Raw genomic sequence first — 56,220 nt, 5'->3', positions numbered from 1 at the left:
ACCTCGGCATCGAGGTTGACGATGCGCTTCTCCTTTCGGAGCAAACAGACCTATGAGCTGTGGCACGGCGGGCTCCCGCCGTGCCAGTCCCGCCGTTCGGCCCACAGAAAACTTGGGTCGGAAGCGTTCGTTCCCCATACTATCGGGAAATGTCCGGTTCCGGCGCGGTCCAATCTTCCGTCACAGCGCAGAACCGAGATGCACGGGTCAATGGCCGCCCTAATGCGCGCCAGCGCTGCGCGGCTACAGATTTGACGTGTCTAATCGGGTCGATGGCGCATGTCTGCGATTGCGCGCATAGTGCTCACTGGCATGAGGGGGAACTCATCATCACCGACGCGGCTCGCCGCGCAGAAGGCATCGCGTGAAACTCCGGATCGGCTACGAGCTCGACTACGACTTTCCACAACCTACCCCGTTGATCTTGATGCTGAACGTGCATTTCAGCCGGTTCTCGGATCTAGAGACGCCCGACTACATGCGAATTGAGCCATCGGTACCGATCAGCGCTTACCGCGACGGTTTCGGCAACTGGTGTAGCCGGTTGCTCGCACCGGCAGGCGCAATGCGCATCACCGCCGACGCCCTGATTTCCGACAGCGGTCTGCCCGAGACCACGAACTTGAGCGCCGGGCAGGTTTCAGTCGACCTCCTGCCGGAGGAGACCATCGTCTTCCTCTTGGCAAGCCGCTTCTGCGATAGCGACCGCCTGCTCGATCTGGCCTGGCAGCTTTTTGGGCATACGCCACCCGGCGCACCACGCGTGCAGGCGATCTGCGATTTCGTGCACCAGCGCATCGCCTTCGACTATAATGATGCCAGCGTGACGCGCACAGCCACAGAGGCGTATCGCGAAGGTCGCGGCGTGTGCCGCGACTATGCCCACCTGGCGATCGCCTTCTGCCGGGCACTGAACATCCCGGCGCGCTATTGCACCTGCTATCTGGGCGATGTCGGCACGCCACCACCTTGGCCACCGGGCGATTTCGCCGCATCCTTCGAGGCTTACCTCGAGGGCGGCTGGCAGATGTTCGACCCTCGCAACAACGTGCCGCGCATCGGCCGCGTGTTGATCGCGCGTGGCCGCGACGCAGCCGACGTCGCCATCGCCACGACCTTCGGCCCCAACACGTTGAAGGGCTTCAGGGTCTGGACAGACGAGGTCGCCGCGGCTGGGTGATAACGGCTCGCGCTCGATAATCCTTGAGGGGAATTATTTCTTCTTCGGCGCTGTTGCCTTGATAGCCGCCGCCGCTAGGGTCGACGGCGCGGCGGCGATCACCTTCGGCTTTTCCTTTTTGGGCTTCTTCGCTTCGCGATTGCCGCGCTGTTCGCCTTTGGCCATTTTAGTCTCCTGTCATGACGAAGAGCGGGCTGCTTGGCCTGCTGCCGGTTTCGTGGACACCGAGATTGGGTGTTTCATGAAACCGGAGGTGGCGTATGCGGCGACGACAGTTTGGGCGTGAGTTCAAGATCGAGGCGGTCCGCCTGATCAAGGATCGCGGAGTGAGTGTGGCGCAGGCGTCTCGGGACCTGGATGTCCATGAGAACCAGTTGCGCAAATGGGTGAAGCTCTTTTCTGCCGATCCAGCGCAAGCCTTTCCCGGCCACGGCCAGATGAAGCCGGAGCAGCTTGAGATCGAGAAGCTGCGGCGCGAGGTGGCCAAGCTCAAGGCGGAGCGCGATATCCTAAAAAAGGCCGCAGCCTACTTCGCGAAGGACGTGACATGAGGTTCACGTTCATTGCGAAGCACCGGGGGATCTGGCCGGTGGCATGGCTTTGCGAAGCGCTGGATGTGTCGCGCTCAGGCTTCCAGGCCTGGCTCAACCGATCACCGAGCCGTCGAGCACGCGACGACGAGGAGATCGGCAACAGGGTCCGGGCAAGCTTCCTTGGTTCGGATCGAACCTATGGTGCCAGGCGTGTCTGGCGGGACGTGCTGGCGGTAGGTATCGATTGCGGCCTGCATCGCATCGAGAGGCTGATGCGTGCCCAAGCTTTGCGTGCCAGGCCGCGTCGGCGCAGCCTGCCCAAGGACGGTGGCCAGCGATCGGCCATCGCGCCGAATTGGCTCGGCCGGGAGTTCCATGCCGAGCGTCCGAACCAGCGCTGGATCGCCGACTTCACCTATATCTGGACCGCGGAGGGTTGGCTTTACGTTGCCGCCGTCATCGACCTCTTCTCCCGCCGTGTGGTGGGCTGGTCGATGAAGCCCGATATGACCGCCGAGCTCGTGACCGATGCGCTGATGATGGCGATCTGGCGCAGAGGAAAGCCAGATGCCCTACTGCACCATTCGGACCAGGGCAGCCAGTATGCCAGCGAGCAGTTCCAGAAGCTCATGGCTGACAACGGCGTCACCTGCTCGATGAGCCGCTCTGGCAATGTCTGGGACAACGCCGCGATGGAGAGCTTCTTCTCGTCGCTGAAGACCGAGCGGATCAGAGGCAGGGTGTACCGGACACTTAACGAGGCTCGTGCCGATGTGTTCGATTACATCGAGCGCTTCTACAATGCCGTTCGCAGGCACTCGACCATCGGCTACATCAGCCCGGTCGAGTTCGAAAAGAAGGTCGGGTTAGCTTAACTGAGCGTCCACGAAACCGGCAGCAGGCCAATAGTTGCCCTGGCATCTTGGTTAGGATGTCCGCTTCCTGGCAGAGTCGCAATGGCAGCAATTGGCGCTAGGGAGATGCTGGGGGGGTTCTCCGTTCGCTCTTAGCTGCGCCCAACTGGAACTTATGGATAAATCGGCTCATTGCAGAGCATGCAGCGTGGACGGCAACCGGCGCCGTTAAGCGGCCTCGCATCGATAAAGCCAATTTACGGCAGCCGACTGGACAGAAAAATTCTTGTGCGCCGTATTTGATCAGTGCCGCGCCGCGTCAGGCGTGATCGCCATCCGGTGGGAGCGGTACGAGCTGCATTCTAGCGACACTTTCCTTCAACGCAGCCAATTCATCTTCGACGAGGCGTAGCCTGGCGTCGTCGATCCCAGCGGGGCCGTCATCCAGTGCTGCCAGCGCCTCACACCAAGCCTTCAATTCCGCGGCGAAGCGCGACCAGAACGAACGTGTCATCTGTGATCTCCGCCGAATGAGCTGATCATGCCTCAGAACCCGCTCTGCTTGCGCAGGCTCTTATCGAAAGCCTCCGCCGGAACGAAACGGCGTAGGAGAGCGACGCGTCCCGCCAGGCGCCCGGCAGTGTAACGCCGGCGCGGCCGTTGCGCTCCGGCGGCCTCTACGATGCGATCGGCCACGACCGATACGTCGTCCCCCGCCTCGTTCGACTTGCGCATTGCGGCGCCGACCCGGGCGCGCATGTGGCCATAGGCGGCGATCGTCCCGGCCGCCGGAACGATACTGGCCTCGAAGGATGTCCGCGTATAAGCGGGCTCGATTAGGACGACGCGGATGCCAAGCGACCGCACTTCATGATCGAGGGATTCCGAATACCCTTCGATGGCATGTTTTGACGCGGCGTAGAGCGCAGAAAAGGGCGCTGGGATCAGTCCGAGCAACGAGCTGACGTTGACGATCCGGCCCGAGCGCTGCACGCGCATTGTGGGCAGGACCGCGTTCGTGACGCGGAGCAGACCGAAGAAATTGGTTTCGAATAGCTGCTGGGCCTGCGCCATCGACGCCTCCTCCGCCGCCCCGACCAACCCGACGCCGGCATTGTTGACGAGGAGGTCGATCCTCCCGCCATCCTTCAGGACCTCAGCGACACATGTCTCGACGGACGCCTGATCGGTCACGTCGCAGGTCAACATCCTGACGGCGCCCGCGTCGGCGGGAGCGGCGCTGCGGGTCGTGCCGTAGACGCGGTAGCCGGCACGCGACAGAACCTCAGCAGTGGCGCGGCCGATGCCTGAGGATGCGCCGGTGACGAGGGCGACCATTGGGGTGTCGTTCATGAGGGAATACCTTCGACTGAGTTGACAATGAGGAGCATCATCGCGTCGCGTCGCGCCATAGGCGAAACAGCAGGCTCGCGTTGACGCCGCCGAAACCGAAGCCGTTCGCCAGGGCGAGCTCCATCGGCTGGGGGCGGGCCCGCCCGGCGACGATGTCGATGCCAGCCGCTTCCGGATCGGTCGCCAAAAGGTTCAGAGTCGGCGGTGCGATCTGATCGCGCAGGGACAGCAGGGCGAAGATCGCGCCGAGCCCTCCGGCCGCGCCGAGCAGATGGCCGGTGGCGGACTTGGTCGCGCTGACCGAGAGCCGCGGCGTCGGGCCAAATAGGGTCCTAATCGCGGCGATCTCGCCGAGATCGCCGACCGGCGTCGACGTGGCGTGCGCATTGAGATGGTCGACGTGCGCAGGCGAAACGCCGGCCTGGGCGAGCGCGATCTCCATGGCGCGGCGGGCGCCGCTCCCGTCCTCGGGTCCCGAGGTGATGTGGTGAGCGTCGGCGGTGGTGCCGTAGCCGACGAGTTCGGCGAGCGGCGTGGCGCCGCGCGCGAGCGCGTGATCGAGCGCTTCGACGACGAGCATGCCGGCCCCTTCGCCCATGACGAAGCCGTCGCGCTGCCTATCGAACGGGCGCGAGGCCTCGGCCGGTCGATCGTTGAAGCCGGTCGAGAGCGAGCGTGCCGCCGCGAAGCTGCCGAGGCTCACGCTGTTGATGCAGGCTTCCGTTCCGCCGCAGAGCGCGATGTCCGCCTCGCCCGCGCGGATCAGCCGGGCGGCGTCGCCGATCGCCTGGATGCCGGCGGCGCAGGCGGTCACAGGCGCGCCGAGCGCGCCGCGGAAGCCGTGACGGATCGAGACCTGGCCCGCGGCGAGATTGACGAGGAAGGACGGCACGGTGAAGGGCGACAGGCGGCGCGGCCCGCGCGTGTCGACCGTGCGGACAGCCTCAGTGATGGCGGGGAAGCCGCCGATGCCGGAGGCGATCACCGTCGCGGTGCGTTCGCGCTGGCGGTCTTCGCTGGGCGACCAGCCGGACTGCGCGATCGCCTCGTCCGCGGCGGCGAGCGCGAAGAGGATGAAGCGGTCGGCCTTGCGCTGGTCCTTCGGCGCAAGGACACGGTCGGGGTCGAAACCGCCTTCGGTATCATCCGCGATCGACGGGACGACGCCGCCGATCTTCGCCGGCAGATCGCCGACCACCTCATCGGCAAGACGGCGCACGCCCGAGCGAGCGGCGAGCAGCCTCTCCCAGGAGCGCTCGACGCCCGAACCGAGCGGCGAGACGGCCCCCATCCCTGTGACGACGACCCTACGCATCGCGGGGCGCTCCCTGGGGTACGAGCTTCGGCTCCTTGCGTCCGTGCCGGGCGCGATAGACGGGCAGGAAGGCTGCGAGTGCGATGGCGGACGCGACCGTCATGACGATGGCCAGCGATACCGACGGAGCGAATGGCATCGCGCTCGCCAGCGTCGAGCCGATGGCAGCCGTACCCATCTGCAGGAAGCCGAGCATGGCCGAGGCCGACCCGGCCTGCCGACCGAAGGGCTGGAGCGCGATCGCAGTGCCGAGCGGATTGATCAGGCCCATGCCGAAGAGCACGACCGACAGCGCAGCCGTGAAGCTGACATAGGTCGGTTCCGCCGCTACGACGACCATGGCGAGCGAACCGGCGGCGAAGGCGAGCAGTCCCGCGAAACCGACCGTCCGGTCGCCATGGCGCCGCGCCAGGCGCGGAGCCATAAGCCCCGCGGCGAAGACGATGAGCACGGTCGCGGCGAAGGAGAGGCCGAGCTGGAGCGGGGTCAGCCCGAGCTGGCCCATCAGCACGCCTGGAGCCGCTGCAAAGAAGCTGAAGAGACCGCCGAGGACCATGCTGACCGCCGAAGCCGGCAGCACGAAGCGCGCATCCGACAGAAGCGACCGATAGGTTCGCGCGACGCTGGAGAATGCGAGCTCGCCGCGAGCATCCGGCGGATGAGTTTCACCGACGCGCCTGAGATAGAGCAGCGCCAGTGCCGTCGCGCAAAACGCGACGAAGAGAAAGCTCATGCGCCAGCCGGAGAGCTCGACGAGCACGCTGCCGAGAAGCGGCGAGAAGCCGGGAGCCACGGCCCCGGCGATCATAGTGAGCGAAAGGACCTTCCCGAGCGTCTCGCCTTCGAAGAGGTCACGCGCGATCGCCCTGGCCAGCACCGAGGCCGCGCAGGCGCCCGCGGCCTGAACGACGCGCCCGACGATGAGCCAGCCCAAACCGTCGGCGAGAGCCGCAACGAGACTTCCCGCCACGAAGGTTGCGAGGCCGCCGAGCACGAGCGCGCGCCGGCCGAACCGGTCGGAGAGCGGGCCGACGACGAGCTGGCCCAGAGCGAAGGTCAGGAAGAAGCTGCTGAGAAGAAGGCCGAACTCGGTCCCGCTCAGGCCGAGTTCGGCGCCCATGCGCGGAAAGGCCGGCAGGATGATGTTCGTCGCCAGCGTGCCAGAGGCCGCGAGCCCGGCAAGGAGGAGAACGATGTCGCCCCGAATGTGCTGGGTGGATGCCGGCGCGTCGGATGCCAGGGAAGTGACGGCGCTCATCGAACGCTTTCCCCGGCCGCTTCACCCGCACGCAGCGCGTCCGCTGCCGCAGAAAGAATTTGCTGCGAGAGGGTCCGGTCTTCAACGATACGCGACAGGAGGACGGCCCCGACCATAGTCGACAGCGCCACCGCCGCCTCGTCGGCGCGATCCTGGCCCAAGGCGGCGGCAATCATCGCAAGGTGGCTGCGGATGCCGTCTTCGAAGGCGGACCTAACCTCCGGGCCCTGCCTGGCCGCATCCGACCCCAGCGCCACGATGGGGCAGCCTTGGGCGCGCTCCTCCTTATGGCCCTCGCTCAAGTAGAAATCCGTCACGGCGGCAAGCCCGTCGGCCGGCCGGTCGTCCAGCGCGTCTTTCCACCTCTGGGTCGCATCTTCGAGCGCACGACGCGCGGCGAGCGCGGCCAATTCGTCCTTGGATGCAAACTGCTTGTAGAAGCCGCCCTGGGTGAGCCCGGCCCCGGCCATCAGATCTTTGAGGCCGATCCCGTCGAAACCCTTCTCCCGGAACAGGCGCCCGGCGGTCTCGATCACCCGCTCCCTGTTTTCCGCGGCTTGCTGCCGGCTGACCCTCATCGCGGCCTCCAAATTTAGATTGCGTTCGAGCTCTATATCAGTCATAGATGTCGAACGCAATCTATATGGTCCACTCACATGACGCGTAAAACCAAGCTCGCCCTGCTGGCCGCGGGAACGGTGCTGGCCACGGCCGCCATCAGCGGCGCCGTGCTGATGTCGGGCCAGAAGACATCGGCCTCAGTGCCGAGCGATCCGCGGCAGAATCCTCCGCTCGTGCGGGTCGCGGTCGCCAGCCCGGTCGTCGGCGCGGAGCGGCGCTTCACCGGCGTGATCGCGGCGCGGATCCAGAGCAATCTGGGGTTTCGGGTGCCCGGCAAGATCGTCGAACGGCTCGTCAATGTCGGCCAATCCGTGAAGGCGGGGCAACCGCTGCTGCGCGTCGACGAGACCGATCTGCGGCTGGCGCTGACCGCCAAGCGCAACGCCGCCGCCGCGGCACGGGCCGTGCTGACCCAGGCGACGTCGGACGAGGCGCGTTATGCGGTGCTCGTCAAGAACGGCTTCGCCGCGAGCCCTCAGCGCTATGAACAGGCCAAGGCCGCGCTCGACACCGCGACCGCGCAGGCGGCCGCCGCGGAGGCCGAGGCCAAGGTCGCGGAGAACGAGCTGGGCTATGCCGTGCTGGTGGCCGATGCGGACGGGATCATCGTCGAGACGCTGGCCGAGCCGGGGCAGGTCGTCCCCGCCGGGCAGCCTGTCATCCGCCTGGCCCAGATGGGGCCGCGCGAGGCCCTCGTCTCCCTGCCCGAAACGGTGAGGCCGCCGATCGGATCGGCGGCGCTGGCGACACTCTACGGCACCGCCGGTCGGAGCTTCCGGGCCAGCCTGCGGCAGCTCTCCAATTCCGCCGATCTGCAGACCCGGACCTACGAGGCCCGCTACGTCCTCGAAAGCGAAGCGGCCGCAGCTCCGCTCGGCGCGACGGTGACGATCCGCCTGGCCGACAGCGCGGTCGAGCCGGAGACGGAAGTGCCGCTCGGAGCCGTCCTCGACGATGGCGAGAAGACCGGCGTCTGGCGTCTCGACGAGGCGGGAACGGCCGTTAGTTTCCAGCCTGTACGCCTCGTCCGCGTGACGGCCGAGACGGCCATCGTGGCCGGCCTCGAGCCCGGCCGGACGATCGTCTCGCTCGGGGCGCATCTGCTGCGCGACGGGCAGGCGGTCAAAGTTGCGGCCCCCATGACCAAGGCGGCTTCGCGATGAGCCTCAATCTGTCCGCCATCGCCGTCCGCGAACGGGCGGTGACGCTGTTCATGATCATCCTGATCATCGCGGCCGGTGCCTTCGCGTTCTTCAAGCTCGGACGCGCGGAAGATCCGAGCTTCACGATCAAAACGCTGACGGTCACGGCCGTCTGGCCGGGCGCGACGGCGCGCGAGATGCAGGATCTCGTCGCCGAGCCGTTGGAGAAGCGGCTGCAGGAGCTCGCCTGGTACGACCGGGTCGAGACGACGACGCGGCCCGGCTACGCCTACATGACTGTCAACCTGCGCGACTCGACGCCGCCTTCCCAGGTGCAGCCCGAATTCTACCAGGCCCGGAAGAAGCTCGCCGACGAGGCCCGCAACCTGCCCCAGGGCGTACTCGGCCCGTTCATCAACGACGAGTACTCGGACGTCAGCTTCGCGCTCTATGCCTTAAAGGCGAAGGGCATGCCGATGCGCGAGCTGGCGCGCCAGGCTGAAGTCATCCGCCAGGACCTTCTGCATGTTCCCGGCGTCAAGAAGGTCAACATCCTCGGCGAGCGGCCTGAGCAGATCTTCGTCGAGTTCTCCTATGTCCGACTCGCGACCCTTGGCGTCTCGGCGCAGGACATCATCTCCGCCCTCCAGCGCCAGAACACCGTCACGCCCGCCGGATCGGTCGACACCAAGGGGCCCCGCGTCTTCATCCGGGTCGACGGAGCTTTCGACGGCGTGCAGGCCATCGCAGACACGCCCATCGTCGCGGGCGGTCGGACGCTGAAACTGTCCGACATCGCCGATGTCCGCCGCGGCTACGAAGACCCGCCAGCCTTCGTCATCCGTCACCAAGGCGAACCCAGCCTGATGCTCGCCACGGTGATGCAGGAGGGCTGGGACGGGCTCGCGCTCGGCCGCGCGCTCGAGGACAAGACCGGTGCCATCGGCCGCTCGCTGCCGCTCGGCATGTCGCTCGAAAAGGTCACCGACCAGGCGGTCAACATCGCGGCCTCCGTTGACGAATTCATGCTGAAGTTCGCGATGGCGCTCGGCGTCGTGCTGCTCGTCAGCCTGCTCAGCCTCGGCTGGCGCGTCGGCATCGTCGTTGCGGCAGCGATCCCGCTGACGCTGGCCGCGGTCTTCTTCATCATGCTGGAGACCGGCCGCTTCTTTGACCGCATCACGCTCGGCGCGCTGATCCTCGCGCTCGGCCTTCTCGTCGACGACGCGATCATCGCGATCGAGGTGATGGTCGTGAAGATGGAAGAGGGCATGGACCGCATCAAGGCGGCGGCCTATGCCTGGAGCCATACGGCGGCGCCCATGCTCTCGGGCACGCTGGTCACCATCGCCGGCTTCTTGCCGGTCGGCTTCGCGGCATCGACCGCCGGCGAATACGCCGGCAACATCTTCTGGGTCGTCGGCTTCGCGCTGATCGTCTCGTGGATCGTGGCGGTGATCTTCACGCCCTATCTCGGGGTCAAGATGCTGCCCGAGATCAAGCCGGTGGCGGGCGGCCATGCTGCGATCTACGACACGCCGAACTATCGGCGCCTGCGCGGGCTCATCACCTTCGCGGTCGACCACAAATTCCTGACCTGCGCGGTCGTCGGCGTCGCGTTCGCGCTGTCGGGCGTCGGCATGGGCGGGCTGAAGCAGCAGTTCTTCCCGACCTCGGACCGCCCGGAAGTGCTCGTCGAGATCCGCCTGCCGGAGGGCAGCGGCATCGCGGCGACCACGGGCGCCGTCGAAAAGGTCGAGCGCTGGCTGCAGCAGCAGCCCGAAGCCAAGATCGTTACGAGCTATGTCGGTCAGGGCGCACCGCGCTTCTTCCTCGCGCTGTCGCCCGAACTGCCCGATCCGGCCTTCGCCAAGATCGTGGTCCTGACGCCCGACGCCAAGACGCGCGAGACGCTGAGACAGCGGCTGCGCCAGGCCGTTAGCGAGGGATTGGCGCCCGAGGCCTATGTCCGCGCGACGCAGTTCGTCTTCGGCCCTCCGTCCGTCTTCCCGGTCGAGTTCCGGATCGTCGGTCCGGACCCGGCGGAGCTCTACAGGATCTCGGAGCAGGCCCTGCGGATCATGCGGACGGTCCCCGACGTGCGGGAGGCCAATCGCGACTGGGGCAACCGCACGCCCGTGCTGCGCTTCGTGCCCGATCAGGACAGGCTCAACCTGATCGGCCTCTCGCCGGCGCAGGTCGGCCAGCAGCTGCAGTTCCTGCTGACGGGCATCGCCGTCACGCAGGTTCGGGAGGACATCCGCAACGTACCCGTCATCGCGCGCAGCGCCGGGGCCGAGCGCCTCGATCCGACCCGGCTCGCAGACTTCTCGCTAACGAGCCGCGACGGCCGGCAGATCCCGCTCGACCAGATCGGCCGCTCCGTCATCCGCCATGAAGAGCCGATCCTGAAGCGGCGCGACCGGATGCCGACGATCACTGTCCGTTCGGAGATCAACGATGCGACGCAGCCGCCCGAAGTCTCGAAGCAGGTGAGAGCGGCGCTCGAGCCGCTGATCGCCTCGCTTCCGGCAGGCTACCGCATCGACATGGGCGGATCGATCGAAGAGGCGTCCAAGGCGAACGATGCGCTCGGGAAGATCTTCCCGCTCATGATCGCCGTGACGCTGATCGTGGTCATGGTGCAGGTGCGGTCGTTCTCGATGATGACGATGGTGCTGTTCACTGCCCCGCTCGGCCTGATTGGCGTCGTCCCGACGCTTCTCGCCTTCAACCAGCCCTTCGGCTTCAACGCGATCCTGGGGCTGATCGGTCTGGCCGGCATCCTGATGCGGAACACGCTGATCCTCACCGACCAGATCCATGAGAACCAGCTTGCGGGGCTCGACGATTATCACGCCGTCATCGAGGCGACGGTGCAGCGGACGAGGCCCGTCATCCTGACCGCGCTCGCGGCCGTGCTGGCCTTCATCCCGCTGACCCATTCGGTGTTCTGGGGCTCGATGGCCTACACGCTCATCGGCGGAACAGCCGTGGGGACCGTGCTGATCCTGCTCTTCCTGCCTTCACTCTACGCCGCCTGGTTCAGGATCAGGCGGCCTGTGCAGGCGAGGAGCGGGGAGGCCGAGGGGACCGGACCGTCGTCGCCACTGGCGTTCTCTCAGCCGGCGGAGTGACCCGGCGACGCGCTTCGCCTGATGATGAGGCGTGCCGGGTCGAACGCGTTCTAAGCCTGGATCAGCCGTGTCTCTACGCGAACCGCCGCTGCTTTCGTGGCGGACGTCCGCTTCTCGCGATGTGTCGGACGTCCGCTATTGGCGCAATCTCTCGCTGGGGCTGCGGGCGTCTTCGACAGCAAGGCGAAGACCGCAGCACCGGCAGCGTCTCGACTTCTATAACAGCAGAAGACCTCATCAGGTGTTGGCCCGACTGGCCTGCCGCCGATTGTGCGTGGCTAGGTGATGTGCCCTACCGGTCTGGTGAGTTCAATTGCCCGCTAGCCAGCTAGCCAATGCGTCAGCCGTGTTTTCGCGATGATTCCAAACCATCCACTCCGACTTTTCTTTCCCTTTGAAATTTCCCCAGACGATGCGGCTGTACAATCCGAGATACTCCCACTCAGCCCACGTCATGTCATAAGGTCGATCAGCCGAAGGAAAAAGCGCGATCCTTGCGTCTCCTTTGTAGCCGTCAGCTATGCCTAACTCCCACGGCACCCATTTGCTTTCTTTGCTATTGGGGCTGTTAAGCAAGACGAACCTTTTAGTCTGACGAATGCGGCCCTTCAGAATGGCGGCCGTCTTGGCGCTGGTATAGGGCGGCATCTCTGGATCGACTTTGTCGGTATAGACTTTAGCTCCGTGGTTCTCCAAAATTATCGTGGCGCCTACCACAAGCTCATCGTCTTTACTCGAATGAGAAAGAAACGTGGATCCTTCCAAAGGTCGTTCTGACGCGCTCTTTCGGATCGATGCCTGCTCAGTGTATGAGCGCTCATTGGCAAGATTCCGCAAGAACTCGCGCGTGATAAACTCGGCCATCTCCGCTCCGGAATTATCGCTCTTTCGAACGGCGTCTGAGGATCTTTGTCATCAGGGGTAGCAGTCGGTCGATAGCGATGCCTGCAGACGCTAGACCGTCCAATTCCTCATCAGTCGGGCGCTGCATTTTAGGTCCTGCCGAGGGAAGCGCCGAACCCCGGAGCTCCGCGGAGATTTGCTCTGCCGCGCCGCCAAATCCTGCGATCGGTAAAAGGAAGCTGCCGGCATCCGTGGCTAGCCGAAACTCCTCGAGGACGCCGTCGGCAATGAGGATCTTGCCGCCATCGGTGCGTGCTCCGCCCAGGAAAATGACAACCCCTGCCTGCCGGGCAAGCTCTGAACGCAATCGCGTCCATTGCGCCTTGTCTGGCTTTGCGCCGCCGAGTGGCTGCGGGAACGCACGCACGATCAGGCGTCTATCGATATCCCAGCCGCCTCCGTCACGCAGGGCATCGACGAAGCCCGCTATGGCGGCCGAGCCGACGACAAGGCCCGACCCGCTGACCAAATCGCGGTGGCTTGTCCCGATAAGCCGTCCGATGGCCTCCGCCAGCTGATAGATGACGGAGCCGCGTGCATCCATACCGTCGAGAGGCCAGCTTCCACTCACCCACACGCGACGATCGGCAACACGGGATTCGATCTCGCGAAGAAGCTCCGGCACTTCCGCATAATCGTCGATCTCGACGCCAACGAGTCCATAGCGGCTGAGATCTTTCGCCCAGTGACGATGCTGGGCTAACCGTGCTTCGAACTCCGCATCGGCTTTAAAATCTTTGCGCTCAGGCGGTTTTATGATCGCAAAATGTTCAGGGGGCTGATCCGTGAAGCTCTCTCGGATCATCGCAAGGACGTGGCGGATATTTGGATCCGTCAGGCTCAGGCCAACGAACAGCATCGACATGCTGCTCAGATGCGCCTGTAAGAGCGGAAGGAATGCGCCGTGCTTTTGACGGTAGAGCTCATAGTCGTCGGTCGAGATCACGATCTCGTCGGGGCGGTCGACGGAGCCATGCATCTTGTATAGGCGTGCCGCGCCAGGGGTCGACTTGAGACTGAGATTCTTTGCTCCCGATACAGTGTCAATCGGGCGTCCGATCGCCGCGAATGCGCGTTCGATCAATCGGTCATAGTTAGTCGTCCAGATATGGCGCACTGGAAGGCGCGCCAAAATCTCGATCGCTTGCGGGACTGGATGGTCCTTGCCGATCTCTTGCCTGATAATATTGCGGACGCGCGTCGCATTGCCTGTCGCGCCAATATGCCATTGCGCCAGCGCAGCGAGATCATGCGTGTCGCGCGATTTGACACCCAGCTCATCGCCGATGTCGGCCAATAGTTCAGCCCACGAGGGATAGCCGGCCGCGATCGAAGCGCCGGCGCCCACGAATACAGCCCCGACGCCTTCATGCAGCGCGTCGGGAAACTCCTTGAGGAAACGCTTTCGCCCCGGTTTCGACATTCGTCACCGACCGGCGGCCCGAGCTGCCGCTTCGATCCAAGTCGGCATGTTCTGGTAGCCGTAGTCGTTTACCCAATCATACTGTCGATAGAGGGTGCTCATCGGAACGTTCTGCCCATTTACGTTCACCTGCCAGTACGAGAGCGGGTTCTTCCCGGCGACATCCGTCCCCTTTTGCGGATGCCGGACGTTATGAATGGCGATGGCCACGATGCCCTTTTTTAGCTCGTGGCTGCGCTTGATCTCATGCCGCACCCATTCTCTGTCGTAGGTCTCGGCGCCATAAAGGACGACGGTGACCGAGGTGCCTTTGAGTTGGTCCTCGATCCACTTCTCTATGCCGCCAGCGCGTTGCTTAACCTGCTCAAACTCGGCTTTGTCATAGAAGGGCGTCGCCTCGCCCTCGGGGCGTACCACCCAGGAATTGCGCACCTGTACGACACGATGAACATCCCGGTCGTAGTGAAAGCTGAAAAATACTTTTCGAGCCAAACGTCCCTCCCCAGGCCGTCAGAGGATTTTTGACCTCTGAGCATCGTGTGTATCGTGGCATTACCGCACCCTGCATCCAAGTCCGGGCCGGTACAATTTTAGTTCAGCACGACTGCTCTCCACTGCATCCACAGTTGTGAAGCCGATCACGCTGTTGCTGCCGACGCCACATTGCTTGTGGCTGTCCGGGGATTCGTAAACGGCCACAGACCTGCCCGAGAGACCAGGTTCTGGGGCAGCATGAATGCCTCGATCGTCCGTCATCGTGTCAGGGCTCAAGTTCTCCATTGGCGTATGCAGGCGGCGTGTTTCGCATGTTGCACTATAGGGCGGTTGTCTTGTCAGCGGTCCGGCATTTGCACCCCGCCTTGCGATATGCCTCGCAGCCCAACCAAAGTGCTCCCTCGCGACCGACGAGTCCGCTTCCGGGCAGGCGCTCAATGGCTGCTTGTGGCGCGTCGTAGCTTCTGGCCTCTGCCACTTCGAGAACGACCTGGGCTGGTAGTAGGGACTTTGTCAGATCGACGAGACCCGATAGGCAAGTCCAGGACGATGGGCCGGGGGCATGATGAGTCTGATTGAGGAAGTATCGACGGTTCTGCGACAGGCAGCTGCCGAGGCAATCTTACCTCGCTTTCGCAAACTTACCGCGAGCGACGTTGAGGAAAAGTCGCCGGGAGAACTCGTCACCGCTGCCGATCATCACGCCGAACGGTTAATTGGCGAACAATTGCTGCAGCTCGATCCATCCGCGAGGATCGTAGGTGAGGAAGCCTGTGCACGTAACCCCGCCTTGGCTAGCGCTCTAGACCAGGGCACCGTCTGGTTGATCGATCCGCTGGACGGCACTGGAAATTTCGTCTCCGGCCGAGGACCATTTTCGGTCATGGTCGCGCTTCTGCACGGAGGGGAGACCGTCGCCACTTGGATGCTCGACCCGCTGTCAGGTCAGCTTCATGTCGCCGAATTGGGAAGTGGAGCCCAGATTAATGGAGTCCGCGTGGTTGCTGATGGAAAAGCAGAGCCGCTGCGGAAGGGTTCAATTTCTATGCGTTTCTTTCCTCCCGAGGTGCTTGAGGCCGTCAAACCACGGTTGGATCAGGTGCCCTTGATCGTGCCGCCACTGCTTTGCGCAGGAGCCGAGTATCCTGCCATTGTCGCTGGCGATCGCGATTTCGCCGTTTTCTGGCGGACCTTACCGTGGGATCATCTGCCCGGTGCGTTGTTCTTAAGCGAGGCCGGCGGCCACGTCGCACGCTGGAATGGTTCTCCCTACGGGGCTGGACAAGACGGTTATGGATTATTGGCAGCGCGCACGCCTGATCATTGGCGAGCTGCGCACAAGGCGCTCTTCGAGGTAATGACTATTTAGGGGCGCGACCGGCCTTCAACCGGATAGCTCTGAGATGTACGCTTCCGAGCGAAGCGCTAGGTTCCGCCTCTGGCGCGAGGCACAGCCCTCCGGGCTCATCGTCTGCCACTGCCAGCGACGATGTGTCGGACTACCGAGCCCGGATGGCTGGCATAGGCGCTATTGAACAGGCTGGTGCTTCGCCTGCTCCTGGCTCGCTTTCGCCAGCATCGCTTCCAAAGCGACCAGGGCCGTCATCGGCAACACGAGGAGGACGTCTGCGTCCCCGATCGTCTCGAATGTTATGGCTGCATCGCCTCGCGGGTCGCTGCTCATTTGGATCATCGTCGGTTTAATGACCGGGATCTCAACTGTCTTCTTCTCGGACATGGGGCGGCTCGTCGAGTTAGTTCTCGCAACGCACTTGTGGCGCTTCAACAGTTCGCATCCCCGGCTGGTTCCAGACGGGTGACCCAAGACCTGACCAATCGAGAAAAGCACTGACAATGAAGCTGCGCTGGTGAGACCGGCGCCAGGGGGTGGCCACTCTCGGCAAGACGACGGAGCTAGAATGGACCGGGGCCTCGCGCGGCTCCGGCCCGCGCCAGCATTCGTCTCGTGACGCTCCAGCAGCTGGCGGCGCCCGAGGCGCGCCGCCAGGGTCTCGGCGATCTGCTAATGCTTGATCGCGATGCGCTTGACCTGAGACTGCGCCCTCTCGCTCTTGGGCAGGACGACCGTCAGCACGCCGTTCCTGAAGCGGGCATCGATCTTGTCCTGCTCGACCTCATAGCCGAGGGGGATGTGACGCTCGAAGCGGCCGTAATACCGCTCCGAAAACTGCCTCTCCTTGTTCTCGCTCTCGGCACGCTTCTCGCCCCTGAGGGTGAGAGTGTCACCATCGAGCAGGATCTCCAGGTCCTTCTCCTCCATTCCCGGAATTTCGGCGGTCACCTTGATATCCCTGGCTGTCTCGGAGACCTCGACCTTCGGCCAACCGCCGTTGAAGGGCGGCAGCGAACCAAGGCTGTCGAACGAGCGGTACATGTCGTCGAACAGACGATTGACCTCGCGATGGAGCGAGAAGACGGGGTTGTGCTGATCATCGCGATACAGCGCGGGAGGCCGATTGCCGTTATCGCGGCCCCAGGGGATCAAATCTCGAACGCTCATGACATCCTCCTTGCGTTCAAACATCGAAGCGGATTCGCGGCGCCGGGCTCGCCGCCCGGCGCTCAACGCTGATTCAATCAGCCTCTGCTCAGGCTGCGCGCTTCTCCGAGTCGATCTGCCGCCGATCGGCTTTCGGCAGTGCGGTGCCGGTGGCGATCTCGATCCGGCGCGGCTTCATCGCCTCTGGCAGCTCGCGTTTCAGATCGACCGTCAGCAAACCGTTCTCGAGGTTGGCGGCCACGATCTTGACGTGGTCAGCAAGCTCGAAGCGGCGCTGGAAGGTGCGCTCGGCAATGCCGTGGTGCAGATATCGGCCATTGTCCTGGCCGGCTTTCTGCCCGGACACCACCAGTAGGTTCGGCTCATGCGTGATGGTGAGCTCGTCCCGCGAGAAGCCGGCCACGGCCATCGTAATGCGATAGTCGTCGTCATCGGTCTTGACGATGTCGTAGGGCGGCCAGTTGCCGGGCGGGTCCAGCCGGCTTGCGGCTTCGATCGCACCGAATATGCGGTCGAAGCCGATGCTCGACCGATACAAAGGAGAAAAATCGAAGACGGTTCTCATAACCACATCCTCCATTGAGCAACATGGGCACAAGTCGGTCATTCCGAGGTCTCACCGATGTCGGCTTGACCGGCCGATCCCTCAAAAGGCGCTCGGCAATTAGCGATTTGGATCCGGTCGGCGGACGTTCAAGGGGATCAGTGAGATTTTTTGGGGGAATCGTTCGATGGCTCGGAAACGGTACCGCGCTGGGTGGGAGCTCCCCGTCGGGCTGGGCTCTCAAAGCCGTAACCGCCCGCCCCAAATCCGGGGCAGGATTTCGGCAATAAAACAGCGTCCCGCGGCTTCGGAAATGCCCGGCCCCCACCGGTGCGGAGCCGGGCCACTGGTCAAGCGTGGCCGCGCGAGCCTTCCTTGCGGCTGCTGGCGAACGCGGCCACGTCGGGCGCAAGAAGATCATGCTTTTCCGCCCAGGACGCGAACAAGCCGCGCGCCGTGTCTGGTTCGATCTCTCCGCGGATCGCCGCCAGGCAGGCTTTCAGCGCAAAGCCGTGGACCGGATCGCGCCTGGTCTCCGGCCAGTCGGCCAAGAACATGTAGGCCTCCATTGCGGACGCGATCGCCGCCGGATGCCCGAGCCCGGTCAGGATCACGAGCGGCCTCTCGAAGTCGTCTGATGTCATCATGCAGTCCTCCCTTGGCGGGGAGCGATTGCCAACGTTGCCATAGCCATATCCTCCAGGAAGCAACATGGATCCGGTTTGGTTGATCACCGCGTCGAGCGCGCTGTCGCTGTCGGCGGCTGCTATGATTTTGGGATGTGTTCTCTTCGGATCAAGCCCTGCGAAGCATCAACGTCACTGGAGCCGGAACTCGCCGCTGACCGCGCTGAGGTCGGCCGGCCCGATCAGGTCCTTGTGAGCGACGGTGATGCGGAACAGCTCGCCGTCAAGCTTGGCCTGCCAGAAGGCGAGGAACTTGTTGAGTTCGGGAAAGCGCGGAGCGAGGTCGTAATCCTGCCAGATATATTCCTGCAGGATCGAAGGGTGGTCGGGCAATCGGTAGAGGATGCCGGCGGTGGTCAATCCGTAGCCGGCGATCTGGCGGGCAAAGTCTGTCGAAGCCATTCCTTTCAGCTCCCTGGTTTTCACTGCGCCGATGGCAGCGGATTCTCAACGCTCTGGCAAGATGAAAGGTTGCGTTTGTGCTGCCTTTTCAGCCTGTTAGCACTCGATCAAAAAAAGTGCTGCCGACCTCTTGAAGGCAAAAATGGGGCAACCCAAATCTTCGCGCGGGCACGGCGCCTCAGGGCGCGCGGAACCTCGCCGCGAGACCTGAACAGGGCCGGCCCGCTTTGACATGTGACCGACATGGAAACTGGAGGAACTCATGAAGTTTCGGCCACTGCATGACCGCGTCGTCGTGAAGCGCATCGACGCCGAGGAGAAGACCAAGGGCGGGATCATCATTCCCGACACCGCCAAGGAAAAGCCGCAGGAGGGCGAGGTCGTCGCCGTTGGCGCTGGCGCGCGCGACGAGACCGGCAAGCTTGCGCCGCCCGACGTCAAGGTCGGCGACCGCGTGCTCTTCGGCAAATGGAGCGGCACCGAGGTCAAGATCGATGACCAGGATCTCCTGATCATGAAGGAGTCCGACATCATGGGCGTCGTCGAGACGACGGCCGCCCTCAAGAAGGCCGCCTGACGGGGCCTTCATCCCACATCATCAACCTGAAACCTCAAGTCTGAAGGAGTGAGGAATCATGGCTGCGAAGGACGTGAAGTTTTCGCAGGACGCGCGCGAGCGGATGCTGCGCGGCGTCGACACGCTTGCCAATGCCGTGAAGGTCACGCTGGGTCCGAAGGGCCGCAACGTCGTGATCGAGAAGTCGTTCGGTGCGCCCCGCATCACCAAGGACGGCGTCACCGTCGCCAAGGAGATCGAACTTTCCGACAAGTTCGAGAATATGGGCGCCCAGATGGTCCGCGTGGTGGCCTCGAAGCAGAACGATGCGGCCGGTGACGGCACCACGACCGCGACGGTGCTCGCCCAGGCCATCGTCCGCGAGGGCGCCAAGGCCGTCGCCGCCGGCATCAATCCGATGGACCTCAAGCGCGGCATCGATCTCGCCGTCGAGGCCGTGACGAAGTCGCTCGGCGAGCATTCGAAGACCATCACCGGTTCAGAGGAGGTTGCGCAGGTCGGCACCATCTCCGCCAATGGCGACCGCACGATCGGCGAGATGATCGCCGAGGCCATGAAGAAGGTCGGCAACGAGGGCGTCATCACCGTCGAGGAGGCCAAGACCGCCGAGACCGAGCTCGACGTCGTCGAGGGCATGCAGTTCGATCGCGGCTATCTCTCGCCCTATTTCGTGACCAACACCGAGAAGATGGTTGCGGAGCTCGACGACCCCTACATCCTGATCCACGAGAAGAAGCTCTCGGGCCTCCAGGCGATGCTGCCGCTGCTGGAAGCGGTCGTCCAGACTGGAAAACCGCTGCTGATCGTGGCGGAGGATGTCGAGGGCGAGGCTCTCGCCACGCTCGTCGTCAACAAGCTCCGGGGCGGCCTGAAGATCGCGGCCGTCAAGGCTCCGGGCTTCGGCGATCGTCGCAAGGCCATGCTCGAGGATATTGCCATCCTGACCGGCGGCACCGCGATCAGCGAGGATCTCGGCATCAAGCTGGAGACCGTCACTCTCGACATGCTCGGCAGGGCCAAGAAGGTCCGGATCGAGAAGGAAAACACGACCATTGTCGACGGTGCCGGCAAGAAGGCCGAGATTGACGCCCGTGTCGCCCAGATCAAGGCGCAGATCGAGGAAACCTCCTCGGACTACGACCGTGAGAAGCTCCAGGAACGCCTGGCCAAGCTCGCCGGCGGCGTCGCGGTCATCCGCGTCGGCGGCGCGACCGAAGTCGAGGTCAAGGAGAAGAAGGATCGCGTCGACGATGCCCTGAACGCCACCCGCGCAGCGGTCGAGGAGGGCATCCTGCCGGGCGGCGGCGTCGCCCTGCTGCGCGCGGTCAAGGCGCTCGAAGGGCTGGTGCCCGGCAATGACGACCAGAAGACCGGCGTCGAGATCGTCCGCAAGGCGATCACCGCGCCTGCCCGCCAGATCGTCGAGAATGCCGGCGGCGATGGCGCGGTCGTGGTCGGCAAGCTGCTGGAGTCTGCCGATTACGCCTGGGGCTATGATGCCCAGACCGGCGAGTACGGCGATCTGGTCAAGGCCGGCATCATCGACCCGACCAAGGTCGTGCGCACGGCAATCCAGGACGCGGCTTCGATCGCTGGCCTGCTGATCACCACCGAGGCGATGATCGCCGAGGCGCCGAAGAAGGACCCGGCACCGGCCATGCCCGCCGGCGGCATGGACTATTGAGCATCGGGGGCGCCGCGGTTTCCGCGGCGCCCCCTCTCAGGATCCCAACCGCACATGCAATGCCTAGGGGAACGCTATGCCCTTTTCATCACTGACCGATCCCATCGATCTGGCCCGTGCCGAAGCTGCTCTTGAAAAGGCATGGGCGGAACTCAAGCCGTCGCTTTCGGCGGGCTCTGACGAGCTGGAGCGAAACAACCTCGCCTATATCGTGGCTTCGCTGGTTCCGCTGGCGCTCGACGAGGACGATCTCGCACTGCGTGCGATCGACCGGTTTCGCGAGAAGGCCTAGGCGAAAGGCTCCGTGAAAGCCCCTGCATTCTCTCAATCGCATCAGACCGACATGACCGACGGCACACAGGAACCTAAGGACATCTCACCGTCCGACCGCTTCAAGGCCCTCATCACCAACGCCGAGAGCGCAACGTATGGCCTCAAGGATAATCTCCTGGCCGTCATGACGCGGGATGGATCGGCAACGTGGCAGACTGTCGCCGCTCACATCGAGGCTCAGTTGCCCGGCGCCGGCGAGTTCGCGACCGCGCGGTTGAATGCCATACTTGCTCTGGTCAGGACGCTGTCCAATCGAGAGGCTCGGGCAGCACATGAGTATCGCTCCCTATTGTCGCCCCCGACAGTCCGTGCGACCGGCTAGCTCGCCGCGTTTGCGCAGGATATCGCTCTCCGCCGAGAACTTCTTGCTGTGCCATCTATTCGAGAAACCCGAATGACCACGACCGCCACGCCAGAGCATCGCAGCTTCGAAGCCGACGTCTCCCGCCTGCTCCACATGATGGTGCATTCGGTCTATTCCGACCGGGACGTTTTCCTGCGCGAACTGATCTCGAACGCAGCTGATGCCTGCGAGAAGCTGCGCTACGAAGCGATCGGCAACCCCGAACTTCTGGGGGATGACCCGAAGCTCGCGATCACCATCTCGGCCGATCCGGAGGCTGGCAGGCTGACCATTGCCGACAACGGCATCGGTATGAGCCATGACGAGATGATCGAAGCTCTCGGCACGATCGCGCGCTCGGGAACACGCAGCTTCATGGAGCGGGTAGCAACCGCTGATGGCAAGGACGGCGCGCAGCTCATCGGCCAGTTCGGCGTCGGCTTTTATTCCGCCTTCATGGTGGCCGAGAAGGTCGAGGTTGTCAGCCGCCGTGCCGGCAGCGCCGAAGCGTGGACCTGGTCTTCCGACGGCAAGGGCGAATTCACGGTGGCGCCTGCGGCGCTGGATGAGGCTCCGTCCCGCGGGACGCGCGTGACGCTTCACCTGATGGAGGAGGCCAAGTCCTATGCCGAGCGCTGGACGCTGGAACGCATCGTCAAGGAACAGTCCGGCCATGTACCGGTCCCGATCTCGCTGATCACGGAGCCGGGCGCCGATGCGGTCGCCCTCTCCGACGGGGCCGCGCTTTGGACCAGGCCGAAGAGCGAGATCACCAAGGACGAATACGCTGATTTCTACCGCAGCGTTGCGGGACAATATGACGAGCCCGCCGCCACGATCCATTTTCGCGCCGAAGGCCTGCACGAATATACCGCGCTGGCCTTCGTCCCGGGCGCGCGTCCGTTCGATCTCTTCGACGCCGACCGCAAAGGGCGGATCAAGCTTTATGTGAAGCGCGTCTTCATCACGGACGAAGCCGAACTCCTGCCGCGCTACCTGCGCTTTGTGCGCGGTATCGTCGACACAGCCGACCTGCCGCTCAACGTCTCCCGCGAGATGATTCAGGACAGCCCACTGCTCGGTGCGATCAAGAAGGGCGTCACCAATCGTGTCCTCGCCGATCTCGCGAAACTGGCCGAACAGGAACCGGACACATTCCGCCTGATCTGGGACAATTTCGGCGTCGTCATCAAGGAAGGGCTTTACGAGGATTTCGCGCGCCGGGAGCAACTGCTCGGCCTCGCTCGCTTCCGGACCACGGCCTCCGGCGAAGGGTGGCGCAGCCTCAAGGACTATGTCGGCGCGCTCAAGGACAACCAGACCGCGATCTACTACATCGCCGGCGACGATGCCTCCCGAATCGCCAACTCCCCACAGCTCGAAGGTTTTCGGGCGCGGGGCATCGAGGTGCTGCTACTGTCGGATCCGATCGACAGCTTCTGGGCCTCGGCCGCGCCGGATTTTGAAGGCAAGCCGTTCAAGTCGGTGACGCAAGGGGCGGCCGATCTCGGTCTCATCCCGCTGCTTGATGGCGCGGCGCCTCCGTCGGCGGAAGCGAGCGAGAAGATCGCCGCTCTACTTGCATCGATGAAGGAGATTCTGGCCGAAGAGGTTGCGGATGTCCGATCCTCCGATCGGCTGACCGAGAGCGCGGTCTGCCTTGTCGCGTCGGATAAGGGGCCGGATCGCCAGTTCGAACGCCTGCTCAGCGCCGCTGGTCGAGTGGAGAGTGCTGCCAAGCCCATCCTCGAGGTCAACCCTCGGCATGCGATGGTTTCGGCCCTCTCGTCTGTCGAAGATGATGCGTTGCGTAGCGACGTCGCCCATCTGCTCCTGGATACCGCGCGCGTCCTGGACGGCGATCGCCCGATAGACGCAAGTGCATTCACCGAACGGCTGAACCGGCTGGTGATGCTAAGCTTCAGCGATGGCTGAGCAGGGAGCGAGGGAAAGCGTGACCGTGCGGGCTGGCGTCGCTTGCGCGCTTCCCATTTCGCTCAGCTTCGAACGTCCGGTTCTGGGTCGCTTCCCAATGTCCGATTGTGGCGCATGACGCGAGCTATCTTGAAGTGTTTGCGGAGATCTCGGCCTTTCGGTATTTTTCGCCGCAGCGCCAGGGATCAAACAGCAGATGTTCGTCACGATCGACATCGAAGACAGATTGCTGGAAAAAGCCCGGTCGCTGACCGGCGCCGAGGAGATAGATGCCCTCGTCCGACAAGCGTTGGAAACGCTGGTGCGCGTCGAGGCTGGCAAGCGCCTAGTCGCCCTCGGCGGCACAATGCCGGACGCGGCGGCTGGACCGCGGCGCCAAAGCGAGGCCCCTAAGTGACTCTGGCCTAGCTATCGGTCTGGATTGATCGTTTTCGTCGGCCCGCGATGCAGGGACGCGCCCCGGCTCAATTGGCAAGATCTTCGCACTTCTGAGGCGCGTCAGCGCTCGGAAGGTGTGTTCCCGCTCGCGCTCTTCCACGGCGTTGATGAGCTCGACTAGCTCCTTTTCTTCCGGACTATCCTCGATCGCGCCGATGAGGCTGTCTCTACGGATGGCCCTAGCTTTTCTGTTGATCAGAGTTCAGCCAGCGGCTGTAAGCTCGGATATCAACCATGGGCACCGTGGCCAGCGCCTGCAGCCGTGCGATCAGCTCGAACAGGAAGGCTGTTGCCGGCTTGCCCTCCGAAGTGAGCTTATAGACGCCATCCGAGTCTCGGCTGTAGTGACCATGCGCCGCGACGCAACCAAGGTCGATCTGCTCGGTTGTGGAGGACCTTGCCAGGGCGTCCCGCAGTGCTTCGCCCATTGCCGGCTTCCAGTCGCTCTCAAGCGTCAGGAGCCCGCCTAGAATATGATGGAGCGGCTTTGGCGCCGCTATCCCGCCGACATGGGGAACCGGCAGGCTCGTGCGGTGCAGCGCCCGCACGCTGGCGATCTTTTTATGAGCGTAGGCGACCTGATCAGCATTTAGCGATTGCTTGGCCTCAAAGGCCGCGTAGACGCTCTCGGCCGGAATCACCTTAGTGCCCTTCATGACGAAGATGAACGGCGAGTACTGACGGTCATAGACCACCACATCCATCTGATGGCTAAAATTTCCCTCGCTATCGACCACATGCGCCTTATCGGCCTTGTAGCGCGCTGGCAGATAGGTGCTCAGCAGCTCTAGCCAGGCTCCTTCGCTGGCATCGCCCTTATCTACAGAATGGCCCAGCAGTTGACGTGCCGCAGCCAGCTTGCCTTGAATTTCGTCGTGAAGACCCGCCAGGAGCTCTGAAAGGGACCAGCTCACCGGACGATTTCTCCCCAAGTCGCAGCCTGCGCCGCAGCTCCAGCCGCCTTGGCGATCGTTGTTTTTTCAGCCGCACTCAGATCTTCGGAGATGATGTTGTTCGTGTTCGCCGGATCGACAATTCGCGCCGCACCGATGTTGTCTCGGATATGGGCCAACGCCGCCATCACGTTGCGGCCGACATCGCCGGCCCTCTTATCGTACAGCGCATCGATCGCCAGCAGCTCAAGATAGAACGACGGGATATCCAGGCCTTTTTGATTTCGCCAGAGCTTCAGAATACGGATTTCTTCCGTACTACCGGAATTGCCCACCAGGTTGATGTGGGTAGCAATGTTAGTCTTGGTCCAACCGCCTCTCCGGTTCCGGTACAGGCTATGGTCCTGGCTCTGGCCATCCTGCCGGCGAGCCGGCACCAGATCGACGTCGTGGCCGTCTACTCTGACGCCGATCGAAACATTTTGTCTGCGCGCCTTAAAGCCGGCTTGGTTCATCCGGTTGAATAGCGTCGTATAGATATTCTCAAGTGTCGCGGTCAGCGTGTGCGACAGCGAAATAAACAGATCGATATCCGTACCGCTCTTCACGGCCGTGCCCTTGGCAAATGAGCCGCTCGGGCTGACTTCGCGGATATGATCTCCAGCCCATGCTCGCAGGTGCGGCAAGATGACTCCAGCATAGCCGCGCAGCGGAGATGTGGAGCTGACGTCGACGCGCTCGCGCGCTAAAATGTTCTGAAGATATTCGTTTTCGGTCATCGCTCCCCCACAGGGATGCTATGTCACCGGAGGCCCGGATCACAACCGAGAAGCACTGCTTCTTTGGTCGGCAACTGGGCTGCAAGCGCAGCGGAACGGTTGCGGATTTCCAGTGAGTGTCCGGTTGCAGGCGGGAGCTCAATACCCGGAAGTGATGCTGTGGACGGCTCTCCACCCCTGCGGGAGCCTAAGCTCCTGCAAGGCAGGAGGAGAGCGTCATGTTCAAGGTCGTCACAGTCGGTCTGGATATCGCCAAGTCCGTTTTTCAGGTTCACGGTGTGGATGTCGTCGGAGGAGTTGCGATCCGTCGCCAGCTCCGGCGGGCGCAGGTCTTGCCATTTTTCGCCAAGCTGCCGGCGTGCCTGATCGGCACTGAAGCCTGCGCTACGGCGCACTATTGGGCCCGCGAGCTCGGCGCGCTGGGCCACCAGGTGAAGCTCATACCACCGAGCTATGTGAAGCCATACGTGAAGCGGCAAAAGAACGATGCTGCCGACGCCGAGGCGATCTGCGAGGCCGTGACCCGGCCGACGATGCGCTTCGTGGAGGTGAAGAGCCCTGAGCAGCAAAGCGTGACGGTGCTGCACAAAGTTCGGCTGACTTTGATGCGCTAGCGCATCCAGCTGTCCAACACGATCCGGGGGCACATGGCTGAGTTCGGCTTGGTGGCGCCGATCGGGCGCGAGGGGCTGCAACAGCTGATTAGGCTGGTGGAAGAGAGCGATCCACGCGTGTCGGATGAGGCAAGGGTCTGCCTTGAGTTTCTGGTCGCCCAACTGCAGCTGGTGAACCTACAGATCGTGGAGACCGATCGACGGATCAGGACCAGCGCACGGTCCACCGAGGTCGGCCGCAGGCTGATGAGCATCCCAGGCGTCGGGCCGCTGCTGGCCAGCGCCCTGGTCGCGACGGTGGCTAATCCGACAGCCTTCAAATCCGGCCGTAACCTGGCAGCCTGGATCGGGCTCGTGCCGAAGCAGAACTCAAGCGGCGGCAAGGACCGATTGGGCGGGATCACCAAGCAAGGCGACCGCTATCTGCGGCAGCTCCTGGTCGTCGGCGCCTTGGCCGTGGTTCGCTACGCCGAGCGACACGGGACCCGCCGGCCGTGGCTCGTTCACTTGCTGGCGAAGCGACCGACGAAGGTGGCGACGGTGGCTTTGGCCAACAAGATCGCCCGGATCGCCTGGGCCATCATGACGAGGGGCGAGAGCTACCGCGAGCCGGAGCCGGCTGCCGCGTAGCTCAGGCGCTGGGGCGTCGACGAACTTGGGAAGGGCTCCGACGGACTAACGCATCCAGCCGGTCGATACCGAAGGACAGGAAAACCCTCTTGCGCCACTGCGCCTCCAAGCGCGCGGAATTGGTCGGGACCCGTCCTCGCGGAAGGTATTATGGCCAGCGGCTTTATGTGCCGCACCAACAGGTCGAACACATGGCCGCACCGACCAGCGCTGCCGCAGTCCAACTAGACCCTTGCCAACGGAGAGCCGTCCAAACATGGCGCAGAGACGAAGCGCGCTACGCGCCGATTTTGAGAGCCTAACTCACTGGCAGCACGCAGCTCGGAGCCAAGTGTATCGTTGCTTGTCCAACACGGCTGCGCGGGAAAGTGCGGAACTCCACCTACATTCGCGGTAACACTATACCTCGCTTCTCAGAACTTCGCCTCTCATTTCACGAGCATCCGGTGGTGCTTCCGCAGGTGTTGCACTTCAGGCAGGTGCCGTTGCGGACCAAGGTGAAGTTGCCGCATTCGCCGCACGAGTCGCCGACATAGCCCTTCATGATCGCCTCCGCCCGCCGCTCCGAGGTCGTCGGCTGGGCGGCCGGAGCCGAGAAGCCGAGCTTGGCCATCTCCGCTTCGCCATAGGTCTCCGGCTCCTCCTTCAGCGCGGTCGCGCCGATGGTGGCGAGTGCGGTCAGGGCCGCGCCGCCGCGGGCGACGGTCTCGATGGCCGGAGCCGCCACGCCGCCCTGGATCGCGTGGAAGGAGATCGGCTTGCCGCGGCGGAAACCCGTCGAGGCCAGCGGCGTCGATGTGATCGGAGCGGTCGCATCCGGCGCCTTGTCCTGGCCGACGCCGCTGCCCATCACGTCATGGCCGATCTCGCTCGGGTCGACATGGGCGAGGTCGTTGCGGCCGAGATAGGAGATCGCGAGCTCGCGGAAGACGTAGTCGAGGATCGAGGTCGCGTTCTTGATCGACTGGTTGCCGGCGACGAAGCCCGAGGGCTCGAAGCGGGTGAAGGTGAAGGCCTCCACGTATTCCTCCAGCGGCACGCCATATTGCAGGCCGAGCGAGACCGCGATGGCGAAGTTGTTCATCATCGCCCGGAAGGCCGCGCCCTCCTTGTGCATGTCGATGAAGATCTCGCCGAGGCGCCCGTCCGAATATTCGCCGGTATGGACATAAACCTTGTGGCCGCCGACCGTGGCCTTCTGGATGTAGCCCGTGCGGCGATCCGGCATCTTCTCGCGCTCGCGCTTGCGCTCGATGCGCTCGACGATGCGCTCGACGATCTTCTCCGAGATCTGCGTGGCGCGCGCCGCCATCGGCGCTGCGACCAGCGTCTCGACGGCGTCGTCGGCCTCGTCGTCCTCATCCGAGATCAGCGCCGAGTTCAGCGGCTGCGAGAGCTTGGAGCCGTCGCGATAGAGGGCGTTCGCCTTCAGCGCCAGCTTCCAGGAGAGCATATAGGCGCTCTTGCAGTCCTCGACCGTGGCGTCGTTGGGCATGTTGATGGTCTTGGAGATCGCGCCCGAGATGAAGGGCTGGGCCGCCGCCATCATGCGGATATGGCTCTCGACCGAGAGGTAGCGCTTGCCGATGCGGCCGCAGGGGTTGGCGCAATCGAAGACGTTATAATGCTCGGTCTTGAGGTGCGGGGCGCCTTCCAGGGTCATCGCGCCGCAGACATGGACGTTGGCGGCCTCGATCTCGGCCTTGCTGAAGCCGAGGAAGGGCAGGAGCTCGAACGACATGTCGTTGAGCTTCTCGGCCGGGACATTCAGCGTGCCGGTGAGGAAATCCTCGCCCAGCGTCCACTTGTTGAAGACGAACTTGATGTCGAAGGCGCTCTTCAAGCCCTTCTCGACCGCCTCGATCTTCTCGTCGGTGAAGCCCTTGCTGCGCAGCGTCGAGGGATTGACGCCGGGCGCCTGCTTCATCGAGCCGTGGCCGACGGCATAGGCCTCGATCTCGGCGATATCGGCCTCGCGGTAACCGAGGGCGCGGAGCGCATCCGGCACGGCGCGGTTGATGATCTTGAAGTAGCCGCCGCCGGCGAGCTTCTTGAACTTCACCAGCGCGAAGTCGGGCTCGATGCCGGTGGTGTCGCAATCCATGACGAGGCCGATCGTGCCGGTCGGCGCGATCACGGTCGCCTGGGCGTTGCGGTAGCCATAGCGCTTGCCCTGCTCCAGCGCCTCGTCCCAGACGATGCGCGAGCGTTCCGCCATGGTCACGGCCGAGCCGCCGAGACGAGCCAGCGTCGCATGGTCGAGCGGGACGGGGGTGACGCTCAGGCCCTCATAGCCGTCGGCGAGGCCGTGGGCCGCGGTGCGGTGGTTGCGGATGACGCGCAGCATGTGGCTGGCGTTCTTCTTGTAGCCGGGGAAGGGGCCGAGCTCGCCGGCCATCTCGGCCGAGGTCGCATAGGCGACGCCGGTCATGATCGCGGTCAGCGCACCAGCCAGCGCGCGGCCTTCATCCGAGTCGTAGCCGAGGCCCATAGTCATCAGCAGGCCGCCGATATTGGCGTAGCCGAGGCCGAGCGTGCGGTACTCGTAGGAGAGCTCGGCGATCTCGCGGCTCGGGAACTGCGCCATCGTCACCGAGATCTCGAGCACCACGGTCCAGAGCCGGCAGAGATGCTCATAGGCCGCGACGTCGAAGGCCTTGGTCTCGGTATCGTAGAACTGCAGCAGGTTGGCCGAGGCCAGGTTGCAGGCGGTGTCGTCTAGGAACATGTACTCGGAGCACGGATTGGACGCCCGAATCCGGCCGGAAGCCGGGCAGGTGTGCCAGTCGTTCATCGTCGAGTTGAAGTGCAGGCCGGGATCGGCCGAGGCCCAGGCGGCGTAGCCGATCTTCTCCCAGAGGTCGCGGGCCTTCAGGGTCTTCATGACCTTGCCGGTGGTGCGGCCGGTCAGGTTCCAGTCGTTGTCGTCCTCGACGGCGCGCAGGAAGTCGTCGGTCAGCGAGACCGAGTTGTTCGAGTTCTGGCCGGAGACGGTGAGATAGGCGTCGGAATCCCAGTCGGTGTCATAGGTGTCGAAGGAGATGTCCTTGTAGCCCTGCTTGGCGAACTGGATGACGCGCTTGATGTAGTTGTCGGGCACCAGCGCCTTGCGGGCGAGCTTGATCTCGCGCTTCAGGGCCGGGTTCTGCTCGGGGTCGAAGCAGCTGTCGCCATCGCCTTCGCAGTTCACGCAGGCCTTGAGCACGGCCTTCATGTGCTTCTTGACGGTCTTGGAGCCGGTGACGAGGGCGGCGACCTTCTGCTCCTCCTTCACCTTCCAGTCGATATAGGCCTCGATATCCGGATGGTCGGCATCAACCACGACCATCTTGGCGGCGCGGCGGGTGGTGCCGCCGGACTTGATCGCGCCGGCGGCGCGGTCGCCGATCTTGAGGAAGGACATCAGGCCCGAGGACTTGCCGCCGCCGGCGAGCTTCTCGCCTTCGCCGCGCAGCATCGAGAAGTTCGAGCCGGTGCCGGAGCCGTATTTGAACAGGCGGGCTTCACGGACCCAGAGATCCATGATGCCGCCCTCGTTGACGAGGTCGTCCTGCACGCCCTGGATGAAGCAGGCATGCGGCTGCGGATGCTCGTAGCTCGACTTCGACTTGACCAGCTTGCCGGTCTTGAAGTCGACGTAGAAATGGCCCTGGCTCGGGCCGTCGATGCCATAGGCCCAGTGCAGGCCGGTGTTGAACCATTGCGGCGAGTTCGGCGCGACGCGCTGGGTGGCGAGCATGAAGCGCAATTCGTCATGGAAGGCCGCGGCATCCTCCTCGGAGGAGAAATAGCCGCCCTTCCAGCCCCAATAGGTCCAGCAGCCGGCGAGGCGGTCGAAGACCTGCTTGGAGGAAATTTCGGAGGCGTAGCGCTCGCCCTCAGGCAATTCGGCGAGAGCGGCCTCGTCGGCGACGGAGCGCCAGAGGAAGGAGGGAACGTCGTTCTCCTCGAACTTCTTCAGGCGCGCCGGCACGCCGGCCTTGCGGAAATACTTCTGCGCGAGCACGTCGCTGGCGACCTGCGACCAGGCCTCGGGAACCTCGATGCCTTCCAGCCGGAAGACGACGGAGCCGTCCGGGTTCTTGATCTCGCTGACGGCCGATCGGAACGGGATCGCGGCATAGGGCGACTGTCCGGCGGAGGTGTAGCGGCGCTCGATGCGCATGATCTTCATCCCTTGATCTGCCGCGGACTTGCCTTGAAGCCACGCGCGGCCGGTTGATCACCGGCTCCTGATGTCAGCCCAAACTCGGTTCGATGCCCTGTGGGTCCCGGCGGTGTGGCCCCGCCGATGGTCCCGGACGCGCCCAAAATGTCCGCGCAAATCCGTTCGCTTCCGCTGTTGATGGCGGATGCGGCGGCAGGCCCGGAACACACTGGAAAACTAGGGTTTCGCAGTCATCCAGAGGGGGTGCCGCCGGCCGTCATGCGATGGTCAAAATCTAGTGCAGATGCCGGCTTGGCGTCAAGGAATAGTGTCTATCGATCCCTGTGGACACGACATCTGGTAGAGATATGTGGGTTACGGGGATAAGTTGCAAGGCGCCTGCTAAGCCTCGGAAATCGCCGGGGAATCGGATGCTGCTCGGCAAGATTGCCACAGTGCGGGAGGAAGCGCAGTCCCTAAAATCCCCGCTATCATGGTTGACGGACGCTAAATCCGGTGGGTCCGGGGCCCAGCCGTGCGCTCCGCTTTCAAAGCCCCCCGGAAGTGGCTGATCTCGGAGCACTTCCGGCGAATGCAGCGCGGCGGGCCGATCCGAATCGCGGCCGAATCGTGGCGAGCGACTCACAGGTGCACAGGTTTACCGATCCGCGGCTCGCGGCGGGCAAGTCGGGCAGGGGAAGCCGCGCCTACGGCGAGGGGCCGCATTCGATTGCGATGCCGCCAGGGGCGAACATCGCGTGGTCGGCACGGCCGGCCTATCGCGGACTGGACAGCGGGCAGTGCGGGAGCCATAAGTCGCCCGATTGTTTCAGCATCGCGCGCACGGACTTGAGGACGATGAAGGACTGGCTGCTGCAGATCTTCACCTGGTGGAACGGCCAGACGATCGGCACGCGTTTCCACACCTGGCGCTTCGGCGAGCGGGTGGGAGAAGACGAGTTCGGCAATGTCTATTACCGCTCCGCCGGTGGGGTGAAGGACAAGGCGCTCGGCTTTCAGCGGCGCTGGGTGATCTACAAGGGCGATGCGGAAGCCTCCAAGGTGCCGCCGGGCTGGAATGGCTGGCTGCATCATACAGTCGATGTCGCCCCCTCCGAGGAGAGCTACCAGCCGCGTGAATGGCAGCAGCCGCACCAGCAGAACTGGACCGGCACGGCTTTGGCCTATCGCCCGCAGGGCTCGACCCTCGCGGAGGGCGAGCGCCCGGCCGCAACCGGCGACTACCAGGCCTGGACGCCCGGCCGCTGAGAGAAGGCCGCCTCTGAGAGAAGGCCTGCAAGCCGAGCTTGCGAAATACCGGGCCGCCCCTTTCGGGGTGGCCTTTTTGCTGCCAGCCGGAGGTTTGCCCGGCATACCCCAAGCTTTCCGGGGCCATGCCCTTTTTCCGCTGCGATTGCCGTGTTACTGCGCGCCATCGCGGTCCTTCCGCGCTGTCGAAGAGATTCGCGCCCGCATGCCGTCGTTCTTTCGTTTCCCGATCCTGGCAGGCCTCGCCTCGAGCGCTCTGGCGACGCTGGCGGCCACGGGCCCGGCACAGGCCGACCGCATCCGCAATCCGACCGCAGTCTTCGCCGGGCTCGACAAGATCACCGGCCGCATCATCTCCTTCGAGGTGGCGATCGACGAGACCGTGCAGTTCGGCGCACTTCAATTGACGCCGCGAGTCTGCTGGACGCGGCCGCCGACCGAGGCACCGCAGACCGACGCCTTCGTCGAGGTCGACGAGGTCACGGTCAAGAACGAGTACCGGCGCATCTTCACCGGCTGGATGTATGCGGCGAGCCCGGGCCTGCACGGCGTCGAGCACGCGATCTACGATGCCTGGCTGACCGACTGCAAAGGCGGCACCGAGCTCGTCGTCGACCCCAAGGAGCCGGAGGCGCCACCGGCCGAAGACCCGCGCCGGCCCCGCACACCCAACCAGCCTCCGGCCGCGCAGCAGCCCGCTTCGCCGCCGCGCGGCGGGCGTATCGATGTCGAGCCGCCACGTGGCGTGCCGGTCCAGCCGCAGCGGCCGAGCCAGCGCTTCTTCCCGACCAATCCCTCGCCGGGCCGCGATCCGACCGCCGGCGGCGGCTGATCCTGCCAGTAAGGCGATCCGGCGCTCAGATCCGGGCGAGGGCCTCCCGGCCGTTCATCGCAGGCCAGGCGTGCCAGTCGCCGGCATGCAGCAGTGCGTCGTCTAGCAGGCGGCGATAGCCGTCGCGCGGAATCTCGATCGTGCCGAACTGCGCGAGATGGCCGGTCTGGAACTGGGTATCCAGCAAACGATAGCCGCCATGCCTCAATCGGGCGACGAGATGGACCAGCGCGACCTTCGAGGCGTCGGTTTCGCGATGGAACATGCTCTCGCCGAAGAAGGCGCCGCCCAGCGAGAGGCCATAGAGGCCACCGACCAACCGGCCTTCGCGCCAGCATTCGACCGTGTGGACATGGCCGAGCGTGAAGAGCGCGCCGAAGATTTCGCGGATGCGCGGGTTGATCCAGGTTTCCGCGCGGTCCGGCTTGGCCTCGGCGCAGGCCGCGATCACGGCGTCGAAGGCGGTATCGACCCTGATCTCGAAGCGGTCCGAGCGCACCGTGCGGGCAAGCCGCGCGGAGAGGTGGAAGCCGTCGAGCGGAATGATGCCGCGCAATTCCGGCTCGACCCAGAACAGGCCGGGATCGTCGGCGCTCTCCGCCATCGGGAAGATGCCAGCGGCATAGGCGCGCAGCATGATCTCCGGCGTGATCGCGGGGGTGCGGACGGGCACGGAACGAGCCTTCATGGGGCGATGGGAGCGCGGGGCGGGGCTTGAGTCAAACGAGGGCTGCCGGAATGGCCAGCCTCGTCATGCTCGGGCTTGACCCGAGCATCTCGCGAAGGAGCGCCTCTTCGGCAGGAGATTCTCGGGTCTGCGCTTTGCTTCGCCCGAGAATGACGCGCCTACCAGGGCCAGTCTGGCGAGTCCGCCCCGCCATGGCTTCAGATATTGCCTGAAGCCATGGCCGCAACAGACTGACGGATCAGCCTTCCGTGGGCTCGCCGCCCGGCGCCGCGTCGCCTGCCTCGGCGTCTTCGTCACCTTCACCATCGTCGTTGATGCACTCGACCGAGACGACCTTCTCGTCCTTGGCGGTGTTGAACACCGTCACGCCCTGCGTCGAGCGCCCGGCGATGCGGATGCGGTTGTCCGGGCCGGCATCGACCGGCACGCGGATGAGCTGGCCGCCATCGGTGACGAGCATGAGCTGGTCTGAGTCGAGGGCCGGGAAGGAGGCGACGAGCTTGCCGTTGCGGTCGTTCACGACCATCGCGACGATGCCCTTGCCGCCGCGCCCGGTGACCCGGTACTCGAAGGACGAGGTGCGCTTGCCGTAGCCGCGCTCCGAGATGGTCAAGATGAACTGCTCGGCGAGCTGCATCTCGAGGCGCTTGGCCCCGAGTTCAACCTCACCGGCGGCTTCCTCGCCATCGGCGACGGGCTCCGTCGTCTCCTCGCCTTCGCCGGTCAGGGCGCGGCGCTGGGCGGCGGCGTCCTTGAGATAGGTCGCCCGCTCCTCCGGAGTCGCATCGAGATGGTGCAGGATCGCGAGCGAGATCACCTCGTCGCCCTTGGCCAGGTTGATGCCGCGCACGCCGGTGGAGTCGCGGCCCTTGAAGACGCGCACCTCCGGCACCGCGAAGCGGATGCACTGGCCGAGGGCGGTCGTCAGCAGCACGTCATTGCCTTCGGTGCAGATCTGCACGTCGACGATGTGGTCGCCCTCGTCGAGCTTCATCGCGATCTTGCCGGCGCGGTTGACGTTGACGAAGTCGGAGAGCTTGTTGCGGCGCACGCCGCCCGAGGCTGTCGCGAACATCACGTCGAGCGTCTCCCAGCTCGCCTCGTCCTCCGGCAGTGGCATGATCGTGGTGATACGCTCGCCGGCCTCGATCGGCAGCATGTTGACGAGAGCCTTGCCGCGGGCGTTCGGCGCGGAAAGCGGCAGGCGCCAGACCTTCTCCTTGTAGACCTGACCTTCTGAGGAGAAGAACAGCACCGGCGTATGGGTCGAGGCGACGAAGAGACGGGCGACGAAATCCTCGTCCTTGGTCGCCATGCCGGAGCGGCCCTTGCCGCCGCGGCGCTGTGCCCGGTACGTCGAGAGCGGCACGCGCTTGATGTAGCCGCCATGGCTGACGGTAACGACCATGTCCTCTCGGGCGATCAGATCCTCGTCGTCGAGGTCGGAGCCCCAGTCCTGGATCTCGGTGCGGCGCGGCGTGGCGAAGGCGGCCTTCACCTCGGCGAGCTCCTCCTTGACGATCGACTGGATGCGGGCGCGCGAGCGCAGGATGTCGAGATAATCCGCGATCTCCTTGGCGAGCTTCTCCAGCTCGTCGCCGATCTCGTCGCGGCCGAGAGCGGTGAGGCGCGACAGGCGCAGCTCGAGGATCGCCTTGGCCTGCGCGTCCGAGAGCCGGTAGGTGCCGTCCGGATTGATGGGGTGGCGCGGATCGTCGACCAGCGCGATCAGCGGCGCGATGTCCTCGGCCGGCCAGTCGCGTGCCATCAGGGATTCATGCGCGGCGGCGGGCGTCGGTGCGGTGCGGATCAGGCGGATGACTTCGTCGATATTGGCGACGGCGGTGGCGAGGCCGCAGAGCACATGGGCGCGCTCGCGGGCCTTGTTGAGCAGGTAGCGCGTGCGCCGCGAGACGACCAGCTCGCGGAACTCGACGAAGGCCGAAATGAAGTCCTTGAGATTGAGGACTTCCGGACGGCCGCCGTTCAGCGCGACCATGTTCGCGCCGAAGGAGGTCTGCAGCGGGGTGAAGCGGTAGAGCTGGTTCAGCACGACATCGGCGACGGCGTCGCGCTTGATCTCGATGACGACGCGCACGCCCTCGCGGCTGGATTCGTCGCGCAGGTCGGAGATGCCCTCGATGCGCTTCTCACGCACGAGATCGGCGATCTTCTCGACCATCGTCGCCTTGTTCACCTGATAGGGAATCTCGGTGACGACGATCGCCTCGCGCTCCTTGCGCATCTCCTCGATATGCGTCTTCGAGCGCATCACGATCGAGCCGCGGCCGGTGTGATAGGCCGAATGGATGCCGCTGCGGCCCATGATCGAGGCGCCGGTCGGGAAATCCGGGCCCGGCACGATCTCGATCAGGTCGTCGATCGAGATCTCGGGATCGTCGATATAGGCGACGCAGGCGTCGATGACCTCGCCGAGATTATGCGGCGGGATATTGGTGGCCATGCCGACCGCGATGCCGCCGGCGCCGTTGACGAGCAGGTTGGGATAGCGCGCCGGCAGGACTGTCGGCTCATGCTCCTTGCCGTCGTAGTTCGGCTGGAAATCGACCGTGTCGAGGTCGAGGTCTTCCAGCAGCGGCATCGCCGCCTTGTCGAGGCGGGCCTCGGTGTAACGATCGGCGGCGGCGCTGTCGCCGTCCATCGAGCCGAAATTGCCCTGGCCGTCGATCAGCGGCAGGCGCAGCGAGAAATCCTGCGCCATGCGCACCAGCGCGTCATAGACCGCGAGATTGCCGTGCGGATGGTACTTACCCATCGTGTCGCCGACGATGCGGGCGCATTTGGTATAGGGCCGCTCGGGCACGTTCTTGTTCTCGTGCATCGAGAACAGGATGCGGCGATGGACCGGCTTCAGGCCGTCGCGGACATCGGGCAGAGCGCGGCTCACGATCACGCTCATGGCGTAATCGAGATAGCTCTTCTTCATCTCGTCGGTGATCGCGATCGGCTTGATGTCGCCGCCGAAATCCGGGGCGTTGTCGCGCTTGTCGTCGGTATCGTCGCTCAAGGGAAAATGTCCCGATTCCTGCTGGTTTTTCAGCCTTCTGGCTATCCGATTCCGGCAGGAGAAGCCAGCAAAAGCGGGCGCTGTCCAAGCAAAAATTATCCAAGCGAATTCAGTGACTTACGGATGATTTTCAGACGCCTTCCGGCGCGCTGCCATATTCCGGCCTTTCTTGGTGCGTGACGGCGGGCCTGCGGCATGCTGATGTGGCGCCATGTTCGTCGAATTCGCCACCGCAGCCCTCGTCACCATGCTGGTGACGCTCGACCCGCCGGGCCTTGCGCCGATCTTCCTGTCGCTGACGCGCGGGATGTCGGAAAGCGAGCGGCGGCAGGTCGCCATCCGCGCCTCGATCATCGCCTTCTGCATCATGGCCTTCTTCGCTGTGGCGGGCGACATCGTGCTGAAGGCGCTCGGCGTCTCGCTGCCGGCCTTCCGCATCGCGGGCGGGCTGCTGCTGTTCTGGATCGCCTTCGAAATGGTGTTCGAGCGTCGGACCGAGCGCAAGCAGCAGACGGCGGATACCGCGATCACCCAGGACCATATCCGCAATGTCGCGGCCTTCCCGCTGGCGATCCCGCTGATGGCGGGGCCGGGCGCGCTGACGGCGATGATCCTGCTCGCCGGCCGCGCCGGCGGCGACCCGCTGCTGCTGGCGACGCTGGCTGTGATCTGCGGGCTGGTGGTGCTGTCCTGCCTTCTGGTGTTCCTCTCGGCGACGCCGATCGCGAAGCTGCTCGGCGTCACCGGCAATATCGTGCTGACGCGCCTGCTGGGAGTGATCCTGGCGGCGCTGGCGGTTCAGTTCGTGATCGACGGGATCAAGGCTGCCGCGCAGGCGGGGTAGGGACGGGTTGGAGGGGCTGCTTCCGACCCTGGCGGTCATTCATCCTCGCCGTTACGAAGAGCTCTTCCGGCTTCATCCGCTAGGCCACTTGCAGCTCGCTGATCGACCTTCCGGTCATTCGGGTTGAGGCCGCCCCGCCGCCTGGAACCGCCCGCGTTCTTGCCAACCATCAAGAACCTTTTCGTGCGATCGGCTCGATTACGGACCAGAGGGAGGCAGCTATGCCTTACAGGCCGTTTGGGACGCTTAGGACATTACTGGCTCTGCTTGTTCTCCTCCAACATGTCGGCCATGTCGGGCCAGCCGAGATGCAGGCAAACTGGAGCTGGGCAACTGGTTCAGTCGCGGTTCTCGTCTTTTTCGTTCTTTCCGGTTTCGTCATCACAGAGGCTGCGGAGAATATCTATTGGAAGCGACCTTTGCAGTTCGCTGCAAACCGCGCCCTGCGTATCATGCCTCAATATGTGATGTCCTTAGCGCTATCCATTGGCGCAATTGCCATGGCTGCGGCCCTGATTACAAATTTTCTACCGAATAAGCTTGTGCCGTATTCTGAAGATCAAATTCTATCCATAGATAATATATTCGCCAATTTCTTTATGATGTTACCGGGTTACGGTCAGGATCGACCGCCTTTCATCCCATATGTCTGGGCTTTGCGAGTCGAGGTTTTCTTTTACAGCCTTCTGGGTGTCTCCTTGTGGATCGGGGCCTATCAGCGACGCCTGTCCTATGTCACGCTTTTGATCGTGGCGGCTCTCATGTTCACGGCCGCCTTGAACCAAAAGGGGCCCGGTCTCTTTGGATTCGTGCCTTACTTTGCTCTCGGGATAGCGGCCTATCTCGCCACGCGTGCACCGTCATGGCTCAGCTACGGCATCGTTGCTGCCCTGTTCGCTCTATGCCTCTGGACCTGCACAGAGATGAGCATGCCCTCATTTTTGCCGGCGCGGCAGCTTACCGAAGCGCACAACACCGTTCATTTCATCCTGTTCTTCATTCTAACGCTCATCTTCCTCATCCTCATCCCCGTGAAGCTACCAGTATCCTGGAGCCGCATCGACCGACGGATCGGCGACCTGTCTTTCCCGCTCTATCTGCAGCAGTACGTTGTTCTGGTTTTCGCGTACGCGCTTCTTCCGGCCTCCTATTGGACTGTGGCAGCGGTGATCGCGCTCTCCCTTGCCGTAGCTTGGCTGTCGGACCTTTTCGTTGAGGCACCCATAAGGATGCTTCGAGATCGAATCCGAGGCCATCCCATCAAGACGGATACCGCGATATCGCGGGACGTCGAATATGCCCGTTCCAAGCCGTTCGGCGTCGTGGGTCAGCGTGGCGCGGACGCGTCGTCCGACGAAGAGCCAACCCCGGAACAGCTCGCGAATGGAGAACGGTCTGGTGCCTGATCGCGACCCATTGCAGATTTCGTAGCTTCGTGCGGAGCAATCAGTGCCTCGGCCCCATGGTCCCGACCGTCTTCAATCGTGCCGACCTGACCCAGCCACTGACGTCGCTGCCGGTTCTGGGATTGAGATACATCACCGACGACCAGCCATCCCGTGTCTGCGCATAAGTGATGACCGCGTCCTTCGGGATGATGAAGACGGCCTTCATGGGGCATGCGATGTCCGGCGCTGAATGGAACTGCAGGCGGCCGGCGCCGGTCACGACCTGGCTCAGTGGCGGGGAGAGGGCAGGGGCCTGAGCCGAACCGGCCGGCGGCTCCGTACAGGCGGCCCATGCGGGAGACGACAGGACGGCGCAGAGGAGGAGAATTCCCGGTCTCGTCATCCTCATCGCGTACCCTTTCGTGCCCTGCTCGGTGCTCGTGACAGGCTAGCACAGGGCTCACGCCTCGCATCGGAAGAACGAGGCGGTGATGCTGGCGGGCCTGGGCGGGTGATCCGAACAAAAGCTCTTGCGCATCACATAAGTGAATGCTTATGTGATTGCATGATCGAGAACGAGATCTTCAAGGCACTGGCCGATCCGACGCGGCGCGCCATCCTCGACAAGCTTACGGCGGGCAGCCTGAATGCCAGCGCGTTGCGCGAGGGCATGGCGATCAGCCAGCCGGCGATGTCGCAGCATCTCGCGGTCCTGCGGGGGGCGGGCCTCGTTCGCGAGGAGCGGCAGGGACGCTTCGTTAATTACCGGGTCGACCCGGAGGGGCTCGCGCTGGTCGCGCAGTGGCTGACGAAATACCGCGCCTTCTGGCCGGCGCGGATCGACGATCTCAGGACCTTGCTCAAGGAGATGGATCAATGAGCGGCGACGACAGCGAAGCGGCGACCGATCCACTCGTCCTCGAATTCCATTTCGACGAGCCGCCCGAGAAGCTCTGGCGCGCGCTCAGCATGCCCGGCCTGCGTGAGCACTGGCTGCCCGAGGCGGAGCTGGCCGATCCCAAGCCGAGCATCGTCACGCCGGGCGAGGCGCTGCGCTATCGGATGCGCGACAGCGAGCCGCCCTTTCTGGAGAGCGTGGTCACGTTCCGGATCAACGCCAGCGAGGCCGGTGGAAGCAGCCTGCATGTGATCCATGAATTGACCGATCGCCGCGTCGGACAGGATCTGATCCCGGCGAACAGCAATGCGCCACCGCTCATGCGCGCTGCTGCATAAGGCGAAGCGAAACCACACCATCCATTCCTCAAGACTTCGGAGTTCGCCGATGCGCGAAGCGATGCAACTCGTCCCTATGGTCGTCGAGCAGTCGAGCCGCGGGGAGCGCTCGTTCGACATCTACTCGCGGCTGCTGCGCGAGCGGATCATCTTCCTCAACGGCGAGGTCAACGACGCGATGAGCGCGCTGGTCTGCGCGCAGCTCCTGTTTCTGGAGGCGGAGAATCCGAAGAAGCCGATCCATCTCTACATCAACTCGCCGGGCGGCGTGGTGACCAGCGGTTTCGCCATGTACGACACGATGCGCTACATCCGCTCGCCCGTGCATACGCTGTGCATGGGCACGGCGCGCTCGATGGGCTCGTTCCTGCTGATGGCCGGGGAGCCGGGCGAGCGCGGGGCGCTGCCCAATGCGAGCCTGCATGTCCATCAGCCGCTCGGCGGCTTCCAGGGGCAGGCCTCCGATATCTTCATCCATGCCGAGGAGATGCGGCAGACCAAGCACCGGCTGACCCGCCTTTATGCCGAGCATTGCGGGCGAACTTACGAGGAGGTCGAGCGCACGCTCGACCGCGACCGCTTCATGACGGCGGAAGAGGCGCTGGAATGGGGCCTGATCGACCGGATCGTCCACCGGATGGAGGAGCCGGCCGCGGCGTGAGCGGCCGGCTGCTATCGCCTATTTCTCCAGGAACGCCCGGATCGCGCCCTCGGCCTGCTTCATCGAGATCACGCCGTCGAGATGACCGCGGCTGCCGTCGATGGTGGTGTGTGTGATGTCGCGCCCGGCCTCCTTCGCCGCCTTCACGGTCGTCGCGACCATGTCGGGCGTGAAGACGAGGTCCTTCGGCTGGGTGATCAGCAGCATCGGCGCCTTGATCTTGGCCATGCCGTCGGCCAGCGAAGTGCCGCCGGCGGCGAAGAGCTGGTTCGCCTTGACGAGATAGAGGAAGTGGTTGGCGTCCGAGACCTTGGCGCGGGCCATGCCGGCATTGTCGAGCACGCTCTGGACCTGGAACTTGTTGGCGAGCGCCTTGCCGGGCTCCTCGCCCTCCTTGGCCGGGCGGCGGCCGAAAGTGGCATTGGCCCAGTCCTGGTGGTTCGCCTGTAGCGTCACTGCCGTCAGCGCCTTGGCGAGGCCGGCGAGCGGCGGGGCCTTGCCGTAGTAATCGCCATTGTTCCAGTTGGGATCGACGAGGATCGGCGCGGCCCAGACGTCGAGCCAGGCGATCAGCATCGCATCGGCCTCAGCCGCACCGATCACCGGCATGGCCTTGGCGACCATCTCGGGATGGCTTGCCGCCCATTCGAAGGTCTGGAGCGAGCCCATCGAGGGGCCGGCGACCAAAGCGAGCTTCCTGATACCAAGGCTTTCGACCAGCGCCTTCTGGACCTCGACGAAGTCGCGCACCGTGACGACCGGGAAATCGAGGCCATAAGGCTTGCCGGTATCGGGATTGGTCGAGGCCGGGCCGGTGGTGGTGGTCTTGGGGTCGCCCGTGTTGAGGTTCACCAGCGTGTCCGAGGACAGGACGAAATACTTGTTGGTGTCGATCGCCTTGCCGGGGCCGATGATCGCATCCCAGTAGCCCGGCGCTGCGTCGCTGGCGTCGTATTTGCCGGCGGCATGGGAGTTGCCGGAGAAGAAATGGCAGATCAGCACGGCATTGGATTTGTCGGCGTTGAGCGTGCCGTAGCTCTCCCAGCCGACGCGGACATTCTTCAGCGCCCGCCCGCTCTGGGTGGTGAAGCTCGCGAGCTCGAAGACCTTCTTCTCGACCGTCGGTTCCTGCGCGTCGGCCATGCCTGCCGTCATCCATCCTGCGAGCGCGAGAGCGCCCATGAGCCACATCTTCATCGCCGCATCCTTCCCGCCGCCGCAATAAGGTCCGGTCGCATCAGAGCGGATTTCGGGGGAGCGCGAAAGCGGGTTGGGAGCTACCGGGTGAGCAGCGTCGGTACGAGGGAGGCGCCGGCGGGGCTGAGGAAGGCCTCGGCCTCGATATCGAAGACCGGAACATCGATCGGGCCCTTGAGCCGGAAGGGCAGTTTCAGGTTGCCGTTCGGCGAGGTGAGCAGCGCGGTCATGTCGAGGTTGCGGGTGCGCAACGAGGCGCTGCCGGCGAGGTTGAAGCGGTAGTTCGAGCCGGTCATCTGCGCCTCGGTCAGGGCGAGAAGCCCGCCGGCGATTCCGGCATTGACCGAGATCGTCTCGAACGGCGTCTTGCCCTGCCGCCAGTCGCGCAGGGACTGGGCCGGGCTGCGTTCGGCGCGGCGGAGCAATTCGCCGAAGGCGACGCCGCCGATCTCGCCCTGCCGGGCCGCGAGGTTGGCCCGTCCGGTGAGCGAGCCCAGCAACTCGTCGAAGGAGCGCCCGACGCCATCGAGCGTGAGCTGCAGGCCGCCGGTGCCGCTGAGGCGCGCCAGTTGCGGCAGGTCGGAAGCAGCCTGGCCGATATTCACCTTGTCGAGGCCGGCCTGGAGCTTGACGTCGACGCCGGCGGGAACGCCGACCGCGAGCAAACGGCTCTTGACGCTGCCGCCATAGGCGCTGGCCCGCAGCAGGCCCGTTTCGAACCGGCCCTTCTTCACCAGGAGATAGGTCGCGACGTCGGTGAGCTTTGCGCCTTTCAGACGGACGGAGTCGACCGATATCCGCAGATCGATGTCGCGCGCGGTCCAGGCATCGAGGTCGAAGGGCGCGGTATCGGCAGCATCGACGACCGGGACCGGCAGGCGATCGACAAGCCGGCCGAGATCGAGCGTCACGCCTGCGAGCGTGCCCGACAGCGCGAAGCGTCCACCGGCCTCGGCAAGCTTGATCGCGCCGTCGAGGCGCTCGCCGTCGAGACTGACGATGGCGTTGTTGAACGAGACCTCGCGGGGCTTCACCTGGATGTCGGCCGAGACCGCAACGGTGCCGAGCGCCGAGGCCAGCCGCGATTCCTCGCCGAACCAGCTGAAAAGCCCGGGGAGCGAAGGTGTAGAGAGGGCAAGCAGGCCGTTGATCACCGGTGCGCCGGGGCCGGAGCGCGTGCCCTCGAAGCGTAGCTTCAGCAAGGAGGAGGTCGCCGAGAGAGCGGTCTTGGCGCTGCCTCCGACCATCGGCCAGAGCAGGCTCACCTCGGTCGGTACGCCGCGCCAGTTGAGCGAGCCGGACAGGGCGAGAGGCTCGTTGAGGCTGCGCTCGTCAATGACGAGATCGAGATCGCGCACGACGCTCTGGATCGCACCATTCGCCCGCAGGAAGACAGAGCCTGAGCGGATGACGATCTTGCTCTGGCTTTGCAGCCGCTCGAATTCGGCGAGCGGGGTGCTGAGCCATTCGGTGACGCCGTCGCTTCCGGCAGGAACAGCGACGTCGATCCGCGGCGCGATCAGATCGACCCGGTCGAAGCTGATCCGCCCGCCCAGCAGCGGCAGAAGGCGCAACTGCGCCTTGACCCGTACGGCCTCGCCGGAGAGCGCACCGTCGCGCTGGCTGAAGGCGACCTGCGACAGGCTGATGCGGGGTAGCGGGAGCAGGGCGATTTCGGCGCGCTCGATCGCCTTGACGACGAAGCCGGTCCGCTCTTCGATCGCGCTGACGGCTGCGCGCTGGACACGGCCCAGCGCAACGTCCCACGACCGCGAACCGAGCAGGCCGATGGCGACGACGAGGCTGAAGGCGATGATCGCAGCGCGTCTGGTCATGGACTTCCGAATCGGCACCGGGCCGAAATTCAGCCAGCCCCCTGGCGGCACAGGGTTTAGGCCGATGCCGAGGGCTTGTCGAGGCGGGAAAGCCGGCTATCCCGCGCGATTCGTGCCGGCTTTCGCCAGGACGAAGGCTGGATAGAGCCCGGCCAGGATGATCAGCAGCGCCGCCAGCGCGCCATCCTCGAAGACGCCGCGCGAGGCATGGCCGTAAACCACGGTCGCCAGCGTGTCGATGTTGAGCGGGCGCAGCAGCAGCGTTGCCGGCAATTCCTTGAGGCAGTCGACGAAGACAAGAAGCCCGGCAGCGGCGATGGCCGGTCGGGCCAGCGGCCAGTGAATGCGGCGCAGCACCTCCGGCCCGGCGGCACCAAGCGCGCGGGCCGCATCGTCGATCCGCGGCGAGACCCGCGCCAGCCCGCTCTCGACGCCGGAGACCCCGATGGCGAGGAAGCGCACGGTATAGGCGATGACGAGCGCGGCGCCGGAGCCGATCAGGATCAGGCCCGGCTTGAGGCCGAACAGGGCGGATGCGGCATCGGCCAGCAGGTTGTCGAAGGCCGCCAGCGGGATCAGCAGGCCGAGCGCGAGCACGGTGCCCGGTACGGCGTAACCGAGGCTGGCAATGCGGGCGAGGGGCTTCAGCCAGGTCTCGCGACCACTGCGGCTGGCCGTGGCGATGCCAAGCCCGAGCGCCACGACCAGGACCGATGCGAGGCCGGAGAGCAGCAATGCATTGCCGAGAAGCCGCAACAGCGCGGCGTCGAGCTGGGTCAGCAGGCCACGCTGCAGGATTTCGGTGAGGAGATAGCCGATCGGCAAGGCGGCACCGAACAGCACGGGCAGGGCGCAGGCGAGGGCGGCCAGAGCGGCGCTGCGCCCGTGCAGCGGCCGGCGCGTCACCGGACGGGGCTGGCGTACCGGCAGGGCGAAGCGGCGCTGCCCGCGCAGCTTCCTCTCGGCGAGGATCAGCGCGAAGACGATCAGCAGCATGACGCAGGCGATCTGGGCTGCGCCGGGCAGCGAGCCGCGATTGACCCAGGTTGTATAGATCGAGAGCGTCAGCGATCTCACGCCGAGATATTCGGTGGCGCCGATATCGTTCAGCGTCTCCAGCAGGACGAGGGTCAGGCCGGCGGCCAAAGCCGGTCGTGCGAGTGGCAGGCCGATGCGCCAGAACAGGCGGCCGGGCGCCGCGCCGAGATTGCGCGCGGCCTCGACGATGCTGGCGCCCTGCACGCTGAACAGCGCGCGCGTGCTGAGATAGACGTATGGGTAGAGCACGATCGCCATGATCGCGATCGCGCCCGGCAGGTTGCGCGGATCGGGAAACCAGTAGTCGCGCAGCGAGCGCCAGCCGGTCGCGGCACGCAACGCGCTCTGGAGCGGCCCCTGGAAGCCGAGGAATTCGACGTAGATATAGGCTGTCAGATAGGTCGGCAGCGCCAGCGGCAGCACGAGCAGCCATTCGAGCGAGCGCCGCCCCGGGAAATCATACTGCGTCACCAGCCAGGCGGTGCCGACGCCGATGACGGCGCAGGCCGTGCCGATGCCGGCCAGCAGCAGGCTGGTCTGGACGAGGGCCGTCGGCAGGACGTTGGCGGCGAGATGCGGCCAGATCTCGGCCGCCTGCCGCGAGGACAATGCGGTTGCGACGAGCGCAAGCAGCGGCAGCAGCACGAGCGCCGCGCCTCCGATCGCCGCATAGGCAAAACGCGTTGACGGCCGCCACGAGAATGGCGACCGTCGCGTTGCGTTGAGCGGCTGGCTCAGGCTCAATTGTCGAAGCCGACCTTGTCGACGAGGTTCGCCGCGGCCTTGCGCTGCTTGGCCACCTCGGAGAGCGGCAGCTTGTCCGGGGTGACGGCGCCGAGAAGCTTGACGGCGGCGGAGTCGGTCACGGCCGGGTTGACCGGGAATTCGAAATTGCCGTTCGCGTAGAGGGCCTGCGCCTTGTCGCCGAGCATGTACTCCACCAGCTTGACAGCGTTGTCCTTGTTCGGCGCGTTCTTGGCGAGTGCCGCGGCCGAGACGTTCACATGGGTGCCGCCGCCGGCGAAGGTGGTCTTGAGTGGCGTGATCGCGTCGAACCAGCCCTTCTGCTCGTTCTTCGCCTGGCTCATCAGGCCGATATAGTAGGTGTTGATGATGGCGATGTCGCACAGGCCCGACTGGATGTCGCGGGCGACGTCGCGGTCGCCGCCGCCGGGCTTGCGGGCGGCGTTGGCGCGCACGGCCTTGAGCCAGGTCTCGGTCTTCTCGGCGCCGTGATGGGCGAGATAGGCGGCGAAGAGCGCGTTGTTATAGGGGTGCTGGCCGGCGCGGATGCAGAACTTGCCCTTCCACTTGGGGTCGGCGAGGTCCTCATAGGTGATCGCGTCCTGCTTGACGCGCTCCTTCGAGACCACGACGACGCGAGCGCGCTTGGTCAGCGTGACCCAGTTGTTGTCGGGGCGAAGCTGCGCCGGGACGGTCTTGTCGACGACCGCGGACTTGATCGGCTGGGTGATGCCGGCATCGACCGCGGCGTTGATCTCGCCGACATCGACCATCAGCATGACGTCGGCCGGGCTGTTGGCGCCTTCGGCGCGGATGCGCTCCTGCAGGCCGTCCTTCAGGAAGACCGCGTTGACCTTGATGCCGGTGTCCTTGGTGAAGGCTTCCAGCACCGGGTTGAGCAAGGCGGGCTCGCGGGTGGTGTAGAGGTTCACACCCTGCGCGAAGGCCGGGGCGGCCAGCAGGCAGGACGACAGCGCCAGGGCGTGGAGATAGGTCTTTGCGATCATTCTTCTGCTCCGTCGATGGGCGCGATCAGCGCGACGGGCGAGCGATAGAACGCCCGGCAGGGGGCGTCAATGAAGTAATCCTATGATATCAATGTCTTAGACGAATTCTAGCTAACTTCTTATTTTGACGAATTCTAATAAATCAAGCATTGCCTTGGAAAGACGAAGAGATTTCGCACGCGATCCGGTCGTACATCTTTTGAATGAGGCGACCTGCCGCGGCTGGGGCCGTCAGTTTCCTGTCGAACAGGGGCGCAATACCGGCTCGCATCAGGCCCAAGCCGTTGTCATTCCGGGGCGTGGTCCGAGGCGCGAAGCCCCGGACAAGGAGCGTCGAAAGTCTCGACACTTAGCGCGTCGGCAGCGGGATCAGCCGGACCGACTCGCGTGCCGTCGGATCGACCGTGCCGCGCAGGATCGCGTCGCTGGCGAAGGTATCGTCATGCAGACGCGCCTCGCGGACCCTCATCTGGCGGCGGACGCTGCGCGCCTGCGCTTCCATTCGGGAAATGCCGACCCGCTCGTCGATCTGCTTGCGTTGGGATTTGCTGAGTTCCGACGCTGTGCGGAAGTCGCGGAAGTCGCGCCGGCTATAGGGCCAGCTCGAACCGCCTGTGAAGGTCGAAACCTTGCCGTCGAGCACGACGCTGTCGCCCGGCCGCAAGGTGATGTCGCGCAGCAGGGAGATCCGCCGTTCGCCGACCTGGACAATGGGGGACCGGCAGGCCGGGTCGGCCGCTTTCTCATGGCTGAAGGCCATCGGCAGGGCGCCATAGCGCTTGCCGTCGGCCGCCACCGCATCCGCCATGCCGGTCGCGCCGGCGGCCATCCTGAAGACCTTGACCGGAACGCCGGGATTCGCCGCCTGGCACAGCGCTTCATGGGCCTTCATGTCACCGGCCGCGCGGAGATAGCCGATGGGAGCGGGGAAACCGTCGCAAAGGCGGACGCAGAAGGTCTGGGCCCGGTTTGCCGCGCCGGTGACGGCATCGAGCGAGGCGGTTGCAGTGCCCGCGACCTTGCGCCGCCGCTCGGCGGGTTTCCGGGCCGATTTGCGGAAGGGGTTGAGGTCGACCGGCGGGTGGGCGAGGCGACCGTCCGGCAATGTCTGCATGAGCGGCAGGCGCCAGCCATGGCCGGCGGGCGCATAGGCATTGGCTTGCGGGGCATAGCGTGTCGAGGTGTAGGCGGCATTCCGCATGCGCGTCTGCTCGGTGCGGCGCGCGGCTTCCTGCATGATGAATTCACGCGCGCCGGCATCGCCCTCGGCCTGGACCATCGAGGCTGTCAGCACGATGCCCCCGGAGCCGAGCGCGACCCCGAGCGCGGCGAGCGCCAGGAGGCGTGCCGCGGGGCTGCGCCTTGCGATCTTCGTCTTGCCGGAAACGGCAGCCAGAACCTCACCGTCGCGGGCGAAAACCCGCGCCGGGACTTCACGGACACGCAACATCGCGTCACTCCAAACTACGCTTGTCCACCGTCCGCCGCCATTCGGGGTGTAGTTTACTTTTCGTTAAGCTTCAACGCTTCCCGGCTCGCAGCCGGCGGAAACGGGTGGAATGCTTAACGGGAGCGAGGCGAGGCAGGCCCGGTCTCTCAGAGCACGGAGATGAGGACGCCTAGCCACATGCAGAACAGCGCGATGACGCCGATGCCGTAGATCGCGCCGCGCAGCTTCAGCGGGTTGGGGCCGATATGGACCAAGGTGTGGACGACGCGGGTCGCGACATAGAGCCAGGCCAGGAGCGCCATGACATAGCCGGTCGCGCCGGTCTCCATCGCGATCATCACGAGCGCGAAGAAGATCACCGGTGTTTCGAACTGGTTGGTGAAGTTCGCCGCCGCGAGCCGGGCCGGGACGGGGTAGCGCTCGGTCGAGACCGTGACCTCGTCGGGCCGGACGGCACCGCTGGTGAAGGCGGTCTTGCGACGCAGGGCGAGGACGACGCCGACGACGAAGATCCAGAAGATCATCGCCAGCGTCGGATAGATCAGCTTGAGAGTCATGGTTGCGCGTCGCCTCGTGTCGCACCGGCCCGGATGAGTCGGGCCAGTGCTGCACAATGCCCGCGATGACTCAAGAGCGGGTCGGGTAGTTCGGGCTCTCGCGCACGATGGTCACGTCATGGACGTGGCTCTCGCGCAGGCCGGCGCTGGTGATGCGGATGAAGCGCGCCTTGGCCTGGTAGTCGGCGAGGTCCTTGCCGCCGACATAGCCCATCGCGGCGCGCAGCCCCCCGGCGAGCTGGTGCAGCACGTTCGAGACCGGACCCTTGTAGGCGACCTGACCCTCGATGCCCTCCGGCACGAGCTTCAGCGAATCCTTGATGTCCTGCTGGAAGTAGCGATCGGCCGAGCCGCGCGCCATCGCTCCGACCGAGCCCATGCCGCGATAGGCCTTGTAGGAGCGGCCCTGGTACAGGAAGGTTTCGCCGGGGGTTTCGTCGGTGCCGGCCAGCAGCGAGCCGACCATGGCGCAGGAGGCACCGGCCGCAAGCGCCTTGGCGAGGTCGCCCGAATACTTGATGCCGCCATCGGCGATGACCGGGACGCCGGCCTTCGCGCCGGCGGAGGCGGCATCCATGATCGCGGTGAGCTGCGGCACGCCGACGCCGGCGACGATGCGGGTCGTGCAGATCGAGCCCGGGCCGATGCCGATCTTGATGGCGTCCGCGCCGGCATCGATCAGGGCTTGCGCCCCGCCGGCGGTGGCGACGTTGCCGGCGATGACCTGGACGGAGTTGGACAGCTTCTTCACCCGGCTGACGGCTTCCAGCACCTTGGCCGAATGGCCATGGGCGGTGTCGACGACGATCAGGTCGACGCCAGCATCGATCAGCATTTCCGAGCGCTCGAAGCCCTGGTCGCCGGTCGTGGTCGCGGCGGCGGCGAGGAGGCGGCCATGTGCGTCCTTGGCGGCGTTCGGGTGGGCGACCTGCTTCTCCATGTCCTTGACGGTGATCAGGCCGATGCAGCGGTAATGGTCGTCGACGACGAGCAGCTTCTCGATGCGGAACTGGTGGAGCAGGCGGCGCGCCTCCTCGGGATTGACGCCCTCGCGCACCGTGATCAGGCGCTCCTTGGTCATCAGCTCCGAAACCGGCTGGGCCGGGTTGGCGGCGAAGCGCACGTCGCGGTTGGTGAGGATGCCGACGAGCTTGCCGTGGTGGCCCTGCGGGCCGCGCTCGACGACCGGAATGCCGGAGATGCCGTTGTTCTTCATCAGCGCCAGCGCGTCGGCCAGCGTCTCGTCGGGATGGATGGTGATCGGGTTGGCGATCATCCCCGATTCGAATTTCTTGACGAGGCGGACCTGGGCGGCCTGCTGGTCGGCGTCGAGATTGCGGTGGATGACGCCGAGGCCGCCGGCCTGCGCCATGGCGATCGCCATGCGGGCCTCGGTGACCGTGTCCATGGCCGAGGCGATGATCGGCAGGTTCAGCGAGATGGTGCGGGTGAGCCTGGTGCGGATGTCGACATCCGCCGGCATGACCTCGGACGGGCCCGGCTCGAGCAGCACGTCGTCGAAGGTAAGGCCGTCGCGAATCAGACCGTCGAGGGAAAGCGTCATCGTCAACTCCGACCGCCGGGCGAGGCCGGCTTTTCAAAGGGGCAGGGCGAAAGGCCCATTGCCGAGTTGACGAGGCCCGTTAGCACGGGCGTGGCGGGGCCGCTAGTGCATCGGGGCGGATTCTTTTGCAGTGCGGAAACGGCGCGAGTGAAAGGCTGCGCCGTTTCCGCCAGCGTCGCCCGGATCAGCGGGCCAGGCGAGCCGCTACGGGATGGACGGGCGCGTCAGGCGCGATGCCGAAGCAGCCGGCCGCGAAGATGGTCCGCCCTGCGGCATTGGCCATCTGCTGGCAGGTTTCCAGCCGCAGGCATTCGTCATAGCGCAGGCCTTCGCCGCCGCTTCCGGGAATCGTCTTGAACTGGCAGCCGTTTTGCCAGCCAGCGGAGGCGGCTGCGGCCGGATTCGGTGCCCAGCTCAAGCCGGCAAGGAGGGCGATGCCGAGAACGGGCAGGCCGGGGGACAGGCGATGGGCGGCGGCGAATACAGGTGAGATGCTGATCATGGCGCTTCTCCGAGGTTGACGGCGCGCGCCCCTCGCGACGGCCCGGTTCCAGCCGGACATCAGGGAGATGGGGCTGCCAAAGGCACCCAAGGAGTGAGGTCAATGCATGGCGGTGTTGTGCTTGCCGCCGAGCCATAATTCTGGCGCATGGCGGAAGCGCGCAGGCAGCAGGCAAATCGGCCGATAAACCGCGATTTCGCTCTCGTCACTCCGTGCACATGGCATTAATAGCCGAGCTTATGATTTCAAACGCGCCTAATTCGGCGGCGCGGATGGCCCGAAATCCTAAGGTCCGACGTCTTGCAGCGCTCCAAACTCCTGCCCCTGATCGTCGCTTGTGCGCTGTTCATGGAGAACACCGATTCGACGGTGATCGCGACCTCGCTGCCGGTGATCGCGAAATCGCTCGGCGAGGACCCGATCGCGCTGAAGCTGGCGCTCACCTCCTATCTCGTCAGCCTCGCCGTCTTCATCCCGATCTCCGGCTGGATGGCGGATCGCTTCGGCGCCCGGACGATCTTCCGCTCGGCGCTCTGTGTGTTCATGCTGGGCTCGCTGCTCTGCGCGGTCTCCAACTCGCTCGGTGCCTTCGTCGGCGCGCGCTTCATCCAGGGCATGGGCGGGGCGATGATGGTGCCGGTCGGGCGCCTCGTCATCCTGCGCAGCGTCAGCAAGTCGGAGATCGTGGGGGCACTCGCCTATCTGACGATTCCGGCTCTGGTCGGGCCTGTCGTCGGGCCGCCGCTCGGCGGCTTCATCACCACCTATTTCGACTGGCGCTGGATCTTTCTCATCAACATCCCGATCGGCCTCGTCGGCCTGGTGCTGGCGAGCTTGTTCTTCGAGGATGTCCGCGAGGAGGACGTTCCGCCCCTCGATATCCGCGGCTTCCTGCTCTCCTCCTTCGGCTTCGCCAGCCTGATGCTCGGGCTCAATACGGGCGGCCGCCATCTGGTGCCGGAGGCGGTATCCTATGCCTGCGTGCTGGGCGGCGCGGCGGCGCTGGCGGCCTACTGGTTCCATGCGCAGCGCGTGCCCTATCCGGTGCTCAACCTGTCGCTGTTCCGGATTCCGACCTTCCGAACCGGCGTGATCGGCGGCTCGGTCTTCCGGACCGGCATCGGGGCCATTCCGTTCCTGCTGCCGCTGATGCTGCAACTCGGCTTCGGGCTTGATGCGCTGCAGTCCGGCCTGATCACCTTCGTCTCGGCGGCCGGCGCGCTGATCATGAAAACGCTGGCGAAGTCCATCCTGACGCGCTTCGGCTTCCGGCGGGTGCTGACCGTCAACGCCGTGATCGGCGCCGCCTTCCTCGCGGCCTCCGGCCTGTTCACGCCGACGACGCCGCACGCGATCATCTTGTCCGTGCTGCTGGTGGGCGGCTGCTTCCGCTCGCTGCAATTCACCGGCATCAACGCGCTGAGCTATGCCGACGTCTCCAACCGCGAGATGTCGAGCGCGACCAGCCTGTCCGGCGTGGCCCAGCAGCTCTCGTTGAGCATCGGCGTCACGATCGGTGCCTTCGCCCTGGAGAGCGCCCATGTCCTGCATGGCGGCACGACGCTTGCAGCCGGGGATTTCTGGCCGGCCTTCCTGATCGTCGGCCTGATCTCCGCGTCGTCGGTGTTCTGGATGATGCAGCTCGCCCCGGATGCCGGCGCCGAGGTTTCCGGCCATGTCCCGGTCAGCGCGCGCAAGGTCACCGCCGAGGCGATCGCGGAGCAGAAGCCGCTCGACTAGCTTGCGAGATTTCCTGTCTTGCCGCAGGGTCAGGGCATGCAAGCAGCGCCCGCTCCCCCGGACGAGACGCGCTACAATCTCTGCGTCGGCAACGGCGCGGCCCGGCTCAAGTTGGCCGAAACCGAACTGACGCTCAGCGCGGACGGCATCGCCTATGAGCTCGACGGTCGATCGGGCTTGCGGCCCTTCGCCAATCTCACGAGCGTGCGCCTGCAGGCAGTCAATGGCGGGCCGCGTTCGCCGTGGGAAGCCCTGGCGGAATTGACCTTCAGCGCCGGCCGGCCGCTCTTCGTCCATTCCAGCAGCCCCTGGGGCGTGGACGATCCGCAGCGCGATACCACCTTCATCGCCTTCATCGAGGATCTGCACCGCCGCCTCGTCGCGGGCGGGCATGGTGCTATCGCGTTCCGGCGCGGCATTCCCGAGGGGCGCCACCATTTCCTGATCGTCGTTACGCTGATCGCCGCCGTGATTTTCGGCGGCGCCGGATTGACGGTTCTTTACACCGGCCTGAGCGGCAGGGCCGGGTTCTTCGAGGTGGCTGGGCCGCTCTTCGGCCTCGGCGGCTTCGGCTTCTGGATCTGGGCTTCCGTGACGCGGAACGCGCCGGGCACATATGATCCGCGCCACTTGCCACGGGATGTCTTCCCGGAGTGACGGCAGGTTCCTGTCCGGCGGCAGCAGGTCGACGTCAGCGCGGCCACATCATCCGGCCGAGCTGCTCCAGAGTCTTCGCCTTCGTCGGCCAGTCGGCGATCGCGATCTTGCCCACCGGATCGCTGGCGCGGTGCAGGAAGGTGAGAATCAGCAGCCGCCGGATCAGCGCATCGTCGATGCGGTCCGGACCGTAACCGTAGCCTGCGAAGAGCGCGCGCACCCGGCCGGGCCGGCCTTCGGTCATGAAGGCGCTGGGACCGAGCAGATCATACTCCCCCAGGCCGGCGAAGACGTCGCCGAAGTCGAACAGGCCGGCGAGATGCCAGCCGTCGCCACCCTCTGCCAGCAGGAAATTCTCGGGGATGTATTCGCCCGTCAGGATAACCGGGTCGATGTCGCGGGGAACGGCGGTCGCCGCCGCCGCCAGAAGCTCGTCGAGCTCTTCGAGATAGCGAGCGGGCAGGCCGAGCCTGATCTGGCGCGCCCGGCAATGCGCGATCTGGCCGCTGATGAAGGCGGGCCAATCAGGGCCGAGCGCGGCGATCGGACCGGGTGGCACAGCCTGAACCGCCGCGATCGTCGCGCCGATCTCGGCCAGGATCCGCTCCTTCGCGGTTTCGGTAAGACCGGGCCAGACGTCCGCGCCGAGCGCGCCGTCGAGCCGCGTCATCGCAAGCCAGGGCCAGCCGTCGCGCTCGCCTTCGGCCACGAGCTCGGGGACCGGCAGCGGCAGCCTGTTCGCCAATTGCCCCAGCGAGGCACGCTCCGCCAGGAACTGCCTCCGCAGCAGGGGCGGGAAGATCTTCAGGATCAGCGTCGGGCCGAGGCCGATGACCAGGTTCGTCCCGGTACCGAAGACGGTGACATCGGCCACGGGCAACCCCGCCGCGCCGGCGATATCGAGCGCCGCAGGCAGCCAGTCATTCGCTTGGCCGCGCCAGTCGTCGAACGCATCGATATCGGCAAAATCCGGCAGGCCGACCGTCATTCGGCTTCGTCGCGCCCGCTATCTTCCGTATTCTTCCGCCGATACCCGGTCGCCAGCACGTAAAGCTCGGAGGAATCGGCGCGGCTCGCCGCCGGCTTGACGTTGCGCACCAGCGTGAAATCACGCTTCAGCATGGTCAGAAGCTCGGCGCTGTCACCGCCTTGGAACAGTTTTGCGAGGAAGAAGCCGCCCGGCGCCAGCACGTCATGCGTGAATTCGATCGCGGCCTCGGCGAGCGCGATGATCTTGAGGTGGTCGGTCTTCTTGTGGCCGGTGGTATTGGCGGCCATGTCGGACATCACGCCGTCGGCACGGCCGCCGAGGCGCTCCGTCAGCAGGGCAGGCGCCTCCTCGGCCATGAAATCCATCTGGATCAGGTCGACGCCGGGAATCGGGTCGACGGCGAGCAGGTCGATGCCGACGATATAGCCCTTGCCCTGTTCCAGCCCGATGCGCTTGGCGGCGATCTGGCACCAGCCGCCCGGCGCGCAGCCGAGGTCGACCAGACGTTGCCCGGATTTCAGGAACTTGTAGCGGTCGTCCATCTCCTCGAGCTTGAAGGCCGCGCGCGAGCGGTAGCCCATCTCCCTGGCCCGCTTGACGTAGGGGTCGTTGAGCTGGCGCTCGAGCCAGAGTTGGGAGGAATGCTTGAGCTTGCCGGCCTTCTTGACCTTGACGCGCATGTCGCGCGCGCCGGCAGGCTTGCCGCCGGTCTTGCCGCCCGATTTTCCGGTGCTCATCGTGTCGAACCTATTTCCGCCGCCACCAGGCGCGGTCCTCATGCATCATGCGCAGCAGGATGCCCTCGCGCAGGCCGCGATCGGCGATGCGGACGCGCTCGCTCGGGAACGCGCGGCGGATCGCCTCGAAGATCGCGCAGCCGGCCAGCACCAGATCGGCGCGCTCGCGGCCGATGCAGGCATTCGCCGCCCGGGCGGCATAGTCCATCTCGATCAGGCGGTCGATCACCGTGAGGATGTCGCGCTGATGCATCCACAGCCCGTCGACCTCGCGCCGGTCATAGCGCGGCAGGTCGAGATGGATGCCGGCGACCGTCGTGACCGTGCCGGAGGTGCCGAGCAGGTGGAAGCTGCGGGCGTCCTTGGCCCCGGCCGCCTTCTTCGCGAAGGGCGCCAGCGCCTGCGCGCAATCCTCGACCATCCGTTCGAACAACTCGCGGCTGACCTCGATGCCGCCATAGCGCTCGGCGACCGTGACGACGCCGATCGGAAGCGAGGCCCATTCGCGGATGCGGGCGGCGGGATCGCGCGCCTCGCTGCGGCCGCCGAGCCAGACGATCTCGGTCGAGCCACCACCGATGTCGAAGACGATGACGCTCTCGGCGGCCGGATCGGTCAGAGCAGCGCAGCCGGAGACGGCGAGCGCGGCTTCCGTGCGCTGGTCGATGACCTCCAGTGCCAGTTCCGCCTCCGCCGCGACGCGGCGGATGAACTCGAGCCCGTTGGTGGCGGCGCGGCAGGCTTCGGTGGTGACGAGCCGGGCGCGGGTGACGCCGCGATTCGCCATCTTGCCGCGGCAAATCTTCAGCGCCTCGACGGCGCGGTCCATCGCGGCATCGGCGAGGCGGCTGCTCGCGGCCAGGCCCTCGCCGAGGCGCACGATGCGGGAGAAGGCATCGACGACGCGGAAGCCGTGCTGCGCCGGCCGGGCGATCAGCAGGCGGCAATTATTGGTGCCGAGATCGAGCGCCGCATAGGTCGCGGATGGTGGACGCGGGGCAGAGGGCTGCTCGAAGCTCCTGAACGGCGTGACAGACGGAACCGCACCGGCCCGCTGCGGATCGGCGTTGCTTCTTTGCGGAGGCGCCACTGACGTGACGTCCCGTTGTTGCCGGTCCTCGACCGCCACCGATCCCAATCCCTCAACCTGTCCTATGCCCTGGAGCACGGACAGGGGCCGCAACACGGCGCGGCCCTGCTTCGTGATCAAGCTAACTACAGGGCAGACGACATGCCAAGCAGAACCTTGCCCGCTGGGAGACTTGCCGGACACCGGACCGCTTGCGCGGGAACCGGCTGATCGGCCAGTCTCCGCCGGCTTGATGCAAGACAGGGCAGGGAACCGACATGGCCGCCAGACATATCCTCGCCATCGACCAGGGCACGACCTCCTCGCGGGCGATCCTGTTCGATGCGTCGCTCGGCGTGGTGGCCAGCGCCCAGCGCGAGTTCCCGCAGCATTTCCCGGCCTCGGGCTGGGTCGAGCACGAGCCGGAGGATATCTGGGAGAGCGTG

53 protein-coding genes and 1 pseudogene (2 of these 54 running past the window's edge) are annotated in these 56,220 nt (G+C 65.0%); 23 read left to right on the top strand and 31 right to left on the bottom strand.

Translation table 11 applies throughout. The features are described from left to right. Together FHT98_RS25060 and FHT98_RS25055 are read left to right on the top strand one after the other, a co-directional pair. A protein-coding gene (locus FHT98_RS25060) for a tyrosine-type recombinase/integrase (protein WP_091862347.1) crosses the window boundary here: on the top strand, positions 1–56 show its final stretch. The gene continues 571 nt to the left of window position 1, outside the view; 56 of the gene's 627 nt are visible here — the last part of the coding sequence; its start codon lies off the left edge, out of view; the stop codon is at positions 54–56. A 308-nt stretch (positions 57–364) separates the two neighbouring features. After that, entirely contained in the window at positions 365–1,180 is an 816-nt protein-coding gene (locus FHT98_RS25055; protein WP_091862342.1) for a transglutaminase-like domain-containing protein, read from the top strand. A 33-nt stretch (positions 1,181–1,213) separates the two neighbouring features. Here the strand turns inward: FHT98_RS25055 and FHT98_RS26695 are convergent, their stop codons facing one another. Continuing rightward, positions 1,214–1,345, bottom strand: a complete 132-nt coding sequence (locus FHT98_RS26695; protein WP_280140841.1) for a hypothetical protein — start codon at positions 1,343–1,345, stop codon at positions 1,214–1,216. Between the two features lie 95 nt (positions 1,346–1,440). Between FHT98_RS26695 and FHT98_RS25050 the strand changes: the two genes are divergently transcribed. Continuing rightward, positions 1,441–2,588 (top strand): IS3 family transposase gene (locus FHT98_RS25050; protein ID WP_113587907.1). Its coding sequence is split into 2 segments (ribosomal slippage): positions 1,441–1,690 and positions 1,690–2,588, totalling 1,149 coding nucleotides; the frame shifts between segments, so codons are not numbered across the junction. Positions 2,589–2,886: 298 nt separating this feature from the next. Here FHT98_RS25050 and FHT98_RS25045 read toward each other — a convergent pair. The 5 genes from FHT98_RS25045 to FHT98_RS25025 are packed head-to-tail and all read right to left on the bottom strand — an operon-like array spanning position 2,887 to position 7,071. Beyond that, positions 2,887–3,081, bottom strand: coding sequence for a hypothetical protein (locus tag FHT98_RS25045; RefSeq protein ID WP_113584351.1), 195 nt, complete (start codon positions 3,079–3,081; stop codon positions 2,887–2,889). 32 nt (positions 3,082–3,113) lie between these two features. Next, on the bottom strand, positions 3,114–3,920 hold the full coding sequence (locus tag FHT98_RS25040; RefSeq protein ID WP_142115639.1) for an oxidoreductase: 807 nt from the start codon (positions 3,918–3,920) through the stop codon (positions 3,114–3,116). A 37-nt stretch (positions 3,921–3,957) separates the two neighbouring features. Next, positions 3,958–5,235 carry a beta-ketoacyl-ACP synthase II gene (gene fabF / locus FHT98_RS25035; RefSeq protein ID WP_113584353.1) on the bottom strand — a complete coding sequence of 426 codons (1,278 nt, stop codon included), beginning with the start codon at positions 5,233–5,235 and terminating at the stop codon, positions 3,958–3,960. Beyond that, the gene (locus FHT98_RS25030; RefSeq protein WP_113584354.1) at positions 5,228–6,493 is read right to left on the bottom strand and encodes a multidrug effflux MFS transporter; all 1,266 of its coding nucleotides are present in this window, start codon (positions 6,491–6,493) and stop codon (positions 5,228–5,230) included. The genes fabF and FHT98_RS25030 overlap by 8 nt, the downstream gene beginning before the upstream one ends. Continuing rightward, complete coding sequence (locus FHT98_RS25025) at positions 6,490–7,071, bottom strand: TetR/AcrR family transcriptional regulator (RefSeq protein ID WP_113584431.1); 582 nt, start codon at positions 7,069–7,071, stop codon at positions 6,490–6,492. The genes FHT98_RS25030 and FHT98_RS25025 overlap by 4 nt, the downstream gene beginning before the upstream one ends. Before the next feature lie 78 nt (positions 7,072–7,149). Here FHT98_RS25025 and FHT98_RS25020 point away from each other — a divergent pair, with 78 nt between their 5' ends. After that, positions 7,150–8,277 (top strand): efflux RND transporter periplasmic adaptor subunit, encoded by a 1,128-nt coding sequence (locus tag FHT98_RS25020; protein WP_113584355.1) that lies wholly within the window; start codon positions 7,150–7,152, stop codon positions 8,275–8,277. Further along, positions 8,274–11,393, top strand: a complete 3,120-nt coding sequence (locus FHT98_RS25015) for an efflux RND transporter permease subunit (RefSeq protein ID WP_113584356.1) — start codon at positions 8,274–8,276, stop codon at positions 11,391–11,393. Before FHT98_RS25020 ends, FHT98_RS25015 begins: the two co-directional genes overlap by 4 nt. Before the next feature lie 309 nt (positions 11,394–11,702). Here FHT98_RS25015 and FHT98_RS25010 read toward each other — a convergent pair whose 3' ends face one another. Genes FHT98_RS25010 through FHT98_RS25000 form a run of 3 tightly spaced genes read right to left on the bottom strand, consistent with a single transcriptional unit; the run spans position 11,703 to position 14,211 of the window. Next, positions 11,703–12,257, bottom strand: a complete 555-nt coding sequence (locus FHT98_RS25010; RefSeq protein ID WP_113584357.1) for a toll/interleukin-1 receptor domain-containing protein — start codon at positions 12,255–12,257, stop codon at positions 11,703–11,705. A gap of 13 nt (positions 12,258–12,270) precedes the next feature. Then, entirely contained in the window at positions 12,271–13,719 is a 1,449-nt protein-coding gene (locus tag FHT98_RS25005) for an SIR2 family protein (protein WP_142115638.1), read from the bottom strand. Between the two features lie 3 nt (positions 13,720–13,722). Further along, the gene (locus FHT98_RS25000) at positions 13,723–14,211 is read right to left on the bottom strand and encodes a TIR domain-containing protein (RefSeq protein ID WP_142115637.1); all 489 of its coding nucleotides are present in this window, start codon (positions 14,209–14,211) and stop codon (positions 13,723–13,725) included. A 565-nt stretch (positions 14,212–14,776) separates the two neighbouring features. Here FHT98_RS25000 and FHT98_RS24995 point away from each other — a divergent pair. Continuing rightward, positions 14,777–15,583, top strand: coding sequence for an inositol monophosphatase family protein (locus tag FHT98_RS24995; RefSeq protein WP_113586871.1), 807 nt, complete (start codon positions 14,777–14,779; stop codon positions 15,581–15,583). A 159-nt stretch (positions 15,584–15,742) separates the two neighbouring features. On the opposite strand, the gene FHT98_RS24990 is transcribed toward FHT98_RS24995, so the two are convergent. From FHT98_RS24990 to FHT98_RS24970, 5 genes are all read right to left on the bottom strand, one after another. Then, positions 15,743–15,952 carry a hypothetical protein gene (locus FHT98_RS24990; protein ID WP_091862312.1) on the bottom strand — a complete coding sequence of 70 codons (210 nt, stop codon included), beginning with the start codon at positions 15,950–15,952 and terminating at the stop codon, positions 15,743–15,745. Between the two features lie 285 nt (positions 15,953–16,237). Continuing rightward, a complete protein-coding gene (locus FHT98_RS24985) occupies positions 16,238–16,735 on the bottom strand; it encodes an Hsp20/alpha crystallin family protein (protein ID WP_091862457.1) in 498 nt (165 codons plus the stop codon). Positions 16,736–16,823: 88 nt separating this feature from the next. After that, positions 16,824–17,300 (bottom strand): Hsp20 family protein, encoded by a 477-nt coding sequence (locus FHT98_RS24980; protein ID WP_091862309.1) that lies wholly within the window; start codon positions 17,298–17,300, stop codon positions 16,824–16,826. 329 nt (positions 17,301–17,629) lie between these two features. Next, a complete protein-coding gene (locus FHT98_RS24975) occupies positions 17,630–17,923 on the bottom strand; it encodes a DUF982 domain-containing protein (RefSeq protein ID WP_113586920.1) in 294 nt (97 codons plus the stop codon). A 174-nt stretch (positions 17,924–18,097) separates the two neighbouring features. Further along, positions 18,098–18,367: an usg protein gene (locus tag FHT98_RS24970; RefSeq protein ID WP_091862306.1), complete on the bottom strand. Its 270-nt coding sequence runs from the start codon at positions 18,365–18,367 to the stop codon at positions 18,098–18,100. Positions 18,368–18,629: 262 nt separating this feature from the next. On the opposite strand from FHT98_RS24970, the gene groES reads away from it, so the two are divergent. The 6 genes from groES (at position 18,630) to FHT98_RS24940 (ending at position 23,636) form a co-directional block, all read left to right on the top strand. Beyond that, positions 18,630–18,944, top strand: coding sequence for a co-chaperone GroES (gene groES / locus FHT98_RS24965; RefSeq protein WP_091862303.1), 315 nt, complete (start codon positions 18,630–18,632; stop codon positions 18,942–18,944). Positions 18,945–19,002: 58 nt separating this feature from the next. Continuing rightward, a complete protein-coding gene (groL, locus tag FHT98_RS24960) occupies positions 19,003–20,628 on the top strand; it encodes a chaperonin GroEL (protein ID WP_113586872.1) in 1,626 nt (541 codons plus the stop codon). A gap of 76 nt (positions 20,629–20,704) precedes the next feature. Beyond that, complete coding sequence (locus FHT98_RS24955; RefSeq protein ID WP_091862297.1) at positions 20,705–20,920, top strand: hypothetical protein; 216 nt, start codon at positions 20,705–20,707, stop codon at positions 20,918–20,920. A 51-nt stretch (positions 20,921–20,971) separates the two neighbouring features. After that, positions 20,972–21,283, top strand: a complete 312-nt coding sequence (locus FHT98_RS24950) for a hypothetical protein (RefSeq protein WP_113586873.1) — start codon at positions 20,972–20,974, stop codon at positions 21,281–21,283. A 72-nt stretch (positions 21,284–21,355) separates the two neighbouring features. After that, positions 21,356–23,239 carry a molecular chaperone HtpG gene (gene htpG, locus FHT98_RS24945; RefSeq protein ID WP_113586874.1) on the top strand — a complete coding sequence of 628 codons (1,884 nt, stop codon included), beginning with the start codon at positions 21,356–21,358 and terminating at the stop codon, positions 23,237–23,239. Between the two features lie 196 nt (positions 23,240–23,435). After that, the gene (locus FHT98_RS24940; RefSeq protein ID WP_091862288.1) at positions 23,436–23,636 is read left to right on the top strand and encodes a type II toxin-antitoxin system VapB family antitoxin; all 201 of its coding nucleotides are present in this window, start codon (positions 23,436–23,438) and stop codon (positions 23,634–23,636) included. 220 nt (positions 23,637–23,856) lie between these two features. Here FHT98_RS24940 and FHT98_RS24935 read toward each other — a convergent pair whose 3' ends face one another. Together FHT98_RS24935 and FHT98_RS24930 are read right to left on the bottom strand one after the other, a co-directional pair. Beyond that, positions 23,857–24,591, bottom strand: coding sequence for a DUF6602 domain-containing protein (locus FHT98_RS24935; protein WP_113586875.1), 735 nt, complete (start codon positions 24,589–24,591; stop codon positions 23,857–23,859). Then, positions 24,588–25,349, bottom strand: a complete 762-nt coding sequence (locus tag FHT98_RS24930; protein WP_113586876.1) for a nucleotidyltransferase domain-containing protein — start codon at positions 25,347–25,349, stop codon at positions 24,588–24,590. Before FHT98_RS24930 ends, FHT98_RS24935 begins: the two co-directional genes overlap by 4 nt. 218 nt (positions 25,350–25,567) lie before the next feature. Here FHT98_RS24930 and FHT98_RS24925 point away from each other — a divergent pair. Then, positions 25,568–26,593: pseudogene (locus FHT98_RS24925) on the top strand (IS110 family RNA-guided transposase). Between the two features lie 433 nt (positions 26,594–27,026). On the opposite strand, the gene FHT98_RS24920 reads toward FHT98_RS24925, so the two are convergent. Next, on the bottom strand, positions 27,027–30,758 hold the full coding sequence (locus FHT98_RS24920; RefSeq protein ID WP_142115876.1) for a vitamin B12-dependent ribonucleotide reductase: 3,732 nt from the start codon (positions 30,756–30,758) through the stop codon (positions 27,027–27,029). A gap of 840 nt (positions 30,759–31,598) precedes the next feature. Here FHT98_RS24920 and FHT98_RS24915 point away from each other — a divergent pair. After that, positions 31,599–32,009, top strand: coding sequence for an NADH:ubiquinone oxidoreductase subunit NDUFA12 (locus FHT98_RS24915; RefSeq protein ID WP_142115636.1), 411 nt, complete (start codon positions 31,599–31,601; stop codon positions 32,007–32,009). A 205-nt stretch (positions 32,010–32,214) separates the two neighbouring features. Then, positions 32,215–32,841 (top strand): DUF2155 domain-containing protein, encoded by a 627-nt coding sequence (locus FHT98_RS24910; RefSeq protein WP_061967689.1) that lies wholly within the window; start codon positions 32,215–32,217, stop codon positions 32,839–32,841. 25 nt (positions 32,842–32,866) lie between these two features. Here FHT98_RS24910 and aat read toward each other — a convergent pair whose 3' ends face one another. Both aat and gyrA read right to left on the bottom strand, forming a co-directional pair. Next, positions 32,867–33,478: a leucyl/phenylalanyl-tRNA--protein transferase gene (gene aat / locus FHT98_RS24905; protein WP_248309349.1), complete on the bottom strand. Its 612-nt coding sequence runs from the start codon at positions 33,476–33,478 to the stop codon at positions 32,867–32,869. Positions 33,479–33,767: 289 nt separating this feature from the next. Further along, positions 33,768–36,557: a DNA gyrase subunit A gene (gyrA, locus tag FHT98_RS24900; RefSeq protein ID WP_282568661.1), complete on the bottom strand. Its 2,790-nt coding sequence runs from the start codon at positions 36,555–36,557 to the stop codon at positions 33,768–33,770. A gap of 211 nt (positions 36,558–36,768) precedes the next feature. On the opposite strand from gyrA, the gene FHT98_RS24895 reads away from it, so the two are divergent. Then, the gene (locus tag FHT98_RS24895; protein WP_061967694.1) at positions 36,769–37,401 is read left to right on the top strand and encodes a MarC family protein; all 633 of its coding nucleotides are present in this window, start codon (positions 36,769–36,771) and stop codon (positions 37,399–37,401) included. 221 nt (positions 37,402–37,622) lie between these two features. Further along, positions 37,623–38,807 carry an acyltransferase family protein gene (locus FHT98_RS24890; RefSeq protein ID WP_142115634.1) on the top strand — a complete coding sequence of 395 codons (1,185 nt, stop codon included), beginning with the start codon at positions 37,623–37,625 and terminating at the stop codon, positions 38,805–38,807. A gap of 40 nt (positions 38,808–38,847) precedes the next feature. On the opposite strand, the gene FHT98_RS26535 is transcribed toward FHT98_RS24890, so the two are convergent. Continuing rightward, a complete protein-coding gene (locus FHT98_RS26535; protein WP_248309308.1) occupies positions 38,848–39,015 on the bottom strand; it encodes a hypothetical protein in 168 nt (55 codons plus the stop codon). Positions 39,016–39,354: 339 nt separating this feature from the next. On the opposite strand from FHT98_RS26535, the gene FHT98_RS24880 reads away from it, so the two are divergent. Genes FHT98_RS24880 through FHT98_RS24870 form a run of 3 tightly spaced genes read left to right on the top strand, consistent with a single transcriptional unit; the run spans position 39,355 to position 40,686 of the window. Next, the gene (locus FHT98_RS24880) at positions 39,355–39,669 is read left to right on the top strand and encodes an ArsR/SmtB family transcription factor (RefSeq protein WP_061967699.1); all 315 of its coding nucleotides are present in this window, start codon (positions 39,355–39,357) and stop codon (positions 39,667–39,669) included. Next, positions 39,666–40,025, top strand: coding sequence for an SRPBCC family protein (locus tag FHT98_RS24875; RefSeq protein ID WP_142115632.1), 360 nt, complete (start codon positions 39,666–39,668; stop codon positions 40,023–40,025). The genes FHT98_RS24880 and FHT98_RS24875 overlap by 4 nt, the downstream gene beginning before the upstream one ends. A gap of 49 nt (positions 40,026–40,074) precedes the next feature. Then, positions 40,075–40,686 (top strand): ATP-dependent Clp protease proteolytic subunit, encoded by a 612-nt coding sequence (locus tag FHT98_RS24870; protein WP_091859633.1) that lies wholly within the window; start codon positions 40,075–40,077, stop codon positions 40,684–40,686. Positions 40,687–40,704: 18 nt separating this feature from the next. Here FHT98_RS24870 and FHT98_RS24865 read toward each other — a convergent pair whose 3' ends face one another. The 8 genes from FHT98_RS24865 to FHT98_RS24830 form a co-directional block, all read right to left on the bottom strand. Next, a complete protein-coding gene (locus FHT98_RS24865) occupies positions 40,705–41,883 on the bottom strand; it encodes an E22 family MetX-like putative esterase (RefSeq protein WP_142115631.1) in 1,179 nt (392 codons plus the stop codon). An 80-nt stretch (positions 41,884–41,963) separates the two neighbouring features. After that, complete coding sequence (locus FHT98_RS24860; RefSeq protein WP_142115630.1) at positions 41,964–43,718, bottom strand: AsmA family protein; 1,755 nt, start codon at positions 43,716–43,718, stop codon at positions 41,964–41,966. Between the two features lie 96 nt (positions 43,719–43,814). Beyond that, positions 43,815–45,401, bottom strand: a complete 1,587-nt coding sequence (locus FHT98_RS24855) for an ABC transporter permease (RefSeq protein WP_248309307.1) — start codon at positions 45,399–45,401, stop codon at positions 43,815–43,817. Between the two features lie 95 nt (positions 45,402–45,496). Continuing rightward, entirely contained in the window at positions 45,497–46,507 is a 1,011-nt protein-coding gene (locus tag FHT98_RS24850) for an extracellular solute-binding protein (protein ID WP_142115628.1), read from the bottom strand. Between the two features lie 349 nt (positions 46,508–46,856). After that, the gene (locus FHT98_RS24845; RefSeq protein ID WP_142115627.1) at positions 46,857–47,957 is read right to left on the bottom strand and encodes a DUF2865 domain-containing protein; all 1,101 of its coding nucleotides are present in this window, start codon (positions 47,955–47,957) and stop codon (positions 46,857–46,859) included. Positions 47,958–48,103: 146 nt separating this feature from the next. Then, on the bottom strand, positions 48,104–48,514 hold the full coding sequence (locus tag FHT98_RS24840; protein WP_061967708.1) for an MAPEG family protein: 411 nt from the start codon (positions 48,512–48,514) through the stop codon (positions 48,104–48,106). A 70-nt stretch (positions 48,515–48,584) separates the two neighbouring features. Then, positions 48,585–50,078: an IMP dehydrogenase gene (gene guaB / locus FHT98_RS24835; protein WP_061967710.1), complete on the bottom strand. Its 1,494-nt coding sequence runs from the start codon at positions 50,076–50,078 to the stop codon at positions 48,585–48,587. 184 nt (positions 50,079–50,262) lie between these two features. After that, positions 50,263–50,580 carry a hypothetical protein gene (locus FHT98_RS24830; protein WP_091859616.1) on the bottom strand — a complete coding sequence of 106 codons (318 nt, stop codon included), beginning with the start codon at positions 50,578–50,580 and terminating at the stop codon, positions 50,263–50,265. Between the two features lie 300 nt (positions 50,581–50,880). On the opposite strand from FHT98_RS24830, the gene FHT98_RS24825 reads away from it, so the two are divergent. Both FHT98_RS24825 and FHT98_RS24820 read left to right on the top strand, forming a co-directional pair. Beyond that, positions 50,881–52,320 (top strand): DHA2 family efflux MFS transporter permease subunit, encoded by a 1,440-nt coding sequence (locus FHT98_RS24825; RefSeq protein ID WP_061967714.1) that lies wholly within the window; start codon positions 50,881–50,883, stop codon positions 52,318–52,320. 36 nt (positions 52,321–52,356) lie between these two features. Next, positions 52,357–52,977 carry a hypothetical protein gene (locus tag FHT98_RS24820; RefSeq protein WP_142115626.1) on the top strand — a complete coding sequence of 207 codons (621 nt, stop codon included), beginning with the start codon at positions 52,357–52,359 and terminating at the stop codon, positions 52,975–52,977. 34 nt (positions 52,978–53,011) lie between these two features. On the opposite strand, the gene FHT98_RS24815 is transcribed toward FHT98_RS24820, so the two are convergent. From FHT98_RS24815 to FHT98_RS24805, 3 genes are read right to left on the bottom strand one after another with little or no spacing between them, the layout of a single operon-like run. Continuing rightward, positions 53,012–53,965, bottom strand: a complete 954-nt coding sequence (locus FHT98_RS24815; RefSeq protein ID WP_142115625.1) for a phosphotransferase family protein — start codon at positions 53,963–53,965, stop codon at positions 53,012–53,014. Next, on the bottom strand, positions 53,962–54,705 hold the full coding sequence (locus tag FHT98_RS24810; protein ID WP_142115624.1) for an RlmE family RNA methyltransferase: 744 nt from the start codon (positions 54,703–54,705) through the stop codon (positions 53,962–53,964). The genes FHT98_RS24815 and FHT98_RS24810 overlap by 4 nt, the downstream gene beginning before the upstream one ends. A 10-nt stretch (positions 54,706–54,715) precedes the next feature. After that, positions 54,716–55,834: a Ppx/GppA phosphatase family protein gene (locus FHT98_RS24805; RefSeq protein WP_413813537.1), complete on the bottom strand. Its 1,119-nt coding sequence runs from the start codon at positions 55,832–55,834 to the stop codon at positions 54,716–54,718. 218 nt (positions 55,835–56,052) lie between these two features. On the opposite strand from FHT98_RS24805, the gene glpK reads away from it, so the two are divergent. Beyond that, a protein-coding gene (gene glpK / locus FHT98_RS24800; RefSeq protein WP_142115623.1) for a glycerol kinase GlpK crosses the window boundary here: on the top strand, positions 56,053–56,220 show its start. Its footprint extends 1,335 nt past the window's final position; the window shows 168 of its 1,503 coding nt (coding positions 1–168); it begins with the start codon at positions 56,053–56,055; the stop codon falls past the right edge of the window.

Origin of the sequence: Allobosea sp. AK1 (assembly GCF_006714945.1) — a bacterium.
Taxonomy (GTDB): Bacteria; Pseudomonadota; Alphaproteobacteria; order Rhizobiales; family Beijerinckiaceae; genus Allobosea; species Allobosea robiniae.
The sequence above is the reverse complement of the archived record's forward strand: the minus strand, read 5'-3'. Positions and strand labels throughout refer to the sequence as shown.

Coding starts and splice junctions, on each gene's coding strand:
- FHT98_RS26695 (WP_280140841.1), bottom strand. CDS start 1,345: ATGGCCAAAGGCGAACAGCGCGGCAATCGCGAAGCGAAGAAGCCCAAA.
- FHT98_RS25045 (WP_113584351.1), bottom strand. CDS start 3,081: ATGACACGTTCGTTCTGGTCGCGCTTCGCCGCGGAATTGAAGGCTTGG.
- FHT98_RS25040 (WP_142115639.1), bottom strand. CDS start 3,920: ATGAACGACACCCCAATGGTCGCCCTCGTCACCGGCGCATCCTCAGGC.
- fabF (WP_113584353.1), bottom strand. CDS start 5,235: ATGCGTAGGGTCGTCGTCACAGGGATGGGGGCCGTCTCGCCGCTCGGT.
- FHT98_RS25030 (WP_113584354.1), bottom strand. CDS start 6,493: ATGAGCGCCGTCACTTCCCTGGCATCCGACGCGCCGGCATCCACCCAG.
- FHT98_RS25025 (WP_113584431.1), bottom strand. CDS start 7,071: ATGAGGGTCAGCCGGCAGCAAGCCGCGGAAAACAGGGAGCGGGTGATC.
- FHT98_RS25020 (WP_113584355.1), top strand. CDS start 7,150: ATGACGCGTAAAACCAAGCTCGCCCTGCTGGCCGCGGGAACGGTGCTG.
- FHT98_RS25015 (WP_113584356.1), top strand. CDS start 8,274: ATGAGCCTCAATCTGTCCGCCATCGCCGTCCGCGAACGGGCGGTGACG.
- FHT98_RS25010 (WP_113584357.1), bottom strand. CDS start 12,257: ATGGCCGAGTTTATCACGCGCGAGTTCTTGCGGAATCTTGCCAATGAG.
- FHT98_RS25005 (WP_142115638.1), bottom strand. CDS start 13,719: ATGTCGAAACCGGGGCGAAAGCGTTTCCTCAAGGAGTTTCCCGACGCG.
- FHT98_RS24995 (WP_113586871.1), top strand. CDS start 14,777: ATGATGAGTCTGATTGAGGAAGTATCGACGGTTCTGCGACAGGCAGCT.
- FHT98_RS24990 (WP_091862312.1), bottom strand. CDS start 15,952: ATGTCCGAGAAGAAGACAGTTGAGATCCCGGTCATTAAACCGACGATG.
- FHT98_RS24985 (WP_091862457.1), bottom strand. CDS start 16,735: ATGAGCGTTCGAGATTTGATCCCCTGGGGCCGCGATAACGGCAATCGG.
- FHT98_RS24980 (WP_091862309.1), bottom strand. CDS start 17,300: ATGAGAACCGTCTTCGATTTTTCTCCTTTGTATCGGTCGAGCATCGGC.
- FHT98_RS24975 (WP_113586920.1), bottom strand. CDS start 17,923: ATGACATCAGACGACTTCGAGAGGCCGCTCGTGATCCTGACCGGGCTC.
- FHT98_RS24970 (WP_091862306.1), bottom strand. CDS start 18,367: ATGGCTTCGACAGACTTTGCCCGCCAGATCGCCGGCTACGGATTGACC.
- groES (WP_091862303.1), top strand. CDS start 18,630: ATGAAGTTTCGGCCACTGCATGACCGCGTCGTCGTGAAGCGCATCGAC.
- groL (WP_113586872.1), top strand. CDS start 19,003: ATGGCTGCGAAGGACGTGAAGTTTTCGCAGGACGCGCGCGAGCGGATG.
- FHT98_RS24955 (WP_091862297.1), top strand. CDS start 20,705: ATGCCCTTTTCATCACTGACCGATCCCATCGATCTGGCCCGTGCCGAA.
- FHT98_RS24950 (WP_113586873.1), top strand. CDS start 20,972: ATGACCGACGGCACACAGGAACCTAAGGACATCTCACCGTCCGACCGC.
- htpG (WP_113586874.1), top strand. CDS start 21,356: ATGACCACGACCGCCACGCCAGAGCATCGCAGCTTCGAAGCCGACGTC.
- FHT98_RS24940 (WP_091862288.1), top strand. CDS start 23,436: ATGTTCGTCACGATCGACATCGAAGACAGATTGCTGGAAAAAGCCCGG.
- FHT98_RS24930 (WP_113586876.1), bottom strand. CDS start 25,349: ATGACCGAAAACGAATATCTTCAGAACATTTTAGCGCGCGAGCGCGTC.
- FHT98_RS24920 (WP_142115876.1), bottom strand. CDS start 30,758: ATGCGCATCGAGCGCCGCTACACCTCCGCCGGACAGTCGCCCTATGCC.
- FHT98_RS24915 (WP_142115636.1), top strand. CDS start 31,599: ATGAAGGACTGGCTGCTGCAGATCTTCACCTGGTGGAACGGCCAGACG.
- FHT98_RS24910 (WP_061967689.1), top strand. CDS start 32,215: ATGCCGTCGTTCTTTCGTTTCCCGATCCTGGCAGGCCTCGCCTCGAGC.
- aat (WP_248309349.1), bottom strand. CDS start 33,478: ATGCTGCGCGCCTATGCCGCTGGCATCTTCCCGATGGCGGAGAGCGCC.
- FHT98_RS24895 (WP_061967694.1), top strand. CDS start 36,769: ATGTTCGTCGAATTCGCCACCGCAGCCCTCGTCACCATGCTGGTGACG.
- FHT98_RS24890 (WP_142115634.1), top strand. CDS start 37,623: ATGCCTTACAGGCCGTTTGGGACGCTTAGGACATTACTGGCTCTGCTT.
- FHT98_RS26535 (WP_248309308.1), bottom strand. CDS start 39,015: ATGAAGGCCGTCTTCATCATCCCGAAGGACGCGGTCATCACTTATGCG.
- FHT98_RS24880 (WP_061967699.1), top strand. CDS start 39,355: ATGATCGAGAACGAGATCTTCAAGGCACTGGCCGATCCGACGCGGCGC.
- FHT98_RS24875 (WP_142115632.1), top strand. CDS start 39,666: ATGAGCGGCGACGACAGCGAAGCGGCGACCGATCCACTCGTCCTCGAA.
- FHT98_RS24870 (WP_091859633.1), top strand. CDS start 40,075: ATGCGCGAAGCGATGCAACTCGTCCCTATGGTCGTCGAGCAGTCGAGC.
- FHT98_RS24865 (WP_142115631.1), bottom strand. CDS start 41,883: ATGAAGATGTGGCTCATGGGCGCTCTCGCGCTCGCAGGATGGATGACG.
- FHT98_RS24860 (WP_142115630.1), bottom strand. CDS start 43,718: ATGACCAGACGCGCTGCGATCATCGCCTTCAGCCTCGTCGTCGCCATC.
- FHT98_RS24850 (WP_142115628.1), bottom strand. CDS start 46,507: ATGATCGCAAAGACCTATCTCCACGCCCTGGCGCTGTCGTCCTGCCTG.
- FHT98_RS24845 (WP_142115627.1), bottom strand. CDS start 47,957: ATGTTGCGTGTCCGTGAAGTCCCGGCGCGGGTTTTCGCCCGCGACGGT.
- FHT98_RS24840 (WP_061967708.1), bottom strand. CDS start 48,514: ATGACTCTCAAGCTGATCTATCCGACGCTGGCGATGATCTTCTGGATC.
- guaB (WP_061967710.1), bottom strand. CDS start 50,078: ATGACGCTTTCCCTCGACGGTCTGATTCGCGACGGCCTTACCTTCGAC.
- FHT98_RS24830 (WP_091859616.1), bottom strand. CDS start 50,580: ATGATCAGCATCTCACCTGTATTCGCCGCCGCCCATCGCCTGTCCCCC.
- FHT98_RS24820 (WP_142115626.1), top strand. CDS start 52,357: ATGCAAGCAGCGCCCGCTCCCCCGGACGAGACGCGCTACAATCTCTGC.
- FHT98_RS24815 (WP_142115625.1), bottom strand. CDS start 53,965: ATGACGGTCGGCCTGCCGGATTTTGCCGATATCGATGCGTTCGACGAC.
- FHT98_RS24810 (WP_142115624.1), bottom strand. CDS start 54,705: ATGAGCACCGGAAAATCGGGCGGCAAGACCGGCGGCAAGCCTGCCGGC.